Genomic DNA, 56,747 nt, shown 5'->3' with positions numbered 1-56,747 from the left:
CATGCACTTTGCCGAAGAGCTGACCGGTCGTTATCGTGAAAACCGTCCGGGCTATCCGGCGATTGCCATCTCTGACGTCAGCCACATCTCCTGCGTCGGCAACGACTTCGGTTACGATCACATCTTCTCCCGCTATGTCGAAGCGGTAGGGCGTGAAGGGGATGTCCTGCTGGGGATCTCTACTTCCGGCAATTCCGGCAACGTGATCAAAGCCATTGAAGCAGCCCGCGAGAAGGGGATGAAAGTCATTACCCTGACCGGCAAAGACGGCGGCAAAATGGCGGGTACGGCGGATATCGAAATTCGTGTGCCTCACTTCGGTTATGCTGATCGTATTCAGGAAATTCACATCAAAGTGATCCACATTCTGATTCAGTTAATCGAAAAAGAGATGGTCAAGTAAGACTTCGCTGGGGGCGTATCGCCCCCGCTGTTGTGGAGGTGATGTATGTGCGAACTGCTCGGGATGAGCGCCAATGTGCCGACCGATATCTGCTTCAGTTTTACCGGGCTGGTGCAGCGCGGTGGAGGAACCGGGCCGCATAAAGACGGCTGGGGTATCACCTTCTACGAAGGAAAAGGCTGTCGCACGTTCAAGGATCCACAACCCAGCTTCAACTCTCCGATTGCCAAACTGGTGCAGGATTATCCGATTAAATCCTGCTCGGTGGTGGCCCATATTCGCCAGGCCAACCGCGGTGAAGTCGCGCTGGAAAACACCCATCCGTTTACCCGCGAGCTGTGGGGACGCAACTGGACTTACGCCCACAACGGCCAACTGAGCGGCTATAAATCGCTGGAGACCGGCAACTTCCGCCCGGTGGGGGAAACCGACAGTGAAAAGGCCTTCTGCTGGTTGCTGCATAAATTGACTGAGCGCTACCCACGTACCCCCAGCAATATGACCGCCGTGTTTAAATACATTGCGTCACTGGCGTCTGAGTTACGTGAGAAAGGCGTGTTTAATATGCTGTTGTCTGACGGGCGCTACGTGATGGCGTTCTGCTCTACGAATCTTTTCTGGATCACCCGCCGCGCACCTTTTGGCGTGGCAAAGCTTCTGGATCAGGATGTGGAAATTGATTTTCAGACAGAGACCACACCGAACGATGTGGTCACTGTGATTGCAACGCAGCCGCTGACCGGCAACGAAACCTGGCAAAAGATTATGCCAGGCGAGTGGATCTTATTTTGTCTCGGGGAGCGCGTAGTTTGACGCCAGCTGTGGATGGACAACTTCGTGGCTCAGCGGCTTGCTGACCACATAACGTCCATCCACCACCGAAACGGTTGGCGGCTTACGCGTCTGCTGGAAGTAGTCATAACCCGGTTTCAGCTGTTTCCAGAAATCCGCATAGTAAGAGCGTTGATGACGCTGCATGTTAGCGTCGGTCATACGGAACGGATAGATGCTCACCTGGACGGCCGACTGGCCAAACACCAGCGCACCGGTCACAAACTGGAAGATCTCATCGATTCCGCTGTCGGTCATGGCGTAGCAGCCAACAGAGACACAGGCACCGTGGATCATCAGGTATTTACCGTCATAGCCATGCGCACGGTCAAAGGCATTCGGGAAACCGATGTTGATGGCTTTATAGAAGCGGCTGTCTGGTTTTAGCTGGCTACGCTGAACGCTGTAGAACCCCTCCGGGCTTTTAAAATCGCCCTGACGCTGTTTCGGGCCGAGGCCGCCGGAGTAGTTACAGATTTTATAGCTGTCGAGCAGCTGATACGTCTCACCCATCTTCACGTACAGGTCTAACGTGCGCTCTTCTTTAAAGATCTGGATATAGACCGGAGAGCCCATCAACTGCTGCTTGTATTCTTTGCTAACTGGTGTCGTTGAACTGTTGCTGCTGAGCAGCCCGGCAAACGAAACGCAGGGAATAAGAAGCATCGCAATGAACAATGCGATTTTACGCATACTACAGGTTCCTTGATAAAACATAACCAACTTGCCAGGACGGCAAAAGAGACCCGAAATCAGATTTATCTGCATTAGGCGTGCTCACATTAGCACCACTGCATTTTTTCGCAAGCGTCAGCACGTCGGTTTACAAAATAGTTTTCCCTTATAACCTGGATTAACCGCGCTGGCATTGAGAACTTTGCGTAATCGGTCGCATTTTAGCACCTGCCGCTGCGTTATCCCTGCCGCCTGATAGGGGAAAATGGTACACTGCGGCCGTCTTATGACTGAAGGGTAAGAAAGGACGCTTTTTCAGGATCATCCAAGGTTCTGCTGCTCATACAGGCGAGTTCTCGCCCCCCTTTCTCTATCCTGTGCAACGACTTCTGACTCGTCCGGCATCCTGGCCGGAACGGTTACTCATGGATATCAACTAACACTATGATTAGAATCAGAAAAGGACTTGATTTGCCGATTTCTGGCATCCCTTTACAGCAGATATTGCCTTCTGCAACACCTCGCCATGTGGCGATCATGGGGGACGACTACATTGGTATGCGTCCCACCATGCTGGTGCAGGAGGGCGATAGCGTCACTAAGGGCCAGGCGTTATTCGAGGATAAAAAAAATCCCGGCGTCCTCTTCACCGCACCCGCCAGCGGGACGGTGGTGGCCATTCATCGTGGCGAACGTCGCGTGCTGCAATCGGTGGTGATCCGGCTTGAAGGCGATCGGCAGCGCGAATTTACCCGCTACGATGTCGCCGATCTCCCCACGCTCACCCGTCAGGCTGTACAAGCGCAACTGCTGGAATCAGGGTTGTGGACGGCGCTGCGTACCCGTCCTTTCAGCAAAACGCCGGTGCCCGGCACCGTGCCGGCCGCCATCTTTGTCACCGCGATGGATACCAACCCGCTTAGCGCTGACCCGCAGCCTCTTATTCTGGCGCAGCGTCAGGCATTCGATGCCGGGCTGACCCTTCTCACGCACCTGACGGACGGCAAAGTGCATGTTTGCCAGGCGAACGGCGGCAAGCTGGGCGGGCATTCACAAGGAAAGGTAACGTTTAATACCTTCGCCGGGCCGCATCCGGCAGGGTTGCCAGGCACGCACATCCATTTCCTGGAGGCCGTCAGCCTGACCAAACAGGTCTGGCATCTTAACTACCAGGACGTTATCGCCATCGGCAAGCTGTTCACTACCGGCGAGCTGTATACCGATCGGGTTATCGCTCTGGGCGGCCCACAGATGCGCAACCCTCGGCTGGTGCGCACCTGCCTGGGCGCAGACATCAATGACCTGCTGGTGGACGAAACCCTGGAGGGCGAAAACCGCCATATTTCGGGGTCTGTGCTGAGCGGCAGGCATGCAGTAGGTGCCCATGCTTATCTTGGGCGTTTTCATTTACAGATAAGCGTGGTGAAAGAGGGACGCGAGAAAGAGCTGTTCGGCTGGGTAATGCCCGGCAAAGAGAAGTTCTCCGTTACCCGCACGACGCTGGGCCACTTCCTGCGCAACAAACTGTTTAACTTCTCCACGGATACCCATGGCGGCGAGCGGGCTATGGTGCCCATCGGTAACTACGAGCGCGTAATGCCGCTCGACATCCTGCCGACCCTGCTGCTGCGCGATCTGCTGGCGGGCGATACCGACAGTGCCCAGGCGCTGGGCTGCCTCGAACTGGATGAAGAAGATCTGGCGCTGTGCACCTACGTTTGCCCCGGTAAATACGAATACGGACCCGTATTGCGCGAGGTGTTAACCCGCATTGAGCAGGAAGGATAACTGATGGGCCTGAAACATCTCATTGAAAAGCTGGAGCCGCATTTTACCCACGGCGGCAAGCTGGAAAAGTATTACCCGCTATTTGAAGCGACCGCGACGTTGCTCTATACGCCAGGCCAGGTCACAAAAGGGGCTGCGCACGTGCGCGACGCCATCGACCTCAAGCGCATGATGATCCTCGTCTGGTTCGCAGTGTTCCCGGCGATGTTCTGGGGTATGTATAACGTTGGTCTGCAAACGATCCCCGCGCTGACGCATCTTTATGATGCCCAGCAGCTGTCGCAGGTTATCGCAGGCGACTGGCACTACCGGGTGGCGCAGATGCTCGGCGTCAGCTTTACCCCGGATGCTGGTTGGATCAGCATGATGACGCTGGGAGCGGTCTATTTCCTGCCTATCTACCTGACGGTATTTTTGGTCGGCGGCTTCTGGGAAGTGCTGTTCGCGATTATCCGCAAGCATGAGATCAACGAAGGCTTCTTTGTTACCTCCATTCTGTTTGCCCTGATTGTTCCTCCGACCTTGCCTCTGTGGCAGGCGGCGATGGGTATCAGCTTTGGCGTGGTGATGGCGAAGGAGATCTTCGGTGGCACCGGACGCAACTTCCTTAACCCGGCTCTGGCCGGACGGGCGTTCCTGTTCTTTGCCTACCCGGCGCAGATCTCTGGCGATCTGGTCTGGACGGCAGCGGACGGTTTCTCTGGTGCGACGCCACTGTCGCAGTGGGCCGCCCATGGCGGCGAGTCGTTGATCAACAACGCGACCGGCCAGCCAGTGAGTTGGTTCGATGCCTTTATCGGCACCATTCCTGGCTCGATCGGGGAAGTTTCCACGCTGATGATCCTGATTGGCGGGGCCATCATTCTGTTTGGCCGCGTCGCCTCCTGGCGCATTGTGGCGGGTGTAATGCTCGGCATGATCCTCACCGCCACGCTGTTTAACCTGATCGGCTCAGCCACCAACCCGATGTTCGCCATGCCGTGGTACTGGCATCTGGTACTGGGCGGTTTCGCCTTCGGCATGATGTTTATGGCGACCGACCCGGTTTCGGCCTCGTTCACTAACAAAGGGAAATGGTGGTACGGCGCGCTTATCGGGGTTATGTGTGTCCTGATTCGTGTCGTCAACCCGGCCTACCCGGAAGGAATGATGCTGGCGATCCTGTTCGCCAACCTGTTTGCGCCGCTGTTCGATTACCTGGTGGTGCGTGCCAACATCAAACGGAGGAAGGCGCGTGGCTGAGATGAAAAATAATGACAGCATCGGCAAGACGCTGATGGTGATCATCGTACTGTGTCTGGTCTGTTCCATCGTGGTGGCAGGCTCTGCGGTAGGGCTTAAGCCTCGCCAGCAGGAGCAACGCGCCCTCGACAAGCAGCGTAACATTTTGGCGGTAGCGGGCCTGATGCAGGGCGAAATGAGCGCCGAGGATGTGGCGCAGCTCTTCGCTGAACGCATCACACCGCGTCTGGTCGATCTCAATACCGGCGAGCTGCTGGAGAGCGATCCGGCCAGCTATAACCAGGTGCAGGCGCTGAAAGATCCGCAGCGCAGCACTGAACTGGAAGCCAGCCAGGATCCCGCTGGCATCAAACGTCGCAGCAATACGGCAGAGATCTACCTGGTGCGCGATGAGCAAAAGCGCGTTCAGGAGCTGGTTCTTCCGGTATATGGCAACGGGTTATGGTCGATGATGTACGCCTTCGTCGCTCTCAACACCGATGGCCGCACGATTAAAGGCATCACTTATTACGATCAGGGGGAAACCCCGGGGCTGGGCGGCGAAGTGGAAAACCCGGCCTGGCGAGCGCAGTTTGTGGGCAAAAAAGTGCTGGATGATAACGGCCAACCGGCTTTGAAAGTGATAAAAGGAGGCGCGCGTTCGGGTGATGAGTACGCCGTTGATGGCCTTTCCGGCGCCACCCTGACCTCAAACGGCGTTCAGCACAGCTTTGATTTCTGGATGGGTGAGCTGGGTTTTGGACCCTTTCTTAAAAAGGTACGTGAAGGAGAGCTGAACAATGGCTGATGCGGGCGAACTGAAAGAAGTTAAACGGGTTCTTATCGGGCCGCTCATCGCCAATAACCCGATCACCCTGCAGGTGCTGGGCGTCTGTTCGGCGCTGGCGGTGACCACCAAACTGGAAACCGCCGTGGTGATGACCCTGGCGGTAACCCTGGTGACGGCGTTTTCCAGCATGTTCATCTCGATGATCCGCCATCACATCCCCAACAGCGTGCGCATCATCGTGCAGATGGCGATTATCGCCTCGCTGGTGATCGTGGTGGATCAGTTGCTGCGGGCGTTTGCCTACGAAACTTCAAAGCAGCTGTCGGTGTTTGTCGGCCTGATTATCACCAACTGCATCGTAATGGGACGCGCAGAGGCCTATGCCATGAAGATGCCGCCGCTGGCCAGCTTTATGGATGGGATCGGCAACGGTCTCGGCTATGGCGTGATCCTGCTGACGGTCGGTTTCCTGCGTGAGCTGATCGGTAGCGGCAAGCTGTTTGGCATCACCGTACTGGATACCGTGCAAAACGGTGGCTGGTATCTGCCGAACGGTCTGTTCCTGCTGGCCCCCAGCGCGTTCTTCATTATCGGTTTGCTGATCTGGGCGGTGAGAACCTGGCGCCCTGAGCAGCAGGAAAAGGAGTAACCGACAATGGCTCATTACCTGAGTTTGTTTGTGCGGGCGGTGTTTGTTGAAAACATGGCGCTCGCGTTTTTCCTCGGCATGTGTACGTTCCTTGCCGTGTCTAAAAAGGTATCGACCGCCTTCGGGCTGGGCGTTGCCGTCACGGTGGTGTTAGGGCTGTCGGTTCCGATTAACAACCTGGTCTTTAACCTGGTGCTGCGCGACGGTGCGCTGGTGGAGGGGGTTGATTTGAGCTTCCTCAACTTCATCACCTTCATTGGCGTCATTGCGGCGCTGGTGCAGATCCTGGAGATGATCCTTGATAAATACTTCCCGTCACTCTACACGGCGCTGGGGATCTTCCTGCCGTTGATCGCCGTGAACTGCGCCATCTTCGGCGGCGTGTCGTTTATGGTACAGCGTGATTACAACTTTACCGAGTCGGTGGTGTACGGCTTCGGCTCTGGTATCGGCTGGATGCTTGCCATCGTGACGATGGCGGGTCTGCGCGAAAAAATGAAGTATGCCAACGTGCCGGCCGGGTTGCGCGGCTTAGGGATCACCTTTATCACCACCGGTCTGATGGCGCTGGGCTTTATGTCCTTCTCCGGTGTGCAGCTGTAAGGGCAAAATAGATGGAAATTATACTTGGCGTAGTGATGTTCACGTTGATCGTGCTGGTGCTCTCAGGGCTAATTCTGGTGGCGCGGTCAAAGCTGGTGAACTCCGGCGATGTGATCATCGAGATTAACGATGAGGCGGATAAGCAGATCCGCACCCCTGCAGGTGACAAGCTGCTGAACACGCTTTCCGGCAATGGCATTTTTATCTCTTCTGCCTGCGGCGGCGGTGGTTCCTGCGGGCAATGCCGGGTCACGGTCAAAGAGGGCGGCGGGGATATTCTGCCGACCGAGCTGTCACACATTAGCAAGCGTGAGGCGAAAGAGGGCTGTCGTCTGGCCTGTCAGGTGGCGGTGCGCCAGGACATGAAGATTGAACTGCCGGAGGAGATCTTCGGCGTGAAAAAGTGGCAGTGTGAAGTTATCTCCAACGATAACAAAGCCACCTTCATTAAAGAGCTGAAGCTGCGCGTTCCCGATGGCGAAGATGTGCCGTTCCGTGCGGGCGGCTACATTCAGATTGAATGCCCGGCGCATACTGTCGCGTACAAAGACTTTGACGTTCCTGACGAGTACCGCGGTGACTGGGATAAATTCAACCTGTTCCGCTTTGTCTCTGAGGTCAAAGAGCCGACGCTGCGCGCCTACTCCATGGCCAACTACCCGGAAGAGAGGGGCATCATCATGCTCAACGTGCGTATCGCCACGCCGCCGCCGGGCGTACCGGATGCGCCGCCGGGGATCATGTCGTCTTATATCTGGTCGCTGAAAGCGGGTGATAAGGTCACCATCTCCGGTCCGTTTGGTGAGTTCTTTGCCAAAGAGACCGACGCCGAAATGGTCTTTATCGGCGGGGGCGCCGGGATGGCGCCGATGCGCTCGCACATTTTTGATCAGCTTAAGCGCCTGGGCAGTCAGCGTAAGATCAGCTTCTGGTATGGCGCTCGTTCGCTGCGTGAAATGTTCTATCAGGAGGAGTTCGAACAGCTGGCGCGCGACAACCCGAACTTCAGCTTCCACATTGCGCTCTCCGATCCGCTGCCGGAAGACAACTGGACCGGTTATACCGGGTTCATTCATAACGTGCTGTATGAAAACTATCTCAAACATCATGCCGCCCCGGAAGACTGCGAGTTCTACATGTGCGGGCCGCCGATGATGAACGCCGCTGTCATCAAAATGTTGCAGGATCTCGGTGTAGAGGATGAGAACATCATGCTGGATGATTTTGGAGGCTGATGATGATGACCTTCCTGCTGACCTTTGCGATGTTTGTGCTGGTGGTGTTTGGCATGTCGCTCGGTTGGTTGATTAAGCGCAAAAGTATTCAGGGCAGCTGCGGCGGCATCTCCTCATTGGGGATGGAAAAAGTCTGCGATTGCCCGGAGCCGTGCGACGCGCGTAAAAAGCGTATTGCACGAGAAGCGCAACGCCAGCAGAACCGGATCCTCTGAATAATACAGGCCGCGACAGCGGCCTGCTTTTTTACTTAAGCCAGGCGCTGGCCTGCGCGGGCGAATCCACCATCACGCCGTCCGCCCCCAATGCTTGTGCTTTCTGGTAATCCTCTGCGGAGTTAACACCGAGCAGGATCACATGGGCATTTCCCTGAGAGCGGAAACAGTCCATCGCCTCCTTATCCCACGTCAGGGTTGCCGGGGAGATACCATCGCCCAGCGTGAATTTCTCCACCACCTCTACCTTGCGATTCAGTTCCAGCCCGTACCAGTACGCATCCATTTTCTTTGCCGGCGTCTGGCAAACGTGGTTCAGCGAGATATTCGCCAGCCGGGTGCGTGTTTCACTGCGGGTGACAAAGCGCGGCACTTCCGCAGGCAGCGCATCCAGATAGCGATCCTCTGTGGAATATACGCGAACACGCGTCAGGCTGTTGGTCTCTTTCAGCACGCTAAGTAGCTGTTTACCCATCTCAGCCGGATCGGCGTCGGGAGATTTAATATCGATGTAAAACGGGGTGTCAGGCCAGCGTTCAAGCACCACTTTCAGGGTTGGAATTGTGCTCCCGGCGACCTTTTCTTTCCATTTAGCCCCGGCATCAACTGTCGCCAGTTCCGCCTGGGTGTACTGCGAAATCTTTCCCTTTGCTGTGGTTAATGCGCTGAGATCGCTGGGACGATAAAGCACCGGCGCACCGTCACGGCTGAGCTGCACGGTGACCCAGATAGCCTGAGCGCGGTTTTCCAGCGCCAGCTGGATAGCCGGAAGGGTATTCTCCGGCGCGTCGGCGGTTCCTCCACGGTGAGCAATCATTTGTGGGCTGGCCCAGGCGGAGGTGGTGAGCACAAGTGAGGCGATAATCATTTTTTTCATGAATAATTTTCCATTTTAAATCATGTAATTCAATGAGTTGTAAATGCTTGATGGCGTATTCTTGTACCACGCTTTAATGACAGGAGTGAGACGGTAAATCTGCTGACGCATTTTTTGCACTTTGTTATACTGTGCATAATTACAGGTGTGGTGACGATGATGCGCAAGATAATCCATGTCGATATGGACTGTTTTTTCGCTGCGGTAGAGATGCGCGATAACCCGGCGCTGCGGGATATCCCCATTGCCATTGGCGGCAGCCGTGTGCAGCGCGGGGTGATCAGCACGGCCAACTACCCGGCACGTAAGTTTGGCGTGCGCAGCGCCATGCCGACCGCAATGGCGTTAAAACTGTGCCCGCACCTGACCTTATTACCCGGACGTTTCGAGGCCTACAAAGAAGCGTCCCACCATATCCGCGAGATTTTTTCACGCTACACCTCTCTGATTGAGCCTCTGTCGCTGGACGAAGCCTATCTGGATGTTACCGACAGCCTGCACTGTCACGGCTCTGCCACGCTGATGGCCCAGGAGATCCGCCAGACGATTTTCGATGAACTACAACTCACCGCCTCGGCGGGCATTGCGCCGGTAAAATTTCTCGCCAAAATCGCCTCGGATCTCAATAAGCCCAACGGCCAGTACGTCATCACCCCGGATGAGGTGCCGGCGTTTATCAAAACGCTGCCGCTCGCCAAGATCCCCGGCGTGGGAAAAGTCTCTGCGGCAAAGCTGGAGAACATGGGTCTGCGAACCTGCGGAGATGTACAGAACAGCGATCTGAGCATGTTGCTTAAGCGCTTCGGTAAGTTTGGCCGGGTGCTGTGGGAGCGGAGCCAGGGCATTGATGAGCGCAACGTTAACAGCGAGCGGCTGCGTAAATCCGTGGGCGTTGAACGGACGCTGGCCGAGGATATTCATGACTGGGCAGACTGCGAAGCCATTATCGTCGGGCAGCTTTACCCGGAGTTGGAGCGTCGACTGGCAAAGGTCAAACCGGATCTGCTGATTGCCCGCCAGGGGGTAAAGCTCAAGTTTAACGACTTCCAGCAAACCACCCAGGAACACGTCTGGCCGCGGCTGAACAAAGAGGATTTGATTGCGACCGCCAAGAAAACCTGGGAAGAGCGTCGGGCAGGGCGGGGAGTGCGGCTGGTGGGGTTACATGTCACTCTGCTGGATCCGCAGCTTGAGCGGCAACTGGTGCTGGGGCTGTAAAAAAGCCCGGTGGCGCTCACGCTTACCGGGCCTGATACAATGTGTGACCCGCAGGCCCGGCAAACGCAGTGCCGCCGGGCAACTGTCGGCGGATTACTTGGCCGGGATTGCTTTCAGCAGTTCCGTCAGCAGGGTCCAGTAATGGCCCACGCTTTCGATATGCACCTGCTCATCCGGGCTGTGCGGACCGGTAATGGTTGGCCCGATGGAAACCATATCCATATCCGGGTACGGTTTCTTGAACAGACCGCACTCCAGACCCGCGTGGATCACCTGAATGTTCGGCGTGCTGTTGAACAGACGCTGATAAGTTTCACGCACCAGCGCCATCACCGGTGAGCTTGCGTCTGGCTGCCAGCCCGGGTAGCTGCCCTTGGCGGTGGTTTGCGCACCAGAGAGTTTGCCCAGCGATTCCAGCATGCTTACCACGTAATCTTTACCGCTGTCGATCAGGGAGCGGATCAGGCAGATGATCTCTGCGCTGTCGTCAGCCATGGTCACCACGCCGACGTTCAGGGAGGTTTCAACCACGCCTTTCGCTACGTCAGAGTTGCGGATCACGCCGTTCGGGGTCGCGTTCAGCAGTTGAACAAAGCGGTCACGCGACTCTTCAGTCAGTGCAGCTTTATCCGTCGTGACGGCTTCCAGCACCACGGTCAGGTTCTTCTCTTTCGCTTCCAGTTCGTTTTTCAGGATATCGAGATAAACGGTAGCGAGCTTTTTCAGCGCATCGGCTTTGTCTGCGGCAACGGCCACGGTGGCGAAAGCTTCGCGTGGGATTGCGTTACGCAGCGTACCGCCGTTGAAATCCACCAGACGCAGATCCAGCTCGGCAGCGTGGCCAGCCAGGAAACGGGCCAGCAGCTTGTTGGCATTGCCTAAACCTAAGTGAATATCACCGCCGGAGTGGCCGCCCTTCAGCCCTTTCAGCGTCAGCTTGAAGGTCTGGAAGCCTGCCGGGATCGCTTCGCGGGTCAGCGGCAGCGTGGAGATAAAGTCGATACCACCCGCGCAACCCATGTAGATTTCGCCTTCCTCTTCGGAATCGGTATTGATCAGGATATCCGCCTGCAGCCAGTTCGGTTGCAGACCAAAGGCGCCATCCATACCGGCTTCTTCGGTCATGGTCAGCAGCACTTCCAGCGGACCATGCTCAACGCCATCGTCTGCCAGCACTGCCAGCGCAGAGGCCATACCGATACCGTTATCCGCACCTAGCGTGGTGCCGCGGGCTTTAATCCATTCGCCGTCGATGTACGGCTGAATCGGATCTTTGGTGAAATCGTGTACGGTGTCGTTGTTCTTCTGTGGAACCATGTCCAGGTGCGCCTGCAGCACAACCGGTTTACGGTTTTCCATCCCGGCGGTGGCCGGTTTACGGATCAAAATGTTGCCAACCTGGTCGCGTTCGGCGTGCAGCCCTTTTTCCTTCGCCCAGCCCATGATGTGTTCGGCAAGCTGTTCTTCGTGATAAGACGGGTGAGGAATTGAGCAGATTTTGGCAAAAATATCCCACAGCGGTTGTGGCGATAATTGAGACAGTTCAGACACAGTAAGTCTCCTTGTCGAGAGCCTGCAGACAATGTTGCAGGTCACGGGGTTAGCAGGTTTAGAGTTACCACAAGTCAGACTTGCGAGGTGGGTTCGAGAATACCACTTTCTCTGTCGGCTGGTAGGGGTAAGCAAGTAAAAACTCCGGGCGGAACCGCTTAGCACTGGTTTTTAGTGCTTCAGATCTCTATAATCTCGCGCAACCATTTTCCCCCTCGAACACTTTTTAAGCCGTATATAAACAGGCTGGGACAATTCACATGAGCGAAAAATACATCGTCACCTGGGACATGTTGCAGATTCATGCACGTAAACTGGCTGCACGCCTGATGCCATCCGAACAGTGGAAAGGCATTATCGCTGTTAGCCGCGGTGGCCTGGTACCGGGGGCATTGCTGGCACGTGAGCTGGGTATTCGCCATGTCGATACCGTATGCATCTCCAGCTACGACCATGACAACCAGCGTGAACTGAAAGTGCTGAAACGCGCCGAAGGCGATGGTGAAGGTTTCATCGTGATTGACGATCTGGTTGATACCGGCGGTACGGCAGTGGCCATCCGCGAAATGTATCCTAAAGCGCATTTCGTCACCATCTTCGCTAAGCCAGCAGGTAAACCACTGGTTGACGATTATGTGATTGATATCCCGCAGGATACCTGGATCGAACAGCCATGGGATATGGGCGTCGTATTCGTCCCACCTATTTCAGGCCGCTAATCCCTACATTTTTAACGCCCGGTGATGCCGGGCGTTATTTTTTTCGCCGTTGTCGCGTTACAATGATGCCCTCTGACGTATCTTAAGAGGCAGCGCGCAATGTCCAAGGCGAATCTCAGCGAAATTCTCTTCAAGCCCAAATTCAAACACCCGGAAACCTCGACGCTGGTTCGTCGCTTTAACAGTGGCGTACAACCGGCCGTGCAATCGGCGCTGGATGGCAAAAACGTCCCGCACTGGTATCGCATGGTCAACCGTCTGATGTGGATCTGGCGCGGCATCGATCCCCGTGAAATTCTGGATGTGCAGGCGCGAATCGTAATGAGCCAGGCCGAACGGACAGACGACGATCTGTACGACACGGTGGTGGGTTATCGCGGCGGCAACTGGATCTACGAGTGGGCAAAACAGGCGATGATCTGGCAGCAAAAGGCGAGCCAGGAAGACGATCCCCTGTTAAGCGGCAAGCACTGGCTGCATGCCTGTAACCTCTACAGCATCGCGGCTTACCCACACCTGAAAGGCGATGAACTGGCGGAGCAGGCGCAGGCGCTGGCGAACCGTGCTTACCAGGAAGCGGCCCAGCATCTGCCGGGTCAGATGCGCGAACTCACCTTTACCATTCCCGGCGGTCCGGCGGTGACCGGCTTCCTGCATACACCTCCGGGCGACGGCCCCTTCCCGACGGTGATGATGTGCGGCGGCCTCGACTCGCTGCAAACCGATTACTACAGCCTGTATGAACGCTACCTGGCACCGAAGGGGCTGGCGATGCTGACGCTCGACATGCCGTCAATTGGCTTCTCGTCAAAATGGAAGCTGACTCAGGATTCCAGCTTGCTCCACCAGCATGCCCTGAAATCGCTGGAGCAAAATCCGTGGGTGGATCACACCCGGGTGGCGGCGTTTGGCTTCCGCTTTGGCGCTAACGTCGCCGTGCGTCTGGCCTATCTGGAATCCTCACGCCTGAAAGCGGTGGCCTGCCTCGGGCCGGTGGTGCATGCGCTGTTAAGCGAACCCGCACGACAGGGGCGCGTGCCGGAAATGTATCTTGATGTACTGGCCAGCAGCCTGGGCATGCATGACGCCTCCGACGAGGCGCTGCGCGTGGAACTCAATCGTTACTCCCTGAAAACGCAGGGATTACTGGGTCGTCGCTGCCCGACGCCGATGCTCTCTGGCTTCTGGAAAAACGATCCCTTCAGCCCGGAAGAGGAGTCGCGCTTAATCACCTCGTCATCTGTCGAGGGTAAGCTGCTGGAGGTGCCGTTTAGTCCGGTGTACGAAAATTTTGACAAGGCATTACAACAGATTGCGCGTTGGATCCATCAGAGACTGTGTTAAGAGATTGCTAATTTCTTGAGGTTTGGTACAACAGTGGCTTCATAAAAGGAGATCGCAATGACGTTACCGAGTGGACATCCGAAAAGTAGAATGATCAAGAAGTTTATGGCTCTTGGCCCCTACATCCGCGAAGAGCAGTGCGAAGAGAATCGCTTTTTTTTCGACTGCCTGGCCGTGTGCGTTAACGTAAAGCCAGCGCCGGAAAAGCGCGAATTCTGGGGATGGTGGATGGAAATGGAAGCCGAAGCGTCACGCTTCACCTATAACTACCAGTTTGGCCTGTTCGATAAAGAGGGCCACTGGCAGGCGATGGCGATTAAGGATCCTGAAGTGGTCCAGCGCCTTGAGCATACCCTGCGTGAATTCCACGAGAAAGCCCGTACATTGCTGGCGACGTTCGATCTGAAACTCGAACCTGCTGACGACTTTACCAACGAACCGGTTAAGCTGACCGCTTAACGCCTGGCGTAAAAACAGACAATAAAAAAACCCGGCCATACCGCGCCGGGTTTTTTATTTCGCGAAATCAGAACTGGTAGGTCATGCCCAGGGCAACGATATCATCGCTGCTCACGCCCAGTTTATTATCGTCATCAATCTGGTTGATTTTATAATCAACAAAGGCCGACATATTTTTGTTGAAATAATAGGTCGCGCCGACGTCGATATATTTCACGATATCTTCATCACCGATGCCTTCAATATCCTTGCCTTTAGACTGGACATAACCCAGAGATGGGCGCAGACCAAAGTCAAACTGATATTGTGCAACCGCTTCGAAGTTCTGCGCTTTATTGGCGAAGCCACCGGAGATTGGCGTCATATTACGCGTCTCGGTATACATGGTTGCCAGGTAGAGGTTGTTCGCGTCATATTTCAGACCGGTGCCCCAGGCTTCGGCTTTTTCACCTTCGCCACGTGCCAGCAGGTTCTGGGCATTGGTGCGGTCAGAGTTGGTGTAGGCGCCGCTGATGGCGAAATCGCTGCCGCCAAAATCATAGCTCAGAGCCGTACCGAAGCCGTCGCCGTTCTGTTTCTTCGCTTCGCGGCCTTCGTTTTTACCCTGATATTGCAGGGTCAGGTCCAGGCCATTAATGGCGCCGAAGAAGTCGGTATTACGGTAAGTCGCCAGACCGCTGGCGCGTTTGGTCATGAAGTTGTCGGTCTGTCCAGAGGAGTCACCGCCGAATTCCGGGAACATATCAGTCCAGGCTTCGACGTCATACAGGGCGCCGAGGTTACGACCGTAGTCGAATGAACCGAAGTCTTTCAGCTTGATACCGGCGAAGGCCAGACGGGTTTTCTGTGTCGCGTCGCTTTCAGCTTTATTGCCGGAAAATTCAGCTTCCCAACGGCCATAACCGGTCAGTTGTTCGTTAATTTGGGTTTCGCCTTTAAAGCCGAAACGCACATAAGTCTGGTCACCATCTTTGGCATCATCATCGCTGAGATAATGCATTGCTTTCACTTTACCGTACACGTCCAGTTTATTGCCGTTTTTATTAAATACTTCGGCTGCCTGTACAGATGAAGATGCCACAATGCCCATTACCACTAATGCCAGAGTACTCTTTTTCATTTTCAATCCTGGTTTCTTATAAACGCGCTAATATTCGCTGAACAGTAAGCTCAAGCTTTTGTTCCGTGAAAAAACAGGAAGGGTTTTAACGTTATGAAGTGAACGTTTTATGACAAATACAGAATAAGTTTAAAATACTGTGTTTTTTTATTTCAGTAATAAAAGTGTCAACCTTTGCCGCTACGCTTCCTGATCCCGCGCAACAAAGTGGTAGCCTGAGCGTTAAGGCGGTTGGCAACCGGCCCCAGTCCTGATAAAAAGTCTGATTGATTTCATTTCCCTTATTGTTGAACGGCAGAGAATCATGAGTGACAGCCAGACGCTGGTGGTAAAACTCGGCACCAGTGTGTTAACAGGCGGATCGCGCCGCCTTAATCGCGCCCACATTGTCGAACTGGTACGCCAGTGCGCACAGCTTCATGCCGCAGGGCACCGTATTGTGATTGTCACCTCCGGGGCGATTGCCGCCGGACGTGAGCATCTGGGTTATCCCGAACTCCCCGCGACCATTGCCTCCAAGCAGCTGCTGGCAGCCGTCGGACAAAGCCGCCTGATTCAACTCTGGGAACAGCTGTTCTCTATCTACGGCATTCACGTCGGACAGATGCTGCTGACCCGCGCCGATATGGAAGATCGCGAGCGTTTCCTCAACGCCCGCGATACCCTGCGCGCGCTGCTGGATAACAACATCGTTCCGGTCATTAACGAAAACGATGCGGTCGCCACCGCAGAAATTAAGGTTGGCGACAACGATAACCTGTCGGCGCTGGCCGCTATTCTGGCAGGGGCCGATAAGCTGCTGCTGCTCACCGATCAACAGGGGCTGTTTACCGCAGACCCTCGCACTAACCCGCAAGCCGAACTGATCACCGATGTAAAAGGCATCGACGATGCGCTGCGCGCCATTGCAGGCGACAGCGTCTCTGGCCTCGGCACTGGCGGGATGGGCACAAAGCTCCAGGCCGCCGACGTCGCGTGCCGCGCGGGTATCGACACCATCATCGCCGCCGGCAGCCGTCCGGGTGTGATTGGCGATGTCATGGAAGGCATTTCCGTTGGAACACGTTTCCACGCCGAAGCCACCCCGCTGGAAAACCGCAAACGCTGGATTTTCGGGGCACCGCCTGCCGGGGAGATCACCGTTGATGAAGGTGCCACGGCCGCTATTCTGGAAAGAGGCAGCTCATTGCTTCCAAAAGGAATTAAAAACGTGACAGGCAACTTCTCCCGTGGTGAAGTGATCCGTATCTGTAATCTGGAAGGGCGCGACATCGCCCACGGCGTCTGCCGCTACAACAGCGACGCGCTGCGCCGTATTGCAGGCCATCATTCACAGCAGATCGATGCCATTCTCGGCTATGAGTATGGCCCGGTTGCTGTCCATCGCGACGATATGATCACCCGTTAAGGAGCTGGACATGCTGGAACAAATGGGCGCTGCTGCCAAAGCCGCCTCTTACAAACTGGCGCTCCTTTCCAGCCGCGAGAAAAATCGCGTGCTGGAAAAAATTGCAGAGTATCTGGAAGCCCAGTCTCACGAGATTTTGCTCGCCAACGAGCAGGATCTGCTGGAAGCCCGCCGCAACGGCCTGAGCGAGGCGATGCTCGATCGTCTGGCGTTAAACCCCGCGCGCCTGAAAAGCATTGCCGATGACGTGCGTCAGGTATGCAGCCTGGCCGATCCGGTCGGGCAGGTGATTGACGGCGGACTGCTGGACAGCGGCCTGCGCATCGAACGCCGCCGCGTGCCGCTTGGCGTCATTGGGGTGATCTACGAAGCGCGCCCGAACGTGACTGTTGATGTCGCCTCGCTGTGCCTGAAAACTGGCAACGCGGCTATCCTGCGCGGCGGGAAAGAGACCTGGCGCACCAACGCCGCAACGGTAAAAGTGATCCAGCAGGCGCTGGAAGAGTGCGGTCTGCCAGCCGGTGCGGTTCAGGCGATTGAAAGTCCGGATCGTGCGCTGGTCAACGAAATGCTGCGCATGGACAAATACATCGACATGCTGATCCCGCGCGGCGGGGCAGGGCTGCACAAACTGTGCCGCGAGCAATCGACGATCCCGGTTATCACCGGCGGTATCGGCGTGTGCCATATTTTTGTCGATGACACCGCCGAGATCGAACCGGCCCTGAAGATCATTGTCAATGCCAAAACCCAGCGCCCAAGCACCTGTAACACGGTGGAAACGCTGCTGGTGCATCAGCGTATCGCCGATCGCTTCCTGCCTGCATTGAGCCAGCAGATGGCACAGAGCGGTGTGACCCTGCACGCGGATCCCAATGCGCTAACGCAGCTGAAAGACGGCCCGGCGAAGGTTGAGGCGGTGAAAGCAGAACAGTATGACGACGAGTTCCTGTCGCTGGATCTGAACGTGAAGGTGGTTGCCGATCTGGATGACGCCATCGCCCATATTCGTGCCCACGGCACCCAGCATTCGGATGCGATCCTCACCCGCACCCTGAGCAATGCCAACCGCTTTGTGAACGAAGTGGACTCGTCAGCCGTGTACGTGAACGCCTCCACTCGCTTTACCGATGGTGGCCAGTTTGGCCTTGGCGCCGAAGTGGCGGTCAGCACCCAGAAGCTGCACGCGCGCGGCCCGATGGGGCTGGAAGCGCTGACCACCTACAAGTGGATCGGCTTCGGTGACGATACCATTCGGGCATAATCCCTACGCGGGCAGCGGCTGCTGCCCGCGCTATCCCTGACTATTCTGTTCATTGCGTCCCTGTGCCGCCGAATCCAGCGCGGATATTTGCTCCTGTAACGCCGTCAGGCTGAGCGGCCTGCTGATAAAATAGCCCTGCGTTTCATCGCACTTCATCATCATCAGCTTCTGGAGCTGCCCTTCGGTCTCCACCCCTTCTGCCGTAATACTCAGCGAAAAGGCTTTGCCCAGGCCGATAATATTTTCAACGATGGTGTTGGCGCTGTCGCTCTCCGGCATGCCGTCGATAAAGGATTTATCCAGCTTAATGCCATCGAACGGGAAATTGCGCAGATAGCTCAGGGAGGAGTAGCCGGTTCCAAAATCGTCCATCAACAGCTTCACGCCAAGTTTCTTCAGCGCCAGCATGATTTCGAGACTGTTTTCCGGGTTCCACAGGGTGGCGTTTTCGGTAATTTCGATCTCCAGTCGGGCCGGATCTAATTGCGAGAGCTGTAGCGCCTCCTTGATGCGATCCACCACCTGCCAGGACTGGAACTCGACCGCAGAGATATTCACCGAAACCGAGAGGCCGTGCAGCGTCTCCTGCGCGTCCCGGCAGGCGGTTTTCAGCACCCAGTCGCTGAGCGGAATAATCAGCCCGGTCTCTTCGGCCAGAGAAATAAACTGATCCGGCATGATCAGGCCAAGCTCAGGGTGATCCCAACGAATTAACGCCTCTACGGCGATGATCCGCGATAAGTCATGACCGTAACGCGGCTGGTAGACCAGATAGAACTGCTCTTTTTTAATCCCGTCGCGCAGGCTCTTTTCCATCTCCCGGCGCTGCACCATCTGCTCGGCCATTTCAGGCATATAGAACACCCATTTATTGCGCCCGGTGCTTTTGGCTTTGTACAGCGCGATGTCCGAGAAGCGCAGGAGTTCGCCCGCGTCGACGGCATCATGCGGTGCCATGGCGATCCCGATGCTGGCGCCGATCACGATCTCATTTCCGTTGATCAGGAACGGGCGCGTCAGCTCGGCAATGATGCGCTCGCACAGGGTATCGATGTACCGCCGGTCATGGATGTCGGAGATCACCAGAATAAACTCGTCTCCGCCCTGGCGCGCCACCAGATCGTAATCGCGGATACAGTGCCGTAGCCTGGCTGAGACCTCATGCAGTACGGCGTCACCGGCACCATGACCAAAGAGATCGTTAACCGGCTTAAACTTATCGAGATCGAGGCTAAGCATTGCCAGCGGATGCTGCTGAGTAGGTTGCGCCTGCAACTTGCCCTCCAGAAACTCGCGCATGCGCACCCGGTTGGGCAGCCCGGTCAGTTCGTCGTGGCGGGAGAGATACTCCACGCGTGCCTGGGCCTCCACCTCCAGCGTGACATCCGTGGCAGTGCCCCGGTAGCCGGTTATCCCCTCCGGTGTGATGACAGGTTTGATCGCAATATGGCAGTAGCGTTGATGTCCCATCGCGGAAAGATAGCGGCAGTGCAGCAGGCGGCGATGCCCTGTCTGCCCGGGGAGGGTAATCCAGTCTGCCAGCGACTGGTTTTCCGCGGACATTAGCTCGCTGAGCGGGCGGCCGATCCAGGACGATATGCTGTACCCGGTAATGCCGGGAAAACGCTCGGAAAGCCAGGTAAAACGCAGCTCCGGGTCGGTCTCCCAGATCCAGTCGGTGGTCGCCTCGGCGACGTCACGAAAACGGCGCTCGCTGGCCGTCAGGGCAAGACGGTTCTGGGCCAGCAGATAGGTATTTTCATCATACATGCGCGCCTTTTTGAGCGCGTTGCGTCCCAGCATTACGCCGGGAATAGCGGTACAAAGCGCCAGCAGGATCAGCAGCGGCAGGATATAGCGCAGCAGCTCCCGCCCCGGATTTTCGCTTTTCCATTCAAAGGTCACTTGCTGGCCGTCAACGGGGAGGGTAGCCACCCCGCGTCGTCCTGCCAGCCTCGGTGAGTTTTTATGCTGCACGCGAGTCTGGGCGATACCGTACTCTTCACCCAGCGCAGTGAGCTTAGGGCTATCCAGCACGTCGACAAAGACCAGCACAGAGGCGGGGCCGGGAGCAACAGGGATGCTTGAGTCGTCACCGGTTGTGATGCGTGCCGCTGCCACCAGCGCCGGATAGCCGCCCTTCATCACCACTGTACTGGATACAGGAATCGCGTCCGGCTTGTTTATTTTTTGAATCAGCTCGGGCAAGGGATCTTCACCCAGCCACGATTGCAGTGAGTCTGTCACCAGCTTGCCGTTAATCACGCTGTAACGGGTCTTCCCGCTGCCGTCGAGCACGAACAGTCCTTCGTACTCAAAATCGCGCCACAGCGTGGCTCCCATGTTCTGCCGGGTATAAGCCCAGTCGGTATCTATTTTGGGATGCAGGTGCTGATAGGCTTCGCCCCACCAGGCATAATCTTTGATGTGGGTTGTGAGGGTATCTACGCGGTTGTGGATCGCTTTTTCCAGCAGCATGGCGCTGTGCTTATCGCTGCTGTCATTGATGTTTCGCACGATGGTCAGCAGCGCGACAATCGCAACAATAAACAGCACTGCCAACAGAGAAAACATCAGCTGCAAAGCACGTTTAATCAAGGTCGCCGTTTGTTTAGGCTCAAGGTCCGTACCGGATATATCATCGCTGACAAAAAGTTTATGCATGATTACCCCATTTTCTCAGGTGTTATTATGTTCCGATCGTTTTTAATATCGGCCTGTTCTGGCGGGGCTTGATGTCAAAATGTAAAACTCAAGATAGCCGATTCTGCAGGCAAACGGGGAAGATAGCCTCTCTTGCGCAGGCAATTAGCCGCAAAATGTGAAGAAAAACAAAAACAACCTTTTTATTTGTGTTGTTTTTGCGCGTATTGATGGAAAAATCAACGACTAAAAGGTGAAGGGTTGACGAGTTGGGTTCTTTTTCTTACCCTTTTACACCGAAGTTCCTCCTCCGGAAAGCCGATATAGCTCAGTTGGTAGAGCAGCGCATTCGTAATGCGAAGGTCGTAGGTTCGACTCCTATTATCGGCACCATTCAAGCATTTCTTCACATTTTCCTGCATCAGCAAAAAATTCATTAGCCATTAATTTGCTCGAGCGCCTTTGATTCTATTAATTATCAAACGGTTAACATTCTCTTTCCTGCCGCAAAAGGTTGCGCTACTCTCACAAAAGCATTCGCTACCAAAATGGTTCGGGACTTGTATGCGTGTTTAATTGATGAAATAGCTCAGGCTACTCTCTGATAGATGATCGCTAATCAAAGGTAAAAAATGAAAACAACCACCCCAGCATATACCGTTGTGGACTTGTCTCGTTGGGCAAGGAAGGAGCATTTTGAGGTATTTCAGTCGTTTGCACAAAGTACGTTTAACCAGACGGTGCAATTAGACATTACGGCGCTGTTAAAGCATATCAAAGCGGTTGGCTGGAAATTTTACCCGACGATGATTTTCCTGATTGCTCACGTCGTAAACAGGCATACGGAATTCCGTATGGCGATGAAGAACAATGAGCTTGTGATATGGGATGAAGTCCATCCAAGCTATACCATCTTCCATAATGAAACGGAGACCTTTTCATCAATATGGAGTCCGTACGACGGCAATATTCAGCACTTCCAGAACGTTTATTCTGAAGACGTGGCACGCCATGGTAATAACCTTGCTTATTGGCCCAAGGGACAGTCGCCAGACAATATATTTTTCGTATCCGCTATTCCCTGGGTGAGTTTTACCAGTTTTGATATCAACGTCGCTCACATGCAGAACTTTTTTTCCCCTATGTTCACTTTTGGGAAATACTACGAGCAAGATGGAAAAGTATTATTGCCTTTCGCCCTGCAGGTGCATCATTCCGTGTGCGATGGTTTCCATGCGGCGAGGTTAATCAATGAGTTACAAGCGATGTGCGATGACATCCAGCACTATTCAGAGGAACTCAGGGGTTGATACTCCATATTGAATGATAAGCCTTCCGGCCACTATCCTGCTGTAAAGGTAAATATCAGTATCAGCAGAGAGTAGCGGCCAAAAAATTACAGAGAATGACCAGCCGGTCAGCCCCGCTGGTCGCTTTACCGTTATTTCAGGTGCTCTTTCAGCTGGTAACCAGCCTGACCAATGGCAGCCCGCACGGCAGGAACGTCACTCAGCGCGTTCAGCAGGCCGTAATCATGAATTAATCCGTTGTAGCGCGTCACCGTCACGTCGACACCCGCGGCATCAAGTTTGCGACCAAAAGCTTCGCCTTCGTCACGCAGCACATCAAGCTCAGCGGTCTGAATCAGGGTAGGTGGCAGGCCCTGCAACTGCGCTGTTGTGGCGCGCAGCGGAGAGGCGAGGATGTTATTTCTATCGCTCTCATTTGGGGTGTAAGCATCCCAGAACCACTTCATCATATTGCGCGACAGGAAATAGCCGTTTTCATACTGATGATAAGAATCGGTATCAAAATTCGCGTCAGTGACAGGCCAGAGCATAACGTCATAGCGGATAGCAGGGGTTTTATGTTGTTTAGCCTGAAGGGCAACGGCCGCAACCATATTACCGCCCACGCTGTTACCAACCAGCGCCAGGCGTTTACCATCAACGCCAATTTCATTTCCGTTTTCGGCTACCCAGCGGGTTGCTGCATAGGCCTGATTAATCGCAACGGGGAAATGCGCTTCCGGGGAGGGCGTGTAATTAACGAAAACGGCTGCCGCGCCAGACGCGTTAACCAGATCGCGAACAAGACGCTCATGTGTCGGGAAATCGCCCAGGATCCAGCCACCGCCATGAAAGAACATAAATACCGGCAGGGTTCCCTGCGCGTTATGCGGCTTCACAATATTCAGTGTGAGATTTTGCCCATCAACAGTAATCGTTTTTACACTGACGTCGGCAGCAGGCAGGGTGGCGCCTTTTTGCGCATCGATCAATACCTGGCGTGCTGCCTGAGGAGACAATTGCTCAATGGGCTTCCCGCCACTCCCGTTCAGCACATTCAGGAATTGTTGAACATGACGTTCTGGGCCAGTTGTATCAGCAAAGCTATTGGCTGAAACGGCAGCCATTGCGACAGACAATAACGCGGATCTGATATTCATGGTGTCACCTTATTCGTAATGCTTATGATTATTTCGCGTGCTTTTTACATAAGCGAACCCTCAGGCTTATCACGACTGGATAAGCCCTGGGCATTATTTGTATTTAAAAATTCTGCCACGCCTGTTGCAGCAGTTTTACCCGTCGAGGAGTAGGGCAAGTGCCCGACCAGGACAGTCGCCGGGCTTAACGGAATAAACCGGACGTTACAGACCCAGCTCTGATAACCCTGGATGGTCATCTGGACGACGCCCCAGCGGCCAGTGGAATTTGCGATCGCTCTCTTTGATAGGCTTATCATTGATACACGCGAAACGGCGTTGCATCAGACCATCTTCCCCGAATTCCCAGTTCTCATTTCCGTAAGAACGGAACCAGTTGCCTGAATCATCGCGCCACTCGTAGGCGTAACGGACCGCAATGCGGTTGCCCCCGAATGCCCACAATTCTTTAATAAGTCGGTACTCAAATTCTTTTTTCCATTTACGTTCAAGGAATCCTTTGGCTTCTTCGCGATTATTCGCAAATTCTGCGCGGTTACGCCATTTGGTATCCAGAGAATAGGCCAGCGAGACTTTTGCAGCGTCACGGCTATTCCAGCCATCTTCAGCAAGCCGTACTTTTTCAATCGCTGACTCAAGTGTAAATGGAGGAAGCGGCGGACGAATTTGTGCATCAGACATGGTAGAGACTCCTGTAAATGTGGACAGTTCGGTTTCATTTGCTTTTCGAGACGTAGACATAAATTCTTCCTCTGTTATTTAACGCCCTGGGTAGCTATGAGAATTCTGTATTCTCAATCATGCCCGATATCACTTTTCAGAGGGTCCGTCTGGTCTATGAATTCATGGTAGAACGATCGTTCTACCTCGTCAAGACGGTGTTTGATAAAATCATTAAAAAAGCAATGCATCCCTTTAAAAAATGGTGTTAACGCGTTCATAAATAATAAGAAATTAATTTTTAGATATTCTTATCTGCTGGTGGTTTGGGATATCTTTCAGAGGAAAATCGTTTAATTTCAATGGGGTACTCAGGGCTCATTGCCTTGCAGGATTTTTTGATATGAGAATAGAGCCAAAGCCGGTTAGGCGAGAAGTCAGAATGAAATAGCGACGGAAAGGAAAGGGGGAAAGGTGAAGCGCGTTTTGCATCGGTATAATCAGATCAACGATAACGTCATATCAGAGGATGAATGTAATATTCTCTTTCGTGGTCTGAAATTAAATAAATGACACCCACGCGTGAACCTCCAGCATAACTGGATAATTCAGTGAGTATTATTTCCCCGGAATACAGGCCTCTTTTACGAGACCTGTTTCAGTAACAGCTGCGCAATATCTTTTGCATCATCGGCGGCGCTGTTATCACCCATAACTCGTGACATGGTGATGGCACCTTCAATTAATAACAGCAGCTGCCTTGCCAGTGATGAGGAGTGCTCAATATTCAGTTGTCCGGTAAGCTCAAGGGCGTAATCCAGGATTTTCTGCTTATGCAGTTTAGCAATCTGGCGAATGGGATCTGCACTGTCACCCACTTCCCCCGCGGTATTGATGAATGCGCACCCGCGGTAGCCCTCCGACTCAAACCAGCCTTTGAGTACGGTAAACATATTCAGGATGCGTTCCTGCGGCGTATCCGCTTTGTCGCACTCGCTCCTGAACCATTCCATCCAGCGCACATCACGTGCGTTCAGGGCTGCAGCCGCCACTTCGTCTTTGTTGGCGAAGTAGCGATAAATACTTTTCCGGGCCACACCTGACGTTCTTACAAGAAGATCCATGCCGGTGGCATGAATACCGTTCTGGTAAATGAGTTGTTCAGCTGTCGCGAGGATTTTTTCGCGTGTATCAGTCGTGTTTTTGTTCATAGGCAAATGGTAGAACGATCGTTCTCTTTGGTCAAGTCCAGGTCAACACTCTTTTAAACCAGAGGGGGTAAGAGGCTGGTACGCTCGCCGGGTGCGGCCAGCCTCAACGCGTTATCGCATGTCACTGAGAATGAGCGCTATGAACCCTTTCTGTTTCGGTAGGCCGCGACTTTCATACGATTACCGCAGGTTGCCATGCTGCACCAGCGGCGGCGATGTGACTTGCTCAAATCCTGGAAAAGTAAAATACAGTTATGTGCTTCACACTCTCTCACGTATTCAAACTTTTCATCAGTGACCAGCTTCACCAGGGCATCCGCAATGGGCCAGAGCAGGCCTGCGGAGCTTAGCGTGTTTGAACAGACATCAACCCGATATCGCCGCGTATCTTCGTCCCATTGCAGTCCAGTCTCAGGACGCCCTGCTTGCAGTATCTGGTTAATCACCGTCAGGTTAGCTGCCTCGGATTTCATCGCGGCATGCACCAGGGTTCTGGCAGCATCGCGCAGCTGACGGGCTTCAGTTAGTAAGTCATCCGGTGCCTCAGTGCCTTTCGGCACAACACCCGCCGTTTCCAGCCAGTCGATGACGCTGAGATTGTCGGTAAAACAATCATGCCGCTCATCACCCGTCCCGTATTCACTGTTAATAAAATCCAGTGCGAGATTATCGGCGAGGAAGAGAGGCTGAGAAGGTTGTTTGAATTCCATACCTGTCCGTAACTCATAAAATCATTTTGACAGGTTACCAAATTTGCGTGTAACCTTCAAATACACACTTTAATGGTTACAAAGAGGTTTGCCATGACGTCTTCCACAACCGATAACGCCTCCGTCTCGCCAGTTACCGCGATCCATTACCGTTATCAACAAGCAGGCGACGTGAACGTTTTTTACCGCGAAGCGGGGGATCCGGCATCGCCTGTATTACTGCTGCTTCATGGCTTCGCGGGTTCATCATTTATGTTTCGTGACCTGATCCCCCAGCTGGCCGATCGTTATCATGTGATCGCCCCGGATTTGCCCGCCTTTGGTTTCACTGAGGCGCCCGCGCGAGGGGAGTATGCTTATACTTTTGCCCACCTTGCTGAAACCATTGGCCGGTTTACCGAAGAGCTTCATCTCAACCGCTATGCGCTGTTGGTCCACGATTACGGCGCGCCTGTCGGATGGCGACTGGCGTTAGCGCATCCGCAGCGGGTAACAGCCCTTATTTCCCAGAACGGCAATGCCTACGAAGAGGGGCTGGGAGAGGCCTGGGCACCTATTCAGCAATACTGGCGTGATCCCACTGTGGAAAACCGCCATGCGCTGAGTGAATTTCCGACGCCAGCGGCTATCAAATGGCAATATCTGGAAGGCGTTTCCGATCAGAGTCTGATTTCACCTGACGGCTATTCGCTCGAAGGGATGCAGGTATTACGGCCTGGTAATGCGGAAATCCAGTTAGACCTGCTGCTGGATTACGCCTCGAACGTAGAGATGTACCCGCAGTATCAAGGCTATTTTCGCCAGTATCAGCCACCGCTATTAGCCGTATGGGGAAAAAACGATCCCTTTTTCATGCCGGCGGGCGCAGAAGCCTGGAAACGTGATTTGCCTGACACTGAAATACGCTTTTATGACACGGGCCACTTCGCCCTTGAAACGCATGCTAAAGAGATAGGTACCGCCGTGCGTGACTTCCTCGACCGGCATGTCCGCCAGTTTGATTAGCGTCTATCCGGTGAGACCAGCCATGTCAGCATGTGATTGCCATGGCTGCGCGTTCCGCATTGAAAGCCAGACTGTTCCACAAGCGCATGTATCCCTGGGCGGTGCACAGGCTGGCGAAAGCAATGTTCTGAAGGAGAATAAAATGATGGCAGTGACAACGGGCGTACAACATATTGGCCTGGCCGTATCAAAACTTGAAGAAAGCGCGGCGTTCTTCACCAGAATATTGGGCTGGGAGGAAGTGAAACGCCGTGAAGATTATCCCGCCATCTTCGTCAGAGATAATGCCCTGACGATTACGCTCTGGAAAACGCAAACCGACGACCCCGTGGAATTTAATCGTAAAACGAACGTTGGACTCCATCACTTGGCTTTACGGGTCGAAAATAAAGCGGATCTGTTCCAGCTTCTTGAGGTATTAAAGGCGAATCAGATCGAAATTGAATTCGAGCCAACCGTGATAAGAGAAGGGCCGTCAATGCACATGATGTGTTACGACCCCAGCGGTATAAGAATTGAATTCTACTACCCTGGGCAGGGCTGATTTAAACAGTCTCAGTCAGGCACAACGGCGTTGGCGCACCGTGTTTTTTGCGCCGCCCGTAGATCCTCCAGCGTATCGATATCAAATATAACGCCAGCGTCATCCAGCGAAAGATCCAGCACATCCCCCTGACTGCGCGCACGCATCACTATTTCCCGCGCCCCCGTATCACCCGCCAGACCCTGCAACGCCTCGCGGTATTCCCGACGAAACCCCACCGGGTGCCCCGCCTGTTGCTGGTGGTGAGGGACCACAATCCCGTAATTCATCAGTTCTTCAGCAACGCGCTGCAACGTCCGGGGCTGAATTAAAGGCAGGTCGGCGGGCAGGATTAACCATCCCGACGCCAGGTCCGTGGCCTGGACACCCAGTGAAATCGACGCGCCCATGCCCGGCGTTCCGCCTTCAGGCCTGACGAGATGCCACGGCAGGTTGGCGGCTTCAACCGCCTGAATCACGTGCGTCAGGACAGATTGCCCGGCCAACACCGCCTCAAGCTTATGCGTTTTGCCCCCCGAGGCGAGAAACCGCTCGCCGCGTCCGGCGGCGAGAATAATCACAACCGGCGAGGACATTAGCATTCGTCCTGACGCAGGCGTGCGGCAGCCACGTCTGCCAGAACAGACAGCGCCAGGGTGCGTGCGTCCCGGGCTTTCGGGAAGATACCGATCGGCGCTTTAATGCGCGCAATCTCGTCATCCCGCCAGCCCAGCTCAATGAGCTTTTGTCTGCGCTGGCTATGGGTACGCTGGCTGCCCAGCGCGCCGATGTAAAACGGGGTCGCGTCGCGTGCGGCCTGCAGGACGGGAAGTTCCCGGTGAAGATCGTGCCACAGCAGGATCACCGCCGTGTCAGCATCAATGAGGGAACCCGGGTCACCCGAGCAGGGGTCGAAGGGACAAACGTCATACCCTGCCGCTGCCGCGAGTTCAGCCGTCGCCTGCGCTTCGATGGAATTTCCGTGGATCAGCAACCGCACGCAGGGCTGGAAACCTATCTCAATACCCTGATTATGCCAGCCGCTGAGCGTTGGCTCGGACAAGCAGGTGAGTGTCTGCGTCTGCGGGGTGTAGCGCAACCCGGCGGGCTGGCGCTGCGCCAGGCGGTTCAGTACCGCCAGCAGCGGCTGCGCCGAGCGCAGCTTATGAATCGCCAGCGTGATGCCCCCGCCGCAGGGCAGGACAATGTCAAACCAGGGCGAACCCTGGCCATAACGCACCTCGCGATCCTGGCCGGACGCGATCACCTCCAGCGCCTCAAATGCCGCTGCCGCTTCGACGCAGCCCCCGGAGACGAAGCCACAGTACTGGCCATCCTCGCGAACCACCATCTGCGCCCCCAACGAGCGTGCCGCGCCGCCGCGTATCTCCGTCAGCATCACCAGCGCCGCCTCTTTGCCGGCCATCAGCGCCTCAACCGCGAAGCGCAGGATCTCCCGGCTGTCGTCAGTCAGAAACGCCTGTTCCGGCGTCTGGCGCAGATCGTCTGCCAGATTAAAAAGCGAGTGGGGCATGGTTCCTCCTTAAACGGCGTCCGGCAGGCCGCTGAGCAATTTATCCAGGGTGACAGGATAGTCACGCACTCTTACCCCCGTCGCGTTATACACCGCATTGGCAATGGCAGCACCCACGCCGCACAGGCCAAGCTCGCCCACGCCTTTGGCTTTCATCGGGGAGGAGATGGGGTCAGTATCATCCAGGAAAATCACTTTCTGCTCGGGAATATCGGCATGGACCGGTACTTCATACGCGGCCATGTCGTGGTTGACGAAGTAGCCCAGCCGGGTATCCACCGCCAGCTCTTCCATCAGCGCCGCGCCCAGCCCCATGGTCATCGCGCCAATCACCTGGCTGCGCGCCGTTTTTGGGTTAAGGATACGCCCGGCCGCGCATACCGCGAGCATGCGACGCACCCGCACCTCGCCGGTCGCGCTATCCACGCCCACTTCGATAAAATGTCCGGCAAAGGTGGACTGCTGATACTGCTTATCCAGATCGCCGAATTCGATACCGTCTTCAGCGGTCAGGGTGCCGTTGGCCGCGGCCTCGGTAATGTCTGCGCTGCGGGTATCACTGCTGATTTTCCCGTCGCTAAATTGCGCCTGGTGCGGGTCAAAACCGAGCCTCGTGGCAATGGTTTCACGCAACTTCACGCAGGCGGCGTAGACTCCCGAGGTGGAGGTGTTCGCCCCCCATTGCCCGCCTGAGCCGGCCGATACCGGGAAGCTTGAGTCACCCAGATTAACCGTCACCTTTTCCAGCGGCACGCCCAGCATTTCTGCCGCCGTCTGGGCAATGATGGTATAGCTCCCGGTCCCGATGTCGGTCATGTCGGTCTCTACCGTCACGTTTCCGGCGGCATCCAGATGCACACGGGCGGCAGATTTTTCCAGCAGGTTATTGCGAAAACCGGCCGCCATGCCCATGCCCACCAGCCAACGACCGTCGCGAACCTGGCCCGGCGTCGCGTTACGCGCTTTCCAGCCGAACGCGTCGGCACCGGTACGCAGGCACTCAATCAGCTGACGGCGTGAAAAAGGCCGGCTGGGATCGGCCGGATCAACCTGGGTGTCATTGAGGATGCGAAATTCAACCGGATCGATACCCGCTTTTTCGGCCAGCTCATCAATGGCGATTTCCAGCGCCATCAAACCCGGCGCTTCGCCAGGGGCACGCATGGCATTGCCCTCCGGCAGATCCAGTTTTGCCAGCCGCAGTCCGGTATGGCGATTCGCCCCCGCGTAGAGCAGTTCAGTCTGCTGAACTGCGGTCTCCGGGGTGCCGCCGGGAAGATTGCCCGACCAGCTATCATGCGCGATGGCCGTGATTTTCCCGGCGGTATCCGTCCCGATGCGAATATGCTGAATAGTGGCCGGGCGGTGAGTGGTGTTATTCGGAATAGTGGGCCGAGAAAGCATCACTTTCACCGGGCGCTTTATGGCGCGGGCGGCCAGCGCGGCCAGCAGGGCATCGCTTCGCAGGAACAACTTGCCGCCAAAGCCGCCGCCGATATACGGGGCGATGACGCGCACATTCTCCTCCGGGATCTTGAGGGTCTCTGCGAGGTCGGTACGGCACCAGGCAACCATCTGGTTAGAGGTCCAGAGGGTCACCTTATCGCCCTCCCAGGCCGCCATCGAGGCATGCGGCTCCATCGCCATATGGCTCTGGTCAGGCGTGGTGTAGATCGCATCCAGCTTCACCGCGGCGGCGGAAAAGGCGGCGTCAAAATCCCCGGTGTTTTTATCGGGTGTATCCTCAGGCGGCTGGCTGACGGCGGGTTTTTCATCTGCCAGCGAGTAAGATCCTTTTTCACGCCGCCAGGTCACCTGCACCAGCGCCGCCGCCGCCCGGGCCTGCTCAAACGTCTCTGCCACTACCAGCGCAACGGCCTGATGGTAGTGCTCAATCTTCGGGCCGCCCAGCAGGGTGGCCGCGTTTCGCTCGCCTTTGCCGAGTTCGCCCGCGCTACTGGCGGTGATCACCGTTAACACCCCCGGCGCGTTTTTCGCGGCCTGCGTGTCGATGGCGGCGATCTCGCCTTTGGCAATTGCCGACCCCACAACATAGCCATACGCCGCATTGGGCGCGATATCATGCCATTCGTAGGCGTAGTGCGCCGTGCCGGTGGTTTTTAAGGCACCGTCGATACGGTCGCGGGGCTGACCGACCACCTTCAAGCGATCGATCGGGTTTTCACCTGCCGGTTTATCGAATTTCATACCTTAGCCCTCGCTTCTGTCAGCACGGAGGCAAGCGTTCGCTTCGCCAGGGTTAATTTGAACGTGTTTTCAGGCGTCGGGTGAGCCTCCGCAAACAACGCATCGTAGACGGCCTGCGCGCCCTGGGGCAGCTGCGCATCGGCCTGGGCAATCCGCCAGGGTTTATGAGCCACGCCGCCCAGCGCGACACGCCCACTGCCATCTGGCTGGACAATCGCCGCGACCGAGACCAGCGCAAAGGCGTAGGAGGCGCGATCGCGGACTTTACGGTAGATGTGCTGCCCACCCACGGGCGGCGGCAGGGTGACGGCGGTAATCAGTTCACCTGGCGTCAGGACAGTTTCGATATGGGGCGTTTTCCCTGGGGCGCGATAAAAGTCGGCGAGGGGGATGTTCCGCGCTTTGCCGTCGGCAGAAACGGTTTCCACTACTGCATCCAGCAGACGCATCGCGACAGGCATATCGCCCGGATGCGTAGCAATACAGGCCTCGCTGCCGCCCACCACCGCATGCTGACGGCTAAACCCCTCAAGCGCCGCGCAGCCGCTGCCGGGAAGACGTTTATTGCAGGGCTGATTGGTATCGTAAAAATAGGGGCAGCGGGTACGCTGAAGAAGATTACCAGCCGTGGTGGCCTGGTTGCGTAACTGACCGGACGCCCCTGCCAGTAGCGCTCTGGACAGCACGGCATAGTCACGGCGCACACGTTCATCTGCGGCTAAATCGGTATTGCGCACCAGGGCGCCGATCCGCAGACCGCCCTCGTCGGTGGCAGCAATCTGGTCGAGGCCCAGACCGTTCACGTCGATCAGATGGGTGGGCGTCTCAATTTCCAGCTTCATCAGATCGAGCAGATTCGTTCCCCCGGCGATAAATTTTGCGCCGTGTTTATCCCTGGCGCTGGCCGCGGCCTCGGCCGGGGTTTTTACCCGTTCGTAAGTAAAGGCTTTCATGATTTAAGCTCCCCTGCGGCGTCTTCGATGGCGGCCAGAATGTTGGCGTACGCGCCGCAACGACAGATGTTGCCGCTCATGCGTTCGCGGATCTCATCCGCCGTCTTTTCCGGGGGGGAGACCAGATCAAGCGTAACGTGGCTGGGGATGCCCGCTTCAATCTCTTTCAGTACCGCGACGGAGGAGCAGATTTGCCCTGAGGTACAGTAGCCGCACTGGAAACCATCATGTTTGATAAATGCCGCCTGCATGGGATGCAGATTGTCAGGCGTACCCAGTCCTTCGATGGTGGTGATTTCGGCATCCTGATGCATGATTGCCAGCGTCAGGCAGGCGTTGAGCCTGCGGCCATTCACCAGCACGGTACAGGCGCCGCACTGCCCGTGATCGCAGCCTTTTTTCGTGCCGGTAAGCTGCAAGTTTTCCCGCAGTGCATCCAGCAGGGTGGTACGCGTATCCACCTCGAGTTGCTGACTTTTGCCGTTGACGCGCAGCGTCAGGGGCATCATCTCGGGCGGGGGGGTGACAGCAGGCTCGCCCTCAGCCAGTGCGCCACAAGGATAAACAGCAGCGGTTGCCGCCGCCGCTGCGCTGACTTTTATCAGATCCCGTCGGGACAGACTGAAGTCGGGTGACTGACCGTCTTCAGGAAATTCGCCTTGGTTGCTCATGCCAGGCCTCCGGTATTTAAAGGGGAAATAAAAAGGAAAGAGGGTGCGACTGTGTCGTCTGATTTTTAAACATTAAGCATAGACGGCGATGCGGGCGGGATTATTCTTAAATCGAGGATGCGGTTATGAGAGGGTTTAATAAGTGTGCGATGGGGAAGGAGGGCCAGCTGGAAATGCCTGCCTGTTTTTTCAAACAGACAGGCAGAGTGTGGCTTAGCGATCCGTCGGCCAGTTATCCAGTACCCGCTGGCGCACCTCTTCTGGATACCCCTGCTCAAACGAGGCATGCAGATGGCGGGTGGTTTGCAGCGTATCAAACACCACTTTCGCCCCACGACCGGCCACATACTCCTCCTCTTCATAACACTGTGGCAGGCGGATCACGCGCTGATCGTCAAACACCGCGCGGCGACTAACCGGGTGCACGCGGGTTGAGAGCACCCACACCACTTCGCGCAGGTTGGTTGGGTCAAAATCATCGTCCACCACGTAGACCTTCGGAATAAACACCATCGCGTCGGTCTTAAACAGCACTTCGCCGATGCGTTGGGCCAGTGCTTCGCTGGTGACGCCCGGCAGCAACTCGCGCCAGTTTTGCGGCACCACCACCAGCAGCCAGTGGACGGTAGAATCTTCCGGGATCCAGGCGGTGACAATCGGCAGTTCCGCTTCACGCAGAGAGGTCAGGGCATCTGCGGCCAGCCCCATCGCCCACAGGGTGTGCGACTCGTCGGTCGGGCGGCCCGTAATCGACATCGGCCAGATCGGATCGTCACGATGGGTAATCGTCTCGACGTGGAAGGTCGGTTGGGCGGAGGAGCCTTCGCCCAGATAACCGCCATACTCGCCGTATGGCCCTTCCTGGCAATCACGGTTAATGGAGACATGCCCCTCAATCACGATTTCGGCGGTGGCAGGCACGTCCAGATCGATACTGATTGCTTTGACCACCGGCACCGGCTCGCCCGCCAGGGTACCAATGTAATCCGCCTCATCGGCGTGGGCCGGAATTGGGATGCCGGACACACAGGAGATCGCCGGCGCCGGGCCTTGCACCAGTGCATAAGGCATCGGCTGGCCGAGTTTTACCCACTCCGTCCAGATCTGGCCGATATGCTGGCTCGGGACAATCAGCCCCACCATCCGCTTGCCATCGACCTTCATCACGCGGGCAATAGACCAGTTCACCCATTTGCCGTCCGGCGTCTTCACGATCAGCGTGCCCCAGGTATTGGCGTAGCGACCGCCGTCCTTGTCGTGGGCAAAGGGGATTGGGAAGCGGTCGAGGTTCGCATCTTCACCGCGCAAAATGTTCTGATGGCACAGGGCGTCAGAAGAGGCCACCCGCACCGGGGGAATGCCGGGCTTATGGCGCGCCGCCGACAGCGCTTCGACGATCTGCGGCCCGGTGCAGTCCGGGGCCAGGCCGAGCGACATCGCCACGCGGGCATAGGGCATATCCTGTCGGGATGAGAGGCTGGCAGGCGCGCCGAAAAGACGGAAACCGGGTGCCACGCCTGCCACGTTGTGGAACAGCGGGGCAGGGGACTGGATCTCATAGCTGCGGCGGGTAATGGCACTTGGCTCAAAATCACCGTCCACTTCGCGGGTCACGTGCATGATGTCGCCCATGGCGTCGAGGGCATCGATATAACTGCGTAAATCACCGTAATAGGTCATCAGGCTCTCCTTAAGCCGTGGGAGCGGAGTGAGGTTCACCCCAGCGTTTTGTTAAAGCGTTATCCAGGCCGAACTGATCCAGAATGCGCGACACAAAATGATTGATGATGTCGTCAGTGCTGGTGGGGTTGTTATAGAAGGCGGGCATTGGCGGCAGCATCATGGCACCGGCGCGGGTCAGGGCGAGCATGTTCTCAAGGTGAATGGCGTTGAGCGGCGATTCGCGGGGAACCAGCACCAGCTTGCGCTGCTCTTTCAGCGTCACGTCGGCGGCGCGGGCAATCAGGCCATCGGCGTAGCCGCAGCGGATAGCGGCCAGGGTCTTCATGCTGCACGGCACCACAATCATGCCGTCAACGCGAAAGGAGCCACTGGAGATGGCTGCAGCCTGATCGTGCTCGCTGTAAGTCTTCGAGGCGAGAGCGATAACCTCCTGTACACTGTAGGGCGTTTCCAGTTGAATGGTGGCGCGCGCCCATTTGGAAATGATCAGATGCGTTTCGACGTCCAGATCTTTCAGCGCGGCCAGTAAACGAACGCCAATTGCAGCGCCAGTAGCGCCAGTCATGCCTACAACAAGCTTCATGCGGGTTCTCTGAATGTATTCTTTCATATATAGTTTGAGTTCAAACTGTTTGTGCTCGAACTATATGTTTGTCGTTTTCAGGAGTCAAGAGAGTCGATGGCAGAAAATCGCGACTTAATCCTTGCCGCGCCCCTGTGGCCGCATGGCGATTGTTCATTAATGCACCTGATGCGCCGCGCAGGGCAGCACTCCACCACCTGCTGGAGCCAGTGCGTCGATACCGGGTTATCAGCCGTGCAATACGCCATACTGGTTGTACTGGCGGAAGAAACGCGCTGCGACCAGCAAACGCTGGGGAACCGCGCCGGGTTTGATAAAGCCACCGGCACCTACGTTATCGATCGGATGAGCAAGAGCGGGTTACTGACGGTGCAGACCGATCCCGCTAACCGCCGCCGCAAGCTGGTCTCCATGACGGCAGAGGGCGAAGCGATGCTGGTGCAGATGATTGAGCAGGCCAAAAGCGCCGAGAAGATGATTACCGCCGGTCTGAATACCCAGGATATCGCCGACCTGAAGCGTCTGCTGAGTAAGCTGGGGGGATTGCAGGAGCCTGATGACCATGCCTCCAACGAAACTGTCTGACAGCCACAGTGAGCCGAAGCCTGACCTGACGATCGGCTTTCTGCTGATGAAGCACTTTACGCTGGCCTCGGTGGCGGGGCTGGTAGAGTCTCTGCGCTTTGCGGCAGACGAGTCCTTCTCCAGCCGGCAGATCTTTTGCCGCTGGGAGTGGATGACCTGCGATGACCAGCCCATCACCGCCAGCTGTGGCCTGCCGGTATCGCCCACCGCGCCGCTCGATTTCGCCCGGGACTGGGATTACTTCGTGGTGGCGGGCGGGCTACTGGAAGAGACCCGCCAGCCGCCGGAGTGGCTATTGCAGGCCTTGCGGGATCTGCACGCCCGCAATATTCCCATCATCACCCTGTGTAGCGGGGCTTTTGTCGCCGGTAACGCCGGGCTACTGGACGGTCGCCACTGCGCGATCCACTTCACCACCCGCGACGAGTTCCGGCTGCGTTTCCCGAAAGCCATTCCGGTAATCGATAAAACCTACATCAAAGACGGCGGGATCATCTCCTGCCCTGGCGGTACGGCGATTGACCTGGCGGCCGATCTGATCCGCCAGCACTGCGGGTTGGTGCGCTCGCAAAAGGTGCTGAAATATCTGCTGGTGGATGAGGTGCCAACGCCGAAAGCGAAGCATAAAACGCCCCTCAGCGAACCCGATGTCTACGAGAACCCGCTGGTGACGAAGGTGATTGAGTTTATGAAGCACCATCTCGATTCGCCGGTACCGCTGGCGGAGGTTGCTGACTTTGCCGGGGTGACGTTCCGCCAGCTTAACCTGATCTTTACCCAGTGTACTGGCCACTCGGCGGCGGTCTACTGGCGGCGGATGCGCCTTGAGCAGGCGCGCAAGCTGATGGCCGACTCCAGCAACAGCATTAACGCCATTGCCACTGCCACCGGCTTCGCCGACGCCTCGCACCTGATCGCCTGGTTCCGTAAACAGTACGGTGAAACGCCCAGTTCGTTCAGAAAGCGGCGCAGGGAAGTGGAAAAACGGGTGAAAGAGTAAAGGGCCGCGATGCGGCCCTTTTTATCCAGGTTACAGTAGATGACGCTTCGCCATTGGTCCCGGCATACTCGCTTTTTGTGACGGGGTGTCATCCAGCGAGGCTGCATCGGCAAGGCTGCGGGCGTTGGTTTCCGGTGCCAGCCACCAGGAGACGGCCAGGCCCACAAAGGTGATTGCCGCGGCGATATACATGGTGGTGCCGATCCCCAGGCTCTGCAATGAGACGGGCACCAGCCAGGTACCGACGGCAGCCCCAATACGCGACAGCGACGTTCCCACACCCACGGCACAGGCGCGGATTTCCGTCGGGAAAATCTCATTCGGGTAGACCAGCTGGAGTACCTGCGCCCCGCCGATAAACAGTGCATAAGCACCAAACATCAGCAGAATGATCATCGATGGCCCGTCACGCAGCAGACCGAGCAGCAGCAGCGCCAGCCCCGACCAGAGGAAACTTTGCAGCAGCAGCTTGCGGCGTCCCAGGGTATTCACCAGGCGCGTAGCGATAATGCAGCCGACCACGAACAGCAGGGTGATGGCTACCGAACCGTACGACGCCCACTTCCCGCTCAGGTGCAGCGCATCCAGCACTTTCGGGGCAAAGGCATATACCGCGAAGACCGGGATCACCGAGCAGGTCCAGAAGATGGTCACGAACGCCATGCGTTTGCCATAACCCGAGTGCAGCAGGTTGGAGAAGGAGAGGTTTTTGCTTTCCGCCTGCTCCGGCAGATTGTCCAGGCCAAAGTCCGGGCCATACACCCGGCGAATGATCGCTTCGGCTTCGGCGTGACGGCCTTTGCTCATCAGCCAGCGCGGGGATTCCGGGGTGCCCATACGCACCAGGAACAGCAGCGCGCCGATCACTGCGGTGCTGGCCAGCGTCAGACGCCAGGCATCCGGGCCGCCAAAGTGCAGCAGCGCTTCACCGATCATATAGGCCGCGGCGGCACCGGCAAACCACAGGATGGTGAGGGTGGCCAGGCAAGGACCGCGGTTTTTCTTCGGCAGAAACTCCACCAGGAAGGCGGTCGCCACCGGGTACTCAATGCCCACCGCCACGCCGTTTAAAAAGCGCAGGGCAAACAGCATCTCGCCGCTCTGCACCCAGTACTGCGCCACGGAGCAGATCACAAACAGCGTCGGGCCAACGAAATAGAGCATCCGTCTGCCCAGCCGGTCGGTGAGGGCACCGCCGATAAAGCCGCCAAAGAAGATGCCGATCAGCGCAGAGGCAGCAATCAGCCCCTCCCAGAAGGCGGTTAACCCCAGCGCCGGAGAGACCTTCATCATGGCGATGCCGATAATGCTCAGTACATAGCCATCGACGAAGGAGCCGCCACCGGAGCGAATGGTCAGCAGGCGGTGAAAGCGGTTAAGTGGTACGTCTTCAACAGAAACGGTATTTGACATGGTAACTCCTGTCTTTCTCCGGCATCGTTAAATTAATGGCTTACGGGCAGGCGGTAATAAACATAAATAGCGATGGATGTTTATTAAAGCCGAGCGAGGCCGCTTTCCATTAATCAAGCGATTACGGAATAAATATAGGTCTAAGAAGATTCAAGCGTTAAATAATAGCGTGCGTTATTTCGCGTAATTCATGGCAAATACTCCTCCGCTGCAGGATGGTCGGATAAGATGTTAGTTATATTTATTATGGTGTTACTGTGTTTATTATTTTTAAGACGTTTCGTCAGATAAACGTTTTACGGCAACCGTGCGCGTTGACCACCAGCAGATAAGCGAGCCGAGGCTGACCATCGCCGTCCCTTGCCAGAAAGCCAGCGTCAGGTGCGAATCCAGCATAAACGCCGCCAGCACTGCCGAGATAATCGGAATAAAGTACGACGCCGCCGCCAGCACCGTGACGTTGCCGTGCAGGATCCCCACATTCCAGGCAGCATAACCAAAGCCCATCGCCATCGCCGCCAGCAGCAGGCTGATCCACGCGTGCCACGACAGAACAAATTCCGGCTGGGGCGAGGTGAAATATTTCACCCACAGCGTCAGCGCCGTTAAGATAAAGAACAATGTAATTCCGTTATTTCCCCGGGCGATACGTTGAGTGACCACGCAATATATGGCCCAGATCACCGCTCCGCTGAATGCCAGCCCGTAACTTAACGGATTATCCATAACGTTATTCATCATCTCTGTCAGCGAAAATCCCCCGTTGCCACCTAATACCCGGCCTATTCCGATAATGGCTAACACCACGCCGGGAATAATTAACGGGCTGGTTTTCTGCCGGTTAACGATCACCGCCAGTAAAATCGTCATGCTCGGCCAGAGGTAATTCACCATTCCCACTTCGATGGCCTGACGCCCGCTATGGGTAAAGCCCAGCGACAGGGACAGGCACAGCTCATAGCAGACGAACAGCACGCTGCCGATGATGAGATAACTCACCGGGAACTTCTGGATCTTCGGAAAGCCAATGGTAAACAGCAGTAACACCGCGCTACAGGTGTAAATCAACGCCGCTCCGCCCACCGGGCCAAAGCCTTCGCTCACGCTTTTGATCAGGCCGACAATCGCGCTCCACAGCAGGATGGCGATCAGGCCGATGAGTGTCGCTTTCTTATGGGGCATACCCGGTACCTCTGTTTACATTCTGGTCACAACCCGGCGTTGCGGTGTGGTGTTTTGTTAAATTCTGGTTAACTACAGCATTAAAACTATGCCGCCGGAAAGGCGCTGTAAATACGTCTCAGAGGGTGATAATTCGGGAATGTGATCGCTATCGGAAATTATATAGAAAATTACTACGAAGAAATAATTCATTTATTTTATTGATTTATATAAATTATTTTTCACACATGTGTAAAAATCTCCTGTTATTACGTATTTATGTTGTATTTTTCATGTATACAAAAAATATTCCTCCATTGACCTTTTACCTGCCCGTGTGCAAATTTTTAACAAACGCAGTCCATCAGGGTTGCGTAGCAGACTGTGATGGTCGTGAATTCCCCTCTGGAGGTTATCGTGTTGACATTTGAAGGTATCTACACCCCGGCAATTACCCCTTACGCAGCCGATGGCAGCATTGATTTTGCACGCTTTTCCGAGGTGCTGGAGTCGCTGATCGAGGCCCGCGTTCACGGCATCATCATTGGTGGCTCCACGGGCGAATATTACGCGCAGAGCCAGGAAGAGCGTAAAGCGCTGGTGGAACACGCCCGTCAGGTGATTGGCACTCGCCTGCCGCTGATCGTCGGCACGGGGGCCACCCGCACCGAAGACGCGGTGGACTACGCCAAACATGCGCGTGAGATCAAAGCCGATGCCATTCTGGTCACCTCGCCACCGTATGCCCTGCCGACCGAGCTGGAAAATGCCCATCACGCGCTGACCGTGGATAAAGCCGCCCAGCTGCCGATCATGCTCTACAACTACCCGGGCCGCATGGGGATCACCATGGGCGAGACCTACTTTCGCGAAGTGAGCCGCTCACCCAACGTGGTCGCCATTAAAGAGAGTTCCGGGGATTTCAACAACCTGCACCTGCTGGCCTGCAAGTTCCCGAACATCGCGCTTTCCTGCGGCTGGGACGATCAGGCGCTGGAGTTCTTCGCCTGGGGCGCGCAAAGCTGGGTCTGTGCTGGTTCTAACTTCATTCCACGCGAACACGTGGCGCTGTATGAAGCCTGCGTGGTGGAAAAAGATTTCGCCAAAGGCCGCAAAATCATGGCCGCCATGATGCCGCTGATGAACTTCCTCGACGGTGGCAAGTTTGTGCAATCTATCCGCTACGGCTGCGAGCTGAACGGCCTGACCTCCGGCACGGTGCGCGCGCCGTTGCAGGATCTCAATGAAGAAGAGAAAGCGCAGCTGAAAGCGGTGATCACTGATGTAAAACGCAACGTCGCTGCGGCGCTGTAAGGAGGCGATATGAGTCAGCTGCACACGCTGGACGACGTAACGGCCATCGCCCGGGATCTCTCCCTGGCGAGCAAGGCCTTTATCAACGGGCGCTTCGTCGCCGCGCAATCTGGTAAAACCCTGCCCACCACCAACCCGGCCACCGGGGAGACCCTTGGCCACATCGCTGCCTGCGACATCACCGATGTCAATGCCGCGGTGGAGGGAGCGCGCAGTGCGTTCGAGGCCGGGAGCTGGAGCAAGCAGGCACCGGGCGAACGCAAAGCGGTGCTGCTGAAACTGGCGGCGCTGATGGAGCAGGAGATCGACCAACTGGCGGTGCTGGAAAGCCTCGACAGCGGGAAACCGGTAAGCGAATGCCTGGCGGTGGACGTGCCGGAAACCATTCACGTCCTGAAGTGGCACGCAGAAGCCATCGATAAACTGTATGACCACACCGCCCCGGTCGGTAACGGCGCAATGGCGCTGGTCGTGCGCGAGCCGATTGGCGTGGTGGGGTGCGTTCTGCCCTGGAACTTCCCGCTGCTGATGCTGGCCTGGAAGATCGGCCCGGCACTGGCGGCTGGCTGCTCGGTCATCGTGAAACCGGCAGAGCAAACCTCGCTCACCGCGCTGCGGGTCGCCGACCTGGCCTTTGAGGCGGGCATCCCGGCGGGCGTGCTGAATATCGTCACCGGCACCGGCAAAGAGGTCGGGGAGCCGATTGGTCTGCATCCCGATATCGACATGGTGAGCTTTACCGGCTCCACGGCCACCGGACGACGCTTCCTGCACTATGCAGCCGAATCTAACCTCAAGAAGGTGGTGCTGGAGTGCGGCGGTAAAAACCCGGCCGTCGTCTTCGACGATGCGGGAGATCTGGCGACCGTGGCCGGACATGTGCTTAACGGCGCATTCTGGAACATGGGCGAGAACTGCTCTGCCACCTCGCGCCTGCTGGTGCAGGAAAGTGTTAAAGCGGCGCTGCTGGCCGAAATGGCAAAACAGATCGGTGACTGGCCGATGGGCAATCCTCTCGATCCGCGCAACCGGCTCGGCGCGATGGTCTCGACGGAACATTTCAGCAAGGTGAGCGGTTATCTCGATACGGCTCGCCAGGAAGGGCTGCGGATTGTGCAGGGGGGCGATACCGAGCAGGGTGCCTATGTTCAGCCAACCATTATCGACGGGGTGACGCCCGAGAGCGCGCTGTTCCAGGAGGAGATCTTCGGCCCGGTGCTGTGCGTGACCACCTTCAACACCGAAGCCGAGGCTGTCGCCCTGGCAAACGATACACAGTACGGTCTGGCCGCATCGGTCTACACCGGCAAGCTGAACCGGGCCATTCGGGTATCGCGCGCCATTCGTGCGGGTACGGTAACGGTGAACTGCTTTGGGGAAGGCGACGCCACCACGCCGTTTGGCGGCTACAAGCAGTCGGGGTTTGGCGGGCGCGATAAATCTGTCTTCGCCCTCGACCAGTACACCGAACTGAAGACCCTCTGGATTGATCTCTCTGAAGACGACGCCTGAAGCCGTGTTTAACGGTCTGGAAGAGAGAATTCATTTCTATTTCTGTCTTCTGGTGGCGGTTGGCCTGTCGAGAAAGCAGGGACGCATTTGCTCTAACCGGCAGAAAAATGCCTTTATTATGAAATGGCTAAAAAATGCCGGGCGGTTGAGGACGTTTCGCCACGTTGCCGGCAGTGAAATAGACTGGCTACGTGGGGAGATCCTGCGCCATCCACCGGATCGGGATCCAGAGCCTGTCCTGAGGCTGATCTATCTGACTGCCAGTGAAATGCGCAGAACATGATTGCCGTGGCTGATAATTTTGCTGTTGCACATCTTTATCTGTAGGTTAAGCAACATCATAGTTAAGCATCACCGGTCGATTTTCAGGAGGCGTCAATGAGAACGGGAAAGGTAGCGCTGTACGAGGATCTCAAGCGACATATTCTGACCATGGAGTTGGATCCAGACGAGCTGCTGGATGAAGCCGCGCTGACCGCGCAGTACGGTCTGTCCCGTACGCCGGTGCGCGAAATCTTCCAGCGCCTGGCAGGAGAAGGGTATCTCGAAATTGTGGAAAAACGCGGCGTGCGGGTGATCCCGATGAGTCACTCGACGCTGCGCAATTTCTTCCTGGTGGCACCGATGATTTACGCCGCCACCGGACGCCTTGCCGTACAGCATTACAAGCCAGCGCAGTTAAAAGCGCTGAAAGAGACCCAAAAGCGCTTTCGCAAAGCGGTGCAAACCCGCGATGCCGAGGCGCTGGCGCTGGAGAACAACCGTTTTCACGAGATCATGGGCGAGATGGCGGCCAATCCCTATTTGCAGCCGAGCCTGGGGCGTTTGCTGATCGACCATTGTCGTATCGGACACACCTTCTTCCGGCCGCAAAACGAGGATATGGAGCGCCGCTTACAGCTGGCCGCGGATCATCACGATGCGTTTATCGTGGCCATTGAGGCACGTGATGAGCAGGCGGTCGTCGATCTGGTCTTTGAGCACTGGGAGCTGTCGCGGGAAAATATGGAAATTTTCATCGCTCCGCAGGGGCTAAAAGCTGACAATTTTGCGCCTTTCCAGGAGGGCGATAACCGCTAATCTTCTTGCCATAAGGCCTGCTGGCGACCGCTGACAGGCCCTCTTCTCCCATGCTGTTTTCTTCTCAGACGCCCCGCTGCGCCGGGCTTCGCACGCCTTTTTTATCATTCCGTTAACTATTTTTATACTTCATGTATACATGCGATATACATCACATATTCATTTACTCATGATGGCTAACATTGATCCCATATCAGTTGCCGGATCCTGCGGTGACGTGACGAGAACATAATCAGAGCTACCGGAGTAACCAACGTGCAAAAGATCACTTCTCTGCCTGCTGACGACGCCCTGCCGGGTTGGTATCACACCAGTCAACCGCGTACCCCACGTCCTGCCCACGTGGGGCAAAAACATGCCCGCTGGGCGATCGTCGGTGCCGGGTTAACCGGGCTGGCGGCGGCCCGTCAGCTGGCGCTAAATTTTCCGAATGATGAAGTGGTGCTGATTGAAGCGCAGGACGTGGGTTTCGGATCCTCCGGGCGCAACGCCGGTTTTGCCATTGATGTGCCGCACGATATCGGGGCCAAGGACTATATCGGTGACGTCACCACCGCCAATTTGATCCTCAAACTCAACACCCTCGGGCAGAACTACCTGCGCGGGATCGTGAAAGAGCACGGTATCGAGTGCCAGATGACCGAATCCGGCAAATATCAGGCCGCGGTGGGGGAGAAGGGGGTCGCGATTCTGGAGGCTTACCGCAGCGGGCTGGAGAAAATTGGCCGCCACGCAGAGATGATTCCCGGAAAGGATCTGCCGGACCATATCGGCACCTCTTACTACCAGCAGGCGCTCTACATTCCGGGCACCATTCTGCTCCAGCCGTCGGCGCTGGTGAAAGGCCTGGCGGACAACCTGCCGTCTAACGTGACGCTGTATGAAAATACCCCCATCACCTCCATCGACTATGGCGACAAAGTGACGCTGGTGCATGCTCAGGGCACCATTACCGCCGACACGCTGATTCTGGCGAATAACGCCTTTGCCGCCCATTTTGGTTTTCTGCGCGGGCGCCTGCTGCCAACCTTCCTCTATGGCAGCCTGACTCGCCCTCTGACTGCTGAAGAGCAGGCGCAGCTCGGCGGCAAGCCGGTATGGGGCGTTATTCCGGCACACCCGTTTGGCAGCACCGTGCGCCGCACGGTCGATAACCGCATCCTGATGCGTAACAGCTTTAGCTTCCATCCCGATGGCCGCCCACGGGAAAAGCAGCTGAAGCACAATATTGAAACCCACCGTAAATCGTTCGAGCGTCGCTTCCCGATGCTGAGTAAGGTCGATTTCGAATATTCCTGGAGCGGGGCTATCTGCCTGTCGGACAACCACGAGGGCTTCTTTGGTCAGCTGGCACCGAACGTCTATGGCGCGCTGTGCTGTAATGGTCTGGGAATTACCCGCGGCACCGCCACCGGCAAACTGCTGGCGGATATGATCGCCGGAGAGCGCAACGAGCTGATCGATTTTCTGGTGGCATCGCCAGGCCCGAACCGAACTCCGCCGGAGCCGTTTCTGTCGATGGGGGTGAATTCGGTGCTGAAATGGGGCCAGTTCCGCGCCGGGCTGGAGGTGTAACGACATCCTGCCCTCTTCCTTGAGGGAGAGGGCCAGAGTTAGGGATTACTCTACTGTGGGCCTGGCCACGCTTGCCATCATAAGTGGCTGTCAATCAGGGGCCAAAATCGCCAGGCCGCCAGCAGCAGCACGACGTTAAGTATCACCGTGATCATAAAGTAGGTCTTAAACGGCTGTTTCTGGGTTTTATGCCGAAAGAGCTGCTGGCCGAGGATCGCTCCCGGCCATCCACCCACCACCCCAAAGATCAGCAGTGTCGCCTCAGGGACCCGCCGCCAGGCCTTGCGTGCCGCCAGCTTGTCAGCGCCATAGATAACCAGCGTCAGTGCGCTGACGAGCACAAACCACATCGCCAAAGGGTGCGGCAGCAGGGCGCTGCCCGCAGCGGTAAAGGCCAGAAGAACGTAACAGAAGTAATTGAGATTCATAAGGCGGCAACGGCATCAGGAAAGGAGAGGGGGCAATGATAGCCCCTCACTCCGCCTCAAGCATCCCGAAACTGACAATCCTTGAGCGCCCCAGCTCCTTCGCCCGGTACAGCGCCACATCCGCGGCGCGCAACAGGTTGTCGCTTTGGGCGTGCTGCGGGTAGCTGGCAATGCCGATGGAAACATCCACCGTGCCAATCTCCGTTAACTCATACCGCAGCGCCAGGCTGCGCACGTTGGTCTGGATTTCGGAGGCGCAGGCAAACGCCGCCGCGTCATCTGCGCCCGGCAGCAAGATCAGGAACTCTTCCCCGCCATAGCGGAACGGCATTCCCTTGTCGCCTACCGCACGCTGCACCACCGTCGCCACGCTTTTAATCACCAGATCGCCCGCATCATGACCAAATTTGTCATTAATGGCTTTGAAGTGGTCGATATCGATCATCAGGCAACTGACCGGCTGACCGGTGTGCTGCGCCTGGCCAAGCTGCGTGCGCAGGGCGTCATCCAGATGATGCCGGTTGCGCAGATTGGTCAGCGGATCGAATAACGCTTTCTCCAGCAGGGCATCGCGCAGGCGCTGGTTAGCCAGCGCCAGGCCAAGGGCTTCGGCCATCAGTTCCAGATAGGCGCGGGACGGTGCCCGTTCCCGGGTGACATTCTGGAATGAGAGCAGGCCGATGGTCTCGCCCTGGGCAATCAGCGGTACGCAAAGCGAATGGTCGGCGCAAGCGTCTGGCAGGTGATAGCAGGTGATATCCGGCTCGCCGGTCACGGGCGGATGGCTCTGCCCGCGGCGCACCGCCCAGCACTGGTCGGGGTGGAAGGGTTCGGCTTCGCCCTGCGGGTCGAGCCATTCGGCGGCACAGTGCATCTGCCACGGCTCCCGCTCCAGCAGCCAGAGCCGTCCGGGGACGCCAGGGGCAATGCCGGGCGCGAACAGCCGGGCCACGTTCAGGACATCCTCGACGGACTCGCAGCCCTGTAGCCGCTGGGTCATTCGCGCCAGCAGTTCCCGGATCGCCCAGTCGGCATCGCGCTCCTGTTCCAGCCGTTGCCGCACCAGGCCATTTTCGCGAAAGATACGGATCGCCTGCGCCATGTCGCCAATCTCATCGATCTGGCGGTAGTCTGGTGCTTCTACCGCATAATCCTGCGAGGCCAGCCGGTTAACCACGTCGCTCAGGCGCACCACCGGGCGCAGTACCCGGCGTTTGAGGATAAAACCGAGAACAAACAAAAACATCAGCGCGGTCAGGCCGACCATCACTTCAGAGAGCGTCCGCAGCCCGCGCGATTTGACCGTGGCGTCGTCAATGGCCGCGTCGGTACGTCTGTCGAGCATCTGACGAAAATGGTCGAGCTGATTCTGGACCTGCTCCAGTTCGTTCTCATAACGCTCGCCATAAATCAGTCCGACGGCCTGAGATTGCTGCCCGCCTTTCACGCTCGCGATGGCGCTCTGCTGTTCATCCTGCAGGGCATCGGCCACGGTTAACCCTTCGTGCAGCAGCGCCAGCTCATCATCACTGGCACCCGCGTCCCGCAACTTTTGCAGGCGATGCTCAATCCCGACCATCGCTTGTGCTTTCTGACGGTACTGGTCGGCTACCGCAGGATCCTGTTTGATGACGTACAGCCGCGCAAGGTCGGAGAGCGCCCAGGCGTCGGCCTCCACCTCTTCGGTGAGCTGATCGAATACATAGCGCTGTTCAACGGCCTGACGCTCAACCTTTTCGGCGTTGGAGGCCATCAACATGGCCACGCCGGAAGCGAGGGTCAGGCAGACGGTGGCGCCGTATGCCCAGTTAGTGATAGTCGCGATACGCACGGCGTATTCCTTTTAGGTCGCGATAGCGTCTGTAGGATGATAATGCTTGTTATTCATAAGTCTCGAGAATTTTTCCCCTCTTCGATAATCGCATCGTCAATCTCTTCGGCATTACCGGCATGATCGCGACCCGAGAGCAGATTCCAGGAGGCAATAAACAGCGCGGCGATGAGCGGGCCAATGACAAAGCCGTTGATGCCGTAAATCTCCATCCCGCCGAGGGTGGTGATCAGAATCAGGTAATCGGGCATTTTGGTGTCTTTCCCCACCAGCAGCGGACGCAGCAGGTTATCCACCAGCCCTACCACCAGCACAAAGAACCCGACAATAAACAGGCCCTGCCATAGCTGGTGGGTGGCGAAGAGGTAAATGGCCGCCGGGACCCAGACAATGGCCGAGCCGACCGCCGGGATCAGTGACAGAAACGCGATCAGCGCGCCCCACAAAATGCTGCCATTAATTCCAACAACCCAGAAGGCGATGCCGCCCAGCAAACCCTGCACTAACGCCACGACGGCGGTGCCTTTTACCGTCGCTCTGGCGACGCCGGCAAATTTGGCAAACAGATGCTGTTTGGCGAAATTCGACAGCGGCAGGCTGTCGAGGATTTGTCGCATCAGCCAGGGGCCATCTTTCAGCAGGAAAAATAGCAGATAGACCATGACGCCGAAGCTGATGGCGAAGCCAAAGGTCCCTTTACCAATCAGGAACGCGCTGCCGGCAAGGTATTGCCCGCCTCTTAACGCCGCCTCAGAGAGCTTCTGCTGGATCTGCGTGGCGGTATCCAGGTCGTGCTCGATCATCAGCGCGCGCACCCAGTCAGGCAGATGCGAGAACAGACTCGCGAACACCCCGGAAAACTGGGTGTCGTTCTGCTGCAGGCGCGTGTAAACAATATTGAGTTCAAAGGCCAGGGAGGAAAAGATCACCATCAGGGGAATAAAGACGATCAGGCAGATAAGCAGGACGCTCAACAGCGACGCCAGCCCGTTACGATCGCCCATCCGAATACGCAGTGTGTTTTTGACCGGGTAGAAAATCACCGCCAGGATCGCGGCCCACAGGATCGCCGAAAAGTAGGGCGACAGCACATCAAAAAACGCCCAGGTGACAATCAGGAGTATGAGAATGAAAAACCCTTTGGTCAGTCCGTTAAATCGCATTAGCTCATCCTTTATTAATGAAACACTACGACTATAGAGTGTTTTGCATGAATTAACATTCTCATGCTTTCGTAGGGGACGATTGCCCGGCGACGATGCGCTCGTGCGGGCCTGGAGAAGCAGCCCTACGCACGCCGGGTATGACAACACCGCCATCCGGCAGCAGGCCGCAACGCCCGGCAGTTTAGCGGATAAAAAACAGATCCTACTTTCGCCTGACCGACGAACCAGCCTGTACGGCACATGATGTAAGTATCGACTTGCAGGAGGTGTCTTATGGCATGGCGACCCTATCTTTACGTCATTTACACGGTTCGACCCCGGCTGAGCGCCCGTCGCGCGCGTCTTCGTCTGGTGCATGGCTAGCAATTTGTTAACAATCGCGGTATAAACACACCTTCTTTTGGATGTTTAGATGTCCATACGTATAGAAGGTGATATGCAAACACAACAAAACGGGCAGCTACAGCGCACCATGAAGACCCGCCACCTGATCATGCTCTCCCTCGGCGGCGTGATTGGCACCGGGCTGTTTTTTAATACGGGTTACATTATTTCGACCACGGGCGCAGCGGGAACGCTGCTGGCCTATCTGATCGGCGCGCTGGTGGTCTGGCTGGTGATGCAGTGCCTGGGCGAGCTCTCGGTAGCGATGCCGGAGACCGGCGCTTTTCACGTCTATGCCGCGCGCTATCTCGGCCCGGCGACCGGTTACACCGTGGCGTGGCTCTACTGGCTCACCTGGACGGTGGCGCTGGGATCGAGCTTTACCGCCGCCGGATTCTGCATGCAGTACTGGTTCCCGCAGGTGCCCGTCTGGGTGTGGTGCGTGGTCTTCTGCGCGGTCATTTTCGCCCTCAACGTCATTTCGACCCGCTTCTTTGCCGAAGGGGAGTTCTGGTTCTCGCTGGTGAAGGTCATTACCATCATCGCCTTTATCCTCCTCGGCGGGGCGGCAATCTTTGGTTTTATCCCGATGCAGGACGGTTCCGCAGCTCCCGGGCTGGCGAACATCACCGCCGAAGGCTGGTTCCCGCACGGCGGTCTGCCGATCCTGATGACGATGGTGGCGGTTAACTTTGCCTTCTCAGGCACCGAGCTTATCGGTATCGCCGCCGGGGAAACCGAAAACCCGCACAAGGTCATTCCGGTGGCGATCCGCACCACCATTGCCCGCCTGATCATCTTCTTTATCGGCACCGTATTCGTGCTGGCGGCGCTGATCCCCATGCAGCAGGCCGGGGTGGAAAAAAGTCCGTTCGTGCTGGTGTTTGAGAAGGTCGGCATTCCGTATGCGGCGGATATCGTTAACTTTGTCATCCTGACGGCGATCCTCTCGGCGGCCAACTCAGGGCTGTATGCCTCGGGGCGGATGCTGTGGTCCCTGTCGAACGAGAAAACCCTGCCGCGCTGCTTTGCCCGGGTGAACAAAAACGGCGTGCCGCTGACGGCGCTGTCGGTGTCGATGCTCGGCGGCGTGCTGGCGCTCTTCTCCAGCGTGGTCGCCCCGGACACGGTGTTTGTTGCGCTGTCGGCCATTTCGGGCTTTGCGGTGGTGGCAGTGTGGATCAGCATCTGCGCCTCGCACTTTGTCTTCCGTCGTCGTCATCTGCAGGCCGGAAAACCGCTCGGCGATCTGCACTACCGCGCCCCCTGGTACCCGCTGGTGCCGGTGCTGGGCTTTATCCTGTGCCTGGTGGCCTGCGTCGGCCTGGCCTTTGACCCGAGCCAGCGCATTGCCCTTTACTGTGGGCTGCCGTTTGTGGCGCTGTGCTATGGCGCGTACTACCTTACTCAACATCTGAAAACGCAGGAGCCTGAACATGTCGCAGAATAATCCGCTTACCGCCCTCCTGGAAACCCAGCCGTTTGTGGTGCTTGACGGGGCGATGGCAACGGAACTGGAAGCGCGCGGTTGTAACCTGGCCGACAGCCTGTGGTCGGCCAAAGTGTTAATGGAAAACCCGGAGTTGATCCGCGACGTCCACCTCGATTACTTCCGCGCCGGGGCGCAGGTGGCGATCACCGCCAGCTACCAGGCCACACCGGACGGGTTTGCCGCCCGCGGGCTGGACGAGGCGCAGTCCCGGGCGCTGATTGGTAAAAGCGTCGAGCTGGCGCGTAAGGCGCGCGAGGCGTATCTGGCAGAAAATCCGCAGGCGGGTACGCTGCTGGTGGCGGGCTCGGTCGGGCCGTATGGTGCCTATCTGGCTGACGGATCGGAGTACCGGGGCGACTATACGCGTAGCGCTGAGGTGTTTGCCGCGTTTCACCGCCCGCGGGTGGAAGCGCTGCTGGATGCCGGGGCTGACCTGCTGGCCTGCGAAACCCTGCCGTCGTTTGCTGAAATTAAGGCCCTGGCCGATCTGCTGACAGCTTACCCGCGCGCCCGGGCGTGGTTCTCGTTTACCCTGCGCGACAGCGAGCACCTGAGCGACGGCACCCCACTGCGCGACGTGGTCGCTGCGCTGGCACATTACCCGCAGGTGATTGCCCAGGGCATTAACTGTATTGCCCTTGAGAACACCACCGCCGCGCTGCAACATCTGCAAAGCCTGACCGCGCTGCCGCTGGTGGTCTATCCGAACTCGGGTGAACACTACGATGCGGTCAGCAAAACCTGGCACCATCACGGCGAAGCCTGTGAAACGCTGGCGGGCTATCTGCCGCAGTGGCTGGGGGCGGGGGCGAAGCTGATCGGCGGGTGCTGCCGGACGACACCAAAGGATATTGCGGATCTGAACGCACAGCGGTAATAAAATGTCGTGACTTCTCCCTCTCATAGGACCGCACCCCGGTAGACGCAACCACGGAGATTAGGGGCGCGCTGACTGCGGCCAGGACAATATGCGGAAATGTGAGCGTGTGCCTGGCCTAATCCTTGAAGGATGGGCTGAATAAGGGCAGAACGAATGTAAAAGGCCGGAATGTCCGCTTTGTGCCAGAAGCGGACGTTCACGTCCGTTCCTGAAATATTGGCCCGATAATTCAGCGTTACATTTTCCGGTTAATACGCAACGCATCCACAACGAGTGAAAAGGCCGGAGAGGGTTGTTTACGGCTGGGATAATAAAGATAGTAACCGGGAAAAGGACGACACCATTCTTCAAGTACGCGGATCAGTTTTCCTTCCGGCAGATGTGTGCCGAACTCCTCTTCAGGTAAAAAGGCAATGCCCAGTCCGGCAAGCGCGGCATCAACGACGTGTTCCGATGTGTTAAACGTCAGTTGGCCTTCAACCCGAACGTGAAATTTGCCGTTTTCCTGCTCAAACTCCCAGGCGTAGATTTTCCCCGATTGAACCATGCGCTCATTAATACAGCAGTGTTGCATCAGATCGCGTGGCGTCTGAGGAGCGGCGCACCGGGCGAAATACTCAGGGGAAGCTACAGCCGCCATGCGCAGTTTCGGGCCAATGGGTACGGCTATCATATCTTTGTCGATAGTGTCTCCTAGCCGCACGCCGGCATCGAAACGATCCGCAACGATATCCCGGAACCCGTGGTTGGCATCAAACTCAATATGAATATCCGGATATTCGCGTAACAGTGGTGTCAGCTTTGGCAGCAGCGTGGTCTTCAGAACATTAGGTCCACAAGTAATACGGACCGTCCCCGCAGGTTTATCACGCAGTGCCGTCAGCATGTCCAGCTCGGCTTCAATCTCATCAATACGATGGCCCACAGACTGCAGCAGTCGCTCCCCGGCAGCCGTCACTGACACACTGCGCGTGGTCCTTGTCAGCAGGCGGATTTGCATCCGTTCTTCCAGCCCGGAAATCGCCTGGCTCAGTGCGGGCTGGGTCACCCCAAGCTGCGCGGCTGCGCGCGTAAAGCTGCCCTCACGCGCCACGGTGACGAAAGAGAGTAAGTCGTTGAGATTGCGTCTGGCCATGATTGTTTCCGGTCTATTTATAAATTTTACTTATAAGGTCATTAAGGATTCATTAGCTAGTTAACCCACCGCATATTGGTAACAATAATGCGATGAAAAAGTCAACGCTAACCCTTATGCAAAACGCTTACCGCAGAACGTCACTGTTGCTGCTCCTTGCCGGCCTGCTTTTCGTCACGCAGTCCGCAATGGCGGGTGACAACGACCGGGGAGTCGTTCAGGAGACGCTTGTGAAAATTGAGATCATTGTGGAGGGAGAAACCGCCACCGCCACCCTCTTTGATACGCCGACAGGCCGGGACTTTGCGTCTCTGCTTCCCCTCAGCCTAACGCTGGAAGACTATGCCGATATCGAGCGCATAAGCAACTTGCCGCGCAGGCTTTCTACGGCACAGGCACCGGACGGTATGACGCCGGAAGCCGGAGATATCACTTACTACGCGCCCTGGGGCAACCTGGCGATTTTTGCCCGGGGCAGGGATTACGCCCGTTCACTGATCCCGTTAGGGAAAGTGGATTCCGGACTGCCGGTCCTGCAGCGCCACGGACCTCTTGCGGTGCAGATCAGGGTCGCCAACTGACCCACAGCATCTTCCGCACCGCGATTATTCCTCTTATCACCGTCCCGCCCCCGTATGCCGTTTCAGCTCCTCCTGCAGTGCTGAAGGCTTCGCGGAGGAGACTTCATGTTATCTACTGAAAAGAAATCCCTGAATGAGTAATAAGACAGACGAGAACAGAAAAAAAACCACCGGAAGCGGGAAACATCCCGCGCACTGGAGTGGTGTCTTTGCCATGACGCTGTGCGTCTTCGCCCTGATCGCCTCCGAATTTATGCCGGTCAGCCTCCTGACACCGATGGCGCAGACCATGCATGTCACCGAAGGCATGGCCGGACAGGGCATCGCCATTTCCGGGGCATTTGCCGTGGTAACCAGTCTGTTTATTTCCGTGCTGGCAGGCACGCTTAACCGGAAAACGCTGCTGCTCGGCCTGACCTGCATTATGGCGATTTCCGGTGCTGTTATTGCGATGGCACCCAATTACCTGACCTACATGGCGGGCAGGTCACTGATTGGCATTGTGGTCGGCGGGTTCTGGTCGATGTCGGCCGCGACGGCAATGCGTCTGGTCCCGGTGCACCGTGTTCCGCTGGCTCTGGCTATTTTCAACAGCGGCAATGCTCTGGCTACCGTCGTGGCTGCCCCTCTGGGCAGCTGGCTCGGATCGGTGGTTGGCTGGCGGGGTGCCTTCTTCTGCCTGGTGCCGGTCGCCATCATCGCGTTTGTCTGGCAATTACTCAGTCTGCCTTCCATGCCGGTCACCCGTCAGGCCGCGGCTTCCCGCAACGTATTCATGCTGTTTCGTCGCCGGGTGGTCACGCTGGGCATGCTGGGTGTGGGGATCTTCTTTATGGGGCAATTCACGCTCTTTACCTACATCAGGCCTTTCCTTGAGACGGTGACGCGGGTGGATGCTGCAACGGTGACCCTGGTCCTGCTGGTTATTGGTGTCGCGGGTTTCATCGGCACTACCCTGATTGGCCGGGTGCTGAAACGCGGGTTCTACCCGACCCTGATGGCCATCCCGGTGCTGATGGCCATCACTGCGCTGGCACTGATTGCCTTCGGCAGTGATGTAGCCATCGTGACGGCGCTGCTCGGGCTGTGGGGGCTGATTTCCACTGCCGCACCGGTGGGATGGTGGGCATGGGTTCCGCGTACTTTCCCGCAGAATGCCGAAGCGGGCGGCGGACTGATGGTGGCGATGGTGCAGCTGTCCATTGCCCTCGGTTCGACGGTGGGCGGCCTGCTTTTCGACCATCACGGCTACCAGAGCACCTTCCTGGCCAGCGCCGCGATGCTGATTATCGCAACCGTACTGATCTTTTTGACCTCGCGGGCAGACACTTCTGCCGCAGACCATTCATAAACCCAGGAGTAATGCCATGACAGTTAAAGCTTACGGTGCCCATGCGGGCACACTGCCGCTGGAGCCGATGGATATCACCCGTCGCGCCCCCGGTGCCCATGATGTGCAGATTGATATCGCGTACTGCGGTGTCTGCCATTCGGATATCCACCAGGTACGCGCTGAATGGGCCGGAACGCTCTATCCCTGCGTACCGGGACATGAAATTGTCGGTCGTGTAGTGGCCGTTGGCGATCACGTCTCCGGTTTTTGTGCAGGGGACCTGGTGGGGGTCGGCTGCATTGTTGACAGCTGCAGGCACTGCGGTGACTGTGACGACGGGCTGGAGAACTACTGCGACCATATGACGGGGACATACAATTTCCCGACGCCGGATGCACCGGGCCACACGCTGGGCGGATATTCGCAGCAGATTGTGGTGCATGAACGCTACGTCCTGCGCGTTACTCACCCGGAAGTGCAGCTGGCCGCCGTGGCACCGCTGCTGTGCGCGGGGATCACAACGTACTCCCCGCTGCGTCACTGGCAGGCGGGTCCCGGCAAAAAGGTCGGGGTGGTCGGTATCGGCGGGCTGGGGCATATGGGGATCAAGCTGGCGCACGCCATGGGCGCGCATGTCGTGGCCTTTACCACGTCTGAGTCCAAAAGAGGCGCCGCCAGAGCGCTTGGTGCAGATGAAGTTGTGGTCTCCCGTCATGCCAGCGAAATGGAAGCCCATGCAAAGAGCTTCGATTTCATCCTCAACACCGTTGCTGCACCGCATAACCTCGACGTGTTCACCGCACTGCTGAAACGCGACGGCACGATGACACTGGTGGGTGCGCCAGCCACGCCGCATGACGCGCCAGAAGTATTCAGCCTCATCATGAAGCGCAGGTCGATTGCCGGGTCGATGATTGGCGGCATTCCTGAAACGCAGGAGATGCTCGATTTCTGCGCCCAACACGGCATTGTCGCCGACATTGAGCTTATTCGAGCCGATCAGATTAACAACGCCTATGAGCGCATGCTCAGGGGCGATGTGCATTACCGGTTTGTCATTGATAACGCCACCCTGGCTTAATAATAAGGAGACCATCATGAAAAAATTTACGTTAGCGCTGGGGCTGTTGATCAGTGCATTTGCTTCCTCTGCGGCGGATATGTCCCGTGGAGCCGATAATTTTTATAAAAGCGATAAGGTGACGCAGCAAAAAGTCACCTTTAAAAACCAGTATCAGATGGCCGTGGTCGGCAACCTGTTTATCCCGAAAACGATGGGCCAGAACACCCGACACCCGGCTATCGTCGTGGGTCATCCGATGGGAGCCGTTAAGGAACAGAGTTCAAATCTTTATGCGCAGAAGCTGGCGGAGCAGGGTTTTGTCACGCTGGCTATCGATCTCTCTTTCTGGGGAGAAAGCGAGGGCAAACCGGGGCACCTGATTTCACCGGAAATCTACACAGATGATTTCAGCGCGGCGGTTGATTATCTGAGCACACAGCCGTTTGTCGATCCGGATAACATCGGTGTGCTGGGTATCTGCGGCAGCGGAAGTTTTGTTATCAGTGCCGCCAAGATTGACCCGCGTATGAAAGCCATTGCCACGGTCAGCATGTATGACATGGGGAGCGCGTTCCGTAATGGCCTTAATCATTCCCAGACGGGAGAACAACGTAAGGCCTTTATCCAGTCAGCCATTGAGCAACGGTTAGCCGAGTTTAAGGGCGGCGAGACGGCTTATATCCCTGGCACCGTGAACAAACTGGATGACTCCACACCGGATATTCAGCGTGAGTTCTTTGATTTCTACCGCACAGAACGCGGCGGCTACACCCCGCAGGGTCAGAAAGAAGAACTGACGACGAAACCGATGTTGAGCAGTATTGGCAAGTTTATGAACTTCTATCCGTTCAACGACATTGAAACTATCTCTCCGCGCCCGATGCTGTTTATTACCGGCGATCAGGCACACTCAAAAGAGTTCAGCGAGGATGCTTTCAAACGCGCCGGTCAGCCTAAAGAACTGTACATCGTACCGGGCGCAGGGCATGTCGATCTGTATGACCGTACCGACGTAATCCCTTTTGACAAGCTGACAGACTTTTTCCGTAAAAATCTGAAATAACGTGTTCAGTTAAGGAGCATCTGACATGAACTACAAACATCTTGGTCGTACCGGACTGCGGGTGAGCCGCATCGGTCTCGGCACCATGAATTTCGGTGAGCTGACGGATGAGTCGGCCAGCTTCAGGATCATGGATGAAGCCGTGGATGCAGGTATCAACTTTTTCGATACCGCTGACGTCTATGGCGGGCCGCAGTCACCGGATATGGCAAAGGGTTACGGAACATCCGAAGAAATCATCGGTAACTGGTTAGCGCGCAGTGGTCAGCGTGACCGGATAGTGCTGGCCACGAAAGTTTACCAGCCGATGGACACGGGCCCGAACGACAAATACCTGTCTGCCTACCATATCCGCCGCGCCTGTGAGGCCAGCCTGAAAAGGCTGAAAACGGACCATATCGATCTCTACCAGATGCACCATATCGACCGGAACACGCCCTGGGAGGAGATCTGGCAGGCCATGGAACAGCTGATCCGTGAGGGTAAAATCAGCTACGTGGGCAGCAGTAACTTTGCTGGCTGGGATATTGCCACTGCACAGTGCAAGG

Annotated in this window: 54 protein-coding genes and 1 tRNA gene (2 of these 55 running past the window's edge); 33 read left to right on the top strand and 22 right to left on the bottom strand. The window is 56.5% G+C overall.

Annotation, left to right across the window (positions count from 1 at the left end):
• Together lpcA and ACF8PE_RS06365 are read left to right on the top strand one after the other, a co-directional pair.
• A protein-coding gene (lpcA, locus tag ACF8PE_RS06370; RefSeq protein ID WP_059308682.1) for a D-sedoheptulose 7-phosphate isomerase crosses the window boundary here: on the top strand, positions 1-403 show its 3' portion. 176 nt of this gene lie to the left of the window's left edge; 403 of the gene's 579 nt are visible here — the last part of the coding sequence; the start codon falls outside the window, past its left edge; its stop codon occupies positions 401-403.
• A 45-nt stretch (positions 404-448) separates the two neighbouring features.
• The gene (locus ACF8PE_RS06365; RefSeq protein WP_032616670.1) at positions 449-1,216 is read left to right on the top strand and encodes a class II glutamine amidotransferase; all 768 of its coding nucleotides are present in this window, start codon (positions 449-451) and stop codon (positions 1,214-1,216) included.
• On the opposite strand, the gene dpaA is transcribed toward ACF8PE_RS06365, so the two are convergent.
• Positions 1,187-1,927 carry a peptidoglycan meso-diaminopimelic acid protein amidase gene (gene dpaA / locus ACF8PE_RS06360; protein ID WP_032616671.1) on the bottom strand — a complete coding sequence of 247 codons (741 nt, stop codon included), beginning with the start codon at positions 1,925-1,927 and terminating at the stop codon, positions 1,187-1,189. The genes ACF8PE_RS06365 and dpaA overlap by 30 nt on opposite strands.
• A gap of 426 nt (positions 1,928-2,353) precedes the next feature.
• Between dpaA and ACF8PE_RS06355 the strand changes: the two genes are divergently transcribed.
• From ACF8PE_RS06355 to nqrM, 7 genes are read left to right on the top strand one after another with little or no spacing between them, the layout of a single operon-like run.
• The gene (locus tag ACF8PE_RS06355) at positions 2,354-3,697 is read left to right on the top strand and encodes a Na(+)-translocating NADH-quinone reductase subunit A (protein ID WP_191153120.1); all 1,344 of its coding nucleotides are present in this window, start codon (positions 2,354-2,356) and stop codon (positions 3,695-3,697) included.
• Between the two features lie 3 nt (positions 3,698-3,700).
• Complete coding sequence (locus ACF8PE_RS06350; protein ID WP_077226798.1) at positions 3,701-4,939, top strand: NADH:ubiquinone reductase (Na(+)-transporting) subunit B; 1,239 nt, start codon at positions 3,701-3,703, stop codon at positions 4,937-4,939.
• On the top strand, positions 4,932-5,726 hold the full coding sequence (locus ACF8PE_RS06345) for a Na(+)-translocating NADH-quinone reductase subunit C (RefSeq protein WP_191153119.1): 795 nt from the start codon (positions 4,932-4,934) through the stop codon (positions 5,724-5,726). The genes ACF8PE_RS06350 and ACF8PE_RS06345 overlap by 8 nt, the downstream gene beginning before the upstream one ends.
• Positions 5,719-6,357 carry an NADH:ubiquinone reductase (Na(+)-transporting) subunit D gene (locus ACF8PE_RS06340; protein ID WP_032616678.1) on the top strand — a complete coding sequence of 213 codons (639 nt, stop codon included), beginning with the start codon at positions 5,719-5,721 and terminating at the stop codon, positions 6,355-6,357. The genes ACF8PE_RS06345 and ACF8PE_RS06340 overlap by 8 nt, the downstream gene beginning before the upstream one ends.
• Positions 6,358-6,363: 6 nt before the next feature.
• A complete protein-coding gene (gene nqrE / locus ACF8PE_RS06335; protein ID WP_032616680.1) occupies positions 6,364-6,960 on the top strand; it encodes an NADH:ubiquinone reductase (Na(+)-transporting) subunit E in 597 nt (198 codons plus the stop codon).
• An 11-nt stretch (positions 6,961-6,971) separates the two neighbouring features.
• A complete protein-coding gene (nqrF, locus tag ACF8PE_RS06330; RefSeq protein WP_103793502.1) occupies positions 6,972-8,195 on the top strand; it encodes an NADH:ubiquinone reductase (Na(+)-transporting) subunit F in 1,224 nt (407 codons plus the stop codon).
• Positions 8,195-8,410 carry a (Na+)-NQR maturation NqrM gene (nqrM, locus tag ACF8PE_RS06325; RefSeq protein WP_059308677.1) on the top strand — a complete coding sequence of 72 codons (216 nt, stop codon included), beginning with the start codon at positions 8,195-8,197 and terminating at the stop codon, positions 8,408-8,410. Before nqrF ends, nqrM begins: the two co-directional genes overlap by 1 nt.
• A 31-nt stretch (positions 8,411-8,441) precedes the next feature.
• Here the strand turns inward: nqrM and ACF8PE_RS06320 are convergent, their stop codons facing one another.
• On the bottom strand, positions 8,442-9,287 hold the full coding sequence (locus tag ACF8PE_RS06320; protein ID WP_151583628.1) for a glycerophosphodiester phosphodiesterase family protein: 846 nt from the start codon (positions 9,285-9,287) through the stop codon (positions 8,442-8,444).
• Between the two features lie 159 nt (positions 9,288-9,446).
• On the opposite strand from ACF8PE_RS06320, the gene dinB reads away from it, so the two are divergent.
• A complete protein-coding gene (gene dinB / locus ACF8PE_RS06315) occupies positions 9,447-10,505 on the top strand; it encodes a DNA polymerase IV (protein WP_059309143.1) in 1,059 nt (352 codons plus the stop codon).
• A gap of 93 nt (positions 10,506-10,598) precedes the next feature.
• On the opposite strand, the gene pepD is transcribed toward dinB, so the two are convergent.
• Positions 10,599-12,056, bottom strand: a complete 1,458-nt coding sequence (pepD, locus tag ACF8PE_RS06310) for a cytosol nonspecific dipeptidase (RefSeq protein WP_032616684.1) — start codon at positions 12,054-12,056, stop codon at positions 10,599-10,601.
• Between the two features lie 260 nt (positions 12,057-12,316).
• Between pepD and gpt the strand changes: the two genes are divergently transcribed.
• The 3 genes from gpt (at position 12,317) to crl (ending at position 14,578) form a co-directional block, all read left to right on the top strand.
• On the top strand, positions 12,317-12,775 hold the full coding sequence (gpt, locus tag ACF8PE_RS06305) for a xanthine phosphoribosyltransferase (protein ID WP_032616685.1): 459 nt from the start codon (positions 12,317-12,319) through the stop codon (positions 12,773-12,775).
• A gap of 99 nt (positions 12,776-12,874) precedes the next feature.
• Positions 12,875-14,119: an esterase FrsA gene (frsA, locus tag ACF8PE_RS06300; RefSeq protein WP_392494696.1), complete on the top strand. Its 1,245-nt coding sequence runs from the start codon at positions 12,875-12,877 to the stop codon at positions 14,117-14,119.
• A 57-nt stretch (positions 14,120-14,176) separates the two neighbouring features.
• Positions 14,177-14,578, top strand: coding sequence for a sigma factor-binding protein Crl (gene crl, locus ACF8PE_RS06295; RefSeq protein ID WP_032616687.1), 402 nt, complete (start codon positions 14,177-14,179; stop codon positions 14,576-14,578).
• A gap of 67 nt (positions 14,579-14,645) precedes the next feature.
• Here the strand turns inward: crl and phoE are convergent, their stop codons facing one another.
• A complete protein-coding gene (phoE, locus tag ACF8PE_RS06290) occupies positions 14,646-15,698 on the bottom strand; it encodes a phosphoporin PhoE (RefSeq protein WP_032616688.1) in 1,053 nt (350 codons plus the stop codon).
• Between the two features lie 304 nt (positions 15,699-16,002).
• Between phoE and proB the strand changes: the two genes are divergently transcribed.
• Positions 16,003-17,106, top strand: a complete 1,104-nt coding sequence (proB, locus tag ACF8PE_RS06285) for a glutamate 5-kinase (protein ID WP_032616689.1) — start codon at positions 16,003-16,005, stop codon at positions 17,104-17,106.
• A 10-nt stretch (positions 17,107-17,116) separates the two neighbouring features.
• A complete protein-coding gene (gene proA / locus ACF8PE_RS06280) occupies positions 17,117-18,370 on the top strand; it encodes a glutamate-5-semialdehyde dehydrogenase (RefSeq protein WP_032616691.1) in 1,254 nt (417 codons plus the stop codon).
• A gap of 30 nt (positions 18,371-18,400) precedes the next feature.
• Here proA and ACF8PE_RS06275 read toward each other — a convergent pair whose 3' ends face one another.
• Positions 18,401-21,034 (bottom strand): EAL domain-containing protein, encoded by a 2,634-nt coding sequence (locus ACF8PE_RS06275; protein WP_392494695.1) that lies wholly within the window; start codon positions 21,032-21,034, stop codon positions 18,401-18,403.
• Between the two features lie 296 nt (positions 21,035-21,330).
• On the opposite strand from ACF8PE_RS06275, the gene ACF8PE_RS06270 reads away from it, so the two are divergent.
• Both ACF8PE_RS06270 and catA read left to right on the top strand, forming a co-directional pair.
• A tRNA-Thr gene (locus ACF8PE_RS06270) sits at positions 21,331-21,406 on the top strand.
• A 239-nt stretch (positions 21,407-21,645) separates the two neighbouring features.
• On the top strand, positions 21,646-22,323 hold the full coding sequence (gene catA, locus ACF8PE_RS06265) for a type A chloramphenicol O-acetyltransferase (RefSeq protein WP_059308672.1): 678 nt from the start codon (positions 21,646-21,648) through the stop codon (positions 22,321-22,323).
• A 131-nt stretch (positions 22,324-22,454) separates the two neighbouring features.
• Here the strand turns inward: catA and ACF8PE_RS06260 are convergent, their stop codons facing one another.
• From ACF8PE_RS06260 to ACF8PE_RS06245, 4 genes are all read right to left on the bottom strand, one after another.
• Positions 22,455-23,429, bottom strand: coding sequence for an alpha/beta hydrolase (locus tag ACF8PE_RS06260; protein WP_373880308.1), 975 nt, complete (start codon positions 23,427-23,429; stop codon positions 22,455-22,457).
• A gap of 237 nt (positions 23,430-23,666) precedes the next feature.
• The gene (locus ACF8PE_RS06255) at positions 23,667-24,143 is read right to left on the bottom strand and encodes a DUF1348 family protein (protein ID WP_200142468.1); all 477 of its coding nucleotides are present in this window, start codon (positions 24,141-24,143) and stop codon (positions 23,667-23,669) included.
• A 623-nt stretch (positions 24,144-24,766) separates the two neighbouring features.
• On the bottom strand, positions 24,767-25,333 hold the full coding sequence (locus ACF8PE_RS06250; protein WP_032616713.1) for a TetR/AcrR family transcriptional regulator: 567 nt from the start codon (positions 25,331-25,333) through the stop codon (positions 24,767-24,769).
• A 137-nt stretch (positions 25,334-25,470) separates the two neighbouring features.
• A complete protein-coding gene (locus tag ACF8PE_RS06245) occupies positions 25,471-26,043 on the bottom strand; it encodes an ABATE domain-containing protein (protein ID WP_059308669.1) in 573 nt (190 codons plus the stop codon).
• 93 nt (positions 26,044-26,136) lie between these two features.
• Between ACF8PE_RS06245 and ACF8PE_RS06240 the strand changes: the two genes are divergently transcribed.
• Positions 26,137-27,048, top strand: a complete 912-nt coding sequence (locus ACF8PE_RS06240; RefSeq protein WP_392494694.1) for an alpha/beta fold hydrolase — start codon at positions 26,137-26,139, stop codon at positions 27,046-27,048.
• 22 nt (positions 27,049-27,070) lie between these two features.
• The gene (locus tag ACF8PE_RS06235) at positions 27,071-27,592 is read left to right on the top strand and encodes a VOC family protein (protein ID WP_392494693.1); all 522 of its coding nucleotides are present in this window, start codon (positions 27,071-27,073) and stop codon (positions 27,590-27,592) included.
• An 11-nt stretch (positions 27,593-27,603) separates the two neighbouring features.
• Here ACF8PE_RS06235 and ACF8PE_RS06230 read toward each other — a convergent pair whose 3' ends face one another.
• The 7 genes from ACF8PE_RS06230 to ACF8PE_RS06200 form a co-directional block, all read right to left on the bottom strand.
• Entirely contained in the window at positions 27,604-28,173 is a 570-nt protein-coding gene (locus tag ACF8PE_RS06230) for an NTP transferase domain-containing protein (protein WP_117385992.1), read from the bottom strand.
• Positions 28,167-29,105 (bottom strand): XdhC family protein, encoded by a 939-nt coding sequence (locus tag ACF8PE_RS06225; protein ID WP_280712961.1) that lies wholly within the window; start codon positions 29,103-29,105, stop codon positions 28,167-28,169. The genes ACF8PE_RS06230 and ACF8PE_RS06225 overlap by 7 nt, the downstream gene beginning before the upstream one ends.
• Positions 29,106-29,114: 9 nt before the next feature.
• A complete protein-coding gene (gene paoC / locus ACF8PE_RS06220; RefSeq protein WP_262658595.1) occupies positions 29,115-31,313 on the bottom strand; it encodes an aldehyde oxidoreductase molybdenum-binding subunit PaoC in 2,199 nt (732 codons plus the stop codon).
• A complete protein-coding gene (locus ACF8PE_RS06215) occupies positions 31,310-32,266 on the bottom strand; it encodes a xanthine dehydrogenase family protein subunit M (RefSeq protein WP_059308666.1) in 957 nt (318 codons plus the stop codon). Before ACF8PE_RS06215 ends, paoC begins: the two co-directional genes overlap by 4 nt.
• Positions 32,263-32,937 (bottom strand): aldehyde dehydrogenase iron-sulfur subunit PaoA, encoded by a 675-nt coding sequence (paoA, locus tag ACF8PE_RS06210; protein ID WP_032616724.1) that lies wholly within the window; start codon positions 32,935-32,937, stop codon positions 32,263-32,265. The genes ACF8PE_RS06215 and paoA overlap by 4 nt, the downstream gene beginning before the upstream one ends.
• A gap of 213 nt (positions 32,938-33,150) precedes the next feature.
• Positions 33,151-34,617 (bottom strand): UbiD family decarboxylase, encoded by a 1,467-nt coding sequence (locus ACF8PE_RS06205; RefSeq protein WP_144883449.1) that lies wholly within the window; start codon positions 34,615-34,617, stop codon positions 33,151-33,153.
• A 10-nt stretch (positions 34,618-34,627) separates the two neighbouring features.
• The gene (locus ACF8PE_RS06200; protein ID WP_059308663.1) at positions 34,628-35,203 is read right to left on the bottom strand and encodes a non-oxidative hydroxyarylic acid decarboxylases subunit B; all 576 of its coding nucleotides are present in this window, start codon (positions 35,201-35,203) and stop codon (positions 34,628-34,630) included.
• Between the two features lie 96 nt (positions 35,204-35,299).
• On the opposite strand from ACF8PE_RS06200, the gene ACF8PE_RS06195 reads away from it, so the two are divergent.
• Positions 35,300-35,788, top strand: coding sequence for a MarR family winged helix-turn-helix transcriptional regulator (locus ACF8PE_RS06195; protein WP_059308662.1), 489 nt, complete (start codon positions 35,300-35,302; stop codon positions 35,786-35,788).
• Positions 35,760-36,788: a GlxA family transcriptional regulator gene (locus ACF8PE_RS06190; RefSeq protein ID WP_371320503.1), complete on the top strand. Its 1,029-nt coding sequence runs from the start codon at positions 35,760-35,762 to the stop codon at positions 36,786-36,788. The genes ACF8PE_RS06195 and ACF8PE_RS06190 overlap by 29 nt, the downstream gene beginning before the upstream one ends.
• 30 nt (positions 36,789-36,818) lie before the next feature.
• On the opposite strand, the gene ACF8PE_RS06185 is transcribed toward ACF8PE_RS06190, so the two are convergent.
• A complete protein-coding gene (locus ACF8PE_RS06185; RefSeq protein WP_317518972.1) occupies positions 36,819-38,201 on the bottom strand; it encodes an MFS transporter in 1,383 nt (460 codons plus the stop codon).
• Between the two features lie 270 nt (positions 38,202-38,471).
• Positions 38,472-39,383: an aromatic amino acid DMT transporter YddG gene (yddG, locus tag ACF8PE_RS06180; protein WP_032616729.1), complete on the bottom strand. Its 912-nt coding sequence runs from the start codon at positions 39,381-39,383 to the stop codon at positions 38,472-38,474.
• Positions 39,384-39,779: 396 nt separating this feature from the next.
• On the opposite strand from yddG, the gene ACF8PE_RS06175 reads away from it, so the two are divergent.
• The 5 genes from ACF8PE_RS06175 (at position 39,780) to ACF8PE_RS06155 (ending at position 44,843) form a co-directional block, all read left to right on the top strand.
• Positions 39,780-40,676 carry a dihydrodipicolinate synthase family protein gene (locus ACF8PE_RS06175; RefSeq protein ID WP_144883453.1) on the top strand — a complete coding sequence of 299 codons (897 nt, stop codon included), beginning with the start codon at positions 39,780-39,782 and terminating at the stop codon, positions 40,674-40,676.
• A 9-nt stretch (positions 40,677-40,685) separates the two neighbouring features.
• Positions 40,686-42,188 carry an aldehyde dehydrogenase gene (locus ACF8PE_RS06170; RefSeq protein ID WP_392494692.1) on the top strand — a complete coding sequence of 501 codons (1,503 nt, stop codon included), beginning with the start codon at positions 40,686-40,688 and terminating at the stop codon, positions 42,186-42,188.
• A complete protein-coding gene (locus tag ACF8PE_RS06165; protein WP_223263924.1) occupies positions 42,163-42,471 on the top strand; it encodes a hypothetical protein in 309 nt (102 codons plus the stop codon). The genes ACF8PE_RS06170 and ACF8PE_RS06165 overlap by 26 nt, the downstream gene beginning before the upstream one ends.
• A gap of 95 nt (positions 42,472-42,566) precedes the next feature.
• Entirely contained in the window at positions 42,567-43,268 is a 702-nt protein-coding gene (locus ACF8PE_RS06160; protein ID WP_032616732.1) for a GntR family transcriptional regulator, read from the top strand.
• Between the two features lie 255 nt (positions 43,269-43,523).
• Entirely contained in the window at positions 43,524-44,843 is a 1,320-nt protein-coding gene (locus ACF8PE_RS06155; protein ID WP_032616733.1) for an FAD-binding oxidoreductase, read from the top strand.
• A 77-nt stretch (positions 44,844-44,920) separates the two neighbouring features.
• Here the strand turns inward: ACF8PE_RS06155 and ACF8PE_RS06150 are convergent, their stop codons facing one another.
• The 3 genes from ACF8PE_RS06150 to ACF8PE_RS06140 are packed head-to-tail and all read right to left on the bottom strand — an operon-like array spanning position 44,921 to position 48,265.
• On the bottom strand, positions 44,921-45,271 hold the full coding sequence (locus ACF8PE_RS06150; RefSeq protein ID WP_032616734.1) for a DUF1294 domain-containing protein: 351 nt from the start codon (positions 45,269-45,271) through the stop codon (positions 44,921-44,923).
• A 46-nt stretch (positions 45,272-45,317) separates the two neighbouring features.
• The gene (locus tag ACF8PE_RS06145) at positions 45,318-47,102 is read right to left on the bottom strand and encodes a diguanylate cyclase (protein ID WP_077227023.1); all 1,785 of its coding nucleotides are present in this window, start codon (positions 47,100-47,102) and stop codon (positions 45,318-45,320) included.
• Between the two features lie 53 nt (positions 47,103-47,155).
• Positions 47,156-48,265, bottom strand: a complete 1,110-nt coding sequence (locus tag ACF8PE_RS06140) for an AI-2E family transporter (RefSeq protein WP_032616736.1) — start codon at positions 48,263-48,265, stop codon at positions 47,156-47,158.
• A 439-nt stretch (positions 48,266-48,704) separates the two neighbouring features.
• Here ACF8PE_RS06140 and mmuP point away from each other — a divergent pair, with 439 nt between their 5' ends.
• Together mmuP and mmuM are read left to right on the top strand one after the other, a co-directional pair.
• Positions 48,705-50,102: an S-methylmethionine permease gene (gene mmuP, locus ACF8PE_RS06135; RefSeq protein WP_059308658.1), complete on the top strand. Its 1,398-nt coding sequence runs from the start codon at positions 48,705-48,707 to the stop codon at positions 50,100-50,102.
• Positions 50,089-51,021, top strand: coding sequence for a homocysteine S-methyltransferase (mmuM, locus tag ACF8PE_RS06130; RefSeq protein WP_077227022.1), 933 nt, complete (start codon positions 50,089-50,091; stop codon positions 51,019-51,021). Before mmuP ends, mmuM begins: the two co-directional genes overlap by 14 nt.
• Positions 51,022-51,259: 238 nt before the next feature.
• On the opposite strand, the gene ACF8PE_RS06125 is transcribed toward mmuM, so the two are convergent.
• Positions 51,260-52,159 (bottom strand): LysR family transcriptional regulator, encoded by a 900-nt coding sequence (locus ACF8PE_RS06125; protein ID WP_077227021.1) that lies wholly within the window; start codon positions 52,157-52,159, stop codon positions 51,260-51,262.
• Positions 52,160-52,389: 230 nt separating this feature from the next.
• Here ACF8PE_RS06125 and ACF8PE_RS06120 point away from each other — a divergent pair, with 230 nt between their 5' ends.
• From ACF8PE_RS06120 to ACF8PE_RS06100, 5 genes are all read left to right on the top strand, one after another.
• On the top strand, positions 52,390-52,740 hold the full coding sequence (locus ACF8PE_RS06120) for a cyclophilin-like fold protein (protein ID WP_077227029.1): 351 nt from the start codon (positions 52,390-52,392) through the stop codon (positions 52,738-52,740).
• 133 nt (positions 52,741-52,873) lie between these two features.
• Entirely contained in the window at positions 52,874-54,091 is a 1,218-nt protein-coding gene (locus ACF8PE_RS06115) for an MFS transporter (RefSeq protein WP_103791808.1), read from the top strand.
• Between the two features lie 16 nt (positions 54,092-54,107).
• Positions 54,108-55,154, top strand: coding sequence for an NAD(P)-dependent alcohol dehydrogenase (locus ACF8PE_RS06110; protein ID WP_059308654.1), 1,047 nt, complete (start codon positions 54,108-54,110; stop codon positions 55,152-55,154).
• A 16-nt stretch (positions 55,155-55,170) separates the two neighbouring features.
• Positions 55,171-56,199 carry an alpha/beta hydrolase gene (locus ACF8PE_RS06105; protein ID WP_077227020.1) on the top strand — a complete coding sequence of 343 codons (1,029 nt, stop codon included), beginning with the start codon at positions 55,171-55,173 and terminating at the stop codon, positions 56,197-56,199.
• 25 nt (positions 56,200-56,224) lie between these two features.
• Positions 56,225-56,747 carry the 5' portion of an aldo/keto reductase gene (locus tag ACF8PE_RS06100; protein WP_059308652.1) on the top strand. Its footprint extends 464 nt past the window's final position, so only the first 523 of its 987 coding nucleotides appear in the window; it begins with the start codon at positions 56,225-56,227; its stop codon lies beyond the right edge, outside the window.

The sequence above is a fragment of the Leclercia sp. GLN_9 genome, from assembly GCF_043105735.1.
Classification (GTDB): Bacteria; Pseudomonadota; Gammaproteobacteria; order Enterobacterales; family Enterobacteriaceae; genus Enterobacter; species Enterobacter adecarboxylatus.
The sequence above is the reverse complement of the archived record's forward strand: the minus strand, read 5'-3'. Positions and strand labels throughout refer to the sequence as shown.

Bases quoted from the DNA above. Each gene is read 5' to 3' on its own strand.
- ACF8PE_RS06365 (WP_032616670.1), top strand. From the start codon at position 449: ATGTGCGAACTGCTCGGGATGAGCGCCAATGTGCCGACCGATATCTGC.
- dpaA (WP_032616671.1), bottom strand. From the start codon at position 1,927: ATGCGTAAAATCGCATTGTTCATTGCGATGCTTCTTATTCCCTGCGTT.
- ACF8PE_RS06355 (WP_191153120.1), top strand. From the start codon at position 2,354: ATGATTAGAATCAGAAAAGGACTTGATTTGCCGATTTCTGGCATCCCT.
- ACF8PE_RS06350 (WP_077226798.1), top strand. From the start codon at position 3,701: ATGGGCCTGAAACATCTCATTGAAAAGCTGGAGCCGCATTTTACCCAC.
- ACF8PE_RS06340 (WP_032616678.1), top strand. From the start codon at position 5,719: ATGGCTGATGCGGGCGAACTGAAAGAAGTTAAACGGGTTCTTATCGGG.
- nqrE (WP_032616680.1), top strand. From the start codon at position 6,364: ATGGCTCATTACCTGAGTTTGTTTGTGCGGGCGGTGTTTGTTGAAAAC.
- nqrF (WP_103793502.1), top strand. From the start codon at position 6,972: ATGGAAATTATACTTGGCGTAGTGATGTTCACGTTGATCGTGCTGGTG.
- nqrM (WP_059308677.1), top strand. From the start codon at position 8,195: ATGATGATGACCTTCCTGCTGACCTTTGCGATGTTTGTGCTGGTGGTG.
- ACF8PE_RS06320 (WP_151583628.1), bottom strand. From the start codon at position 9,287: ATGAAAAAAATGATTATCGCCTCACTTGTGCTCACCACCTCCGCCTGG.
- dinB (WP_059309143.1), top strand. From the start codon at position 9,447: ATGCGCAAGATAATCCATGTCGATATGGACTGTTTTTTCGCTGCGGTA.
- gpt (WP_032616685.1), top strand. From the start codon at position 12,317: ATGAGCGAAAAATACATCGTCACCTGGGACATGTTGCAGATTCATGCA.
- frsA (WP_392494696.1), top strand. From the start codon at position 12,875: ATGTCCAAGGCGAATCTCAGCGAAATTCTCTTCAAGCCCAAATTCAAA.
- crl (WP_032616687.1), top strand. From the start codon at position 14,177: ATGACGTTACCGAGTGGACATCCGAAAAGTAGAATGATCAAGAAGTTT.
- phoE (WP_032616688.1), bottom strand. From the start codon at position 15,698: ATGAAAAAGAGTACTCTGGCATTAGTGGTAATGGGCATTGTGGCATCT.
- proB (WP_032616689.1), top strand. From the start codon at position 16,003: ATGAGTGACAGCCAGACGCTGGTGGTAAAACTCGGCACCAGTGTGTTA.
- proA (WP_032616691.1), top strand. From the start codon at position 17,117: ATGCTGGAACAAATGGGCGCTGCTGCCAAAGCCGCCTCTTACAAACTG.
- ACF8PE_RS06275 (WP_392494695.1), bottom strand. From the start codon at position 21,034: ATGCATAAACTTTTTGTCAGCGATGATATATCCGGTACGGACCTTGAG.
- catA (WP_059308672.1), top strand. From the start codon at position 21,646: ATGAAAACAACCACCCCAGCATATACCGTTGTGGACTTGTCTCGTTGG.
- ACF8PE_RS06260 (WP_373880308.1), bottom strand. From the start codon at position 23,429: ATGGCTGCCGTTTCAGCCAATAGCTTTGCTGATACAACTGGCCCAGAA.
- ACF8PE_RS06255 (WP_200142468.1), bottom strand. From the start codon at position 24,143: ATGTCTGATGCACAAATTCGTCCGCCGCTTCCTCCATTTACACTTGAG.
- ACF8PE_RS06250 (WP_032616713.1), bottom strand. From the start codon at position 25,333: ATGAACAAAAACACGACTGATACACGCGAAAAAATCCTCGCGACAGCT.
- ACF8PE_RS06245 (WP_059308669.1), bottom strand. From the start codon at position 26,043: ATGGAATTCAAACAACCTTCTCAGCCTCTCTTCCTCGCCGATAATCTC.
- ACF8PE_RS06240 (WP_392494694.1), top strand. From the start codon at position 26,137: ATGACGTCTTCCACAACCGATAACGCCTCCGTCTCGCCAGTTACCGCG.
- ACF8PE_RS06235 (WP_392494693.1), top strand. From the start codon at position 27,071: ATGTCAGCATGTGATTGCCATGGCTGCGCGTTCCGCATTGAAAGCCAG.
- ACF8PE_RS06230 (WP_117385992.1), bottom strand. From the start codon at position 28,173: ATGCTAATGTCCTCGCCGGTTGTGATTATTCTCGCCGCCGGACGCGGC.
- ACF8PE_RS06225 (WP_280712961.1), bottom strand. From the start codon at position 29,105: ATGCCCCACTCGCTTTTTAATCTGGCAGACGATCTGCGCCAGACGCCG.
- paoC (WP_262658595.1), bottom strand. From the start codon at position 31,313: ATGAAATTCGATAAACCGGCAGGTGAAAACCCGATCGATCGCTTGAAG.
- ACF8PE_RS06215 (WP_059308666.1), bottom strand. From the start codon at position 32,266: ATGAAAGCCTTTACTTACGAACGGGTAAAAACCCCGGCCGAGGCCGCG.
- paoA (WP_032616724.1), bottom strand. From the start codon at position 32,937: ATGAGCAACCAAGGCGAATTTCCTGAAGACGGTCAGTCACCCGACTTC.
- ACF8PE_RS06205 (WP_144883449.1), bottom strand. From the start codon at position 34,617: ATGACCTATTACGGTGATTTACGCAGTTATATCGATGCCCTCGACGCC.
- ACF8PE_RS06200 (WP_059308663.1), bottom strand. From the start codon at position 35,203: ATGAAGCTTGTTGTAGGCATGACTGGCGCTACTGGCGCTGCAATTGGC.
- ACF8PE_RS06195 (WP_059308662.1), top strand. From the start codon at position 35,300: ATGGCAGAAAATCGCGACTTAATCCTTGCCGCGCCCCTGTGGCCGCAT.
- ACF8PE_RS06190 (WP_371320503.1), top strand. From the start codon at position 35,760: ATGACCATGCCTCCAACGAAACTGTCTGACAGCCACAGTGAGCCGAAG.
- ACF8PE_RS06185 (WP_317518972.1), bottom strand. From the start codon at position 38,201: ATGTCAAATACCGTTTCTGTTGAAGACGTACCACTTAACCGCTTTCAC.
- yddG (WP_032616729.1), bottom strand. From the start codon at position 39,383: ATGCCCCATAAGAAAGCGACACTCATCGGCCTGATCGCCATCCTGCTG.
- ACF8PE_RS06170 (WP_392494692.1), top strand. From the start codon at position 40,686: ATGAGTCAGCTGCACACGCTGGACGACGTAACGGCCATCGCCCGGGAT.
- ACF8PE_RS06160 (WP_032616732.1), top strand. From the start codon at position 42,567: ATGAGAACGGGAAAGGTAGCGCTGTACGAGGATCTCAAGCGACATATT.
- ACF8PE_RS06150 (WP_032616734.1), bottom strand. From the start codon at position 45,271: ATGAATCTCAATTACTTCTGTTACGTTCTTCTGGCCTTTACCGCTGCG.
- ACF8PE_RS06140 (WP_032616736.1), bottom strand. From the start codon at position 48,265: ATGCGATTTAACGGACTGACCAAAGGGTTTTTCATTCTCATACTCCTG.
- mmuP (WP_059308658.1), top strand. From the start codon at position 48,705: ATGCAAACACAACAAAACGGGCAGCTACAGCGCACCATGAAGACCCGC.
- mmuM (WP_077227022.1), top strand. From the start codon at position 50,089: ATGTCGCAGAATAATCCGCTTACCGCCCTCCTGGAAACCCAGCCGTTT.
- ACF8PE_RS06125 (WP_077227021.1), bottom strand. From the start codon at position 52,159: ATGGCCAGACGCAATCTCAACGACTTACTCTCTTTCGTCACCGTGGCG.
- ACF8PE_RS06115 (WP_103791808.1), top strand. From the start codon at position 52,874: ATGAGTAATAAGACAGACGAGAACAGAAAAAAAACCACCGGAAGCGGG.
- ACF8PE_RS06110 (WP_059308654.1), top strand. From the start codon at position 54,108: ATGACAGTTAAAGCTTACGGTGCCCATGCGGGCACACTGCCGCTGGAG.
- ACF8PE_RS06105 (WP_077227020.1), top strand. From the start codon at position 55,171: ATGAAAAAATTTACGTTAGCGCTGGGGCTGTTGATCAGTGCATTTGCT.